The 53,802-nt window shown below is 68.4% G+C and carries 56 protein-coding genes and 1 pseudogene (1 of these 57 only partly in view); 24 read left to right on the plus strand and 33 right to left on the minus strand.

Annotated features, from left to right (window positions below; all coding sequences use genetic code 11):
• Positions 1–55: 55 nt before the first annotated feature.
• From IQ458_RS11265 to IQ458_RS11290, 6 genes are all read left to right on the plus strand, one after another.
• The gene (locus tag IQ458_RS11265) at positions 56–712 is read left to right on the plus strand and encodes a LemA family protein (RefSeq protein ID WP_183638837.1); all 657 of its coding nucleotides are present in this window, start codon (positions 56–58) and stop codon (positions 710–712) included.
• A gap of 18 nt (positions 713–730) precedes the next feature.
• Positions 731–1,627 (plus strand): TPM domain-containing protein, encoded by an 897-nt coding sequence (locus tag IQ458_RS11270; protein ID WP_183638835.1) that lies wholly within the window; start codon positions 731–733, stop codon positions 1,625–1,627.
• Positions 1,627–2,115, plus strand: coding sequence for a TPM domain-containing protein (locus tag IQ458_RS11275; RefSeq protein ID WP_183638833.1), 489 nt, complete (start codon positions 1,627–1,629; stop codon positions 2,113–2,115). The genes IQ458_RS11270 and IQ458_RS11275 overlap by 1 nt, the downstream gene beginning before the upstream one ends.
• 123 nt (positions 2,116–2,238) lie before the next feature.
• On the plus strand, positions 2,239–3,117 hold the full coding sequence (lgt, locus tag IQ458_RS11280) for a prolipoprotein diacylglyceryl transferase (RefSeq protein WP_203322869.1): 879 nt from the start codon (positions 2,239–2,241) through the stop codon (positions 3,115–3,117).
• Positions 3,114–3,908, plus strand: coding sequence for a thymidylate synthase (locus IQ458_RS11285; RefSeq protein ID WP_183638829.1), 795 nt, complete (start codon positions 3,114–3,116; stop codon positions 3,906–3,908). The genes lgt and IQ458_RS11285 overlap by 4 nt, the downstream gene beginning before the upstream one ends.
• The gene (locus IQ458_RS11290; protein ID WP_203322870.1) at positions 3,905–4,414 is read left to right on the plus strand and encodes a hypothetical protein; all 510 of its coding nucleotides are present in this window, start codon (positions 3,905–3,907) and stop codon (positions 4,412–4,414) included. The genes IQ458_RS11285 and IQ458_RS11290 overlap by 4 nt, the downstream gene beginning before the upstream one ends.
• On the opposite strand, the gene IQ458_RS11295 is transcribed toward IQ458_RS11290, so the two are convergent.
• Positions 4,411–5,412, minus strand: coding sequence for a hypothetical protein (locus IQ458_RS11295; protein WP_203322871.1), 1,002 nt, complete (start codon positions 5,410–5,412; stop codon positions 4,411–4,413). The genes IQ458_RS11290 and IQ458_RS11295 overlap by 4 nt on opposite strands.
• Positions 5,413–5,490: 78 nt before the next feature.
• Here IQ458_RS11295 and IQ458_RS11300 point away from each other — a divergent pair, with 78 nt between their 5' ends.
• Entirely contained in the window at positions 5,491–6,006 is a 516-nt protein-coding gene (locus tag IQ458_RS11300) for a dihydrofolate reductase (RefSeq protein WP_203322872.1), read from the plus strand.
• A gap of 18 nt (positions 6,007–6,024) precedes the next feature.
• On the opposite strand, the gene IQ458_RS11305 is transcribed toward IQ458_RS11300, so the two are convergent.
• The 10 genes from IQ458_RS11305 to IQ458_RS11350 form a co-directional block, all read right to left on the minus strand.
• Positions 6,025–6,672, minus strand: a complete 648-nt coding sequence (locus IQ458_RS11305) for a DUF1287 domain-containing protein (protein WP_203322873.1) — start codon at positions 6,670–6,672, stop codon at positions 6,025–6,027.
• Between the two features lie 121 nt (positions 6,673–6,793).
• Complete coding sequence (locus tag IQ458_RS11310) at positions 6,794–7,642, minus strand: symmetrical bis(5'-nucleosyl)-tetraphosphatase (protein ID WP_203322874.1); 849 nt, start codon at positions 7,640–7,642, stop codon at positions 6,794–6,796.
• Positions 7,642–8,037 carry a Co2+/Mg2+ efflux protein ApaG gene (apaG, locus tag IQ458_RS11315; protein ID WP_425504678.1) on the minus strand — a complete coding sequence of 132 codons (396 nt, stop codon included), beginning with the start codon at positions 8,035–8,037 and terminating at the stop codon, positions 7,642–7,644. Before apaG ends, IQ458_RS11310 begins: the two co-directional genes overlap by 1 nt.
• A gap of 41 nt (positions 8,038–8,078) precedes the next feature.
• Complete coding sequence (gene rsmA, locus IQ458_RS11320) at positions 8,079–8,876, minus strand: 16S rRNA (adenine(1518)-N(6)/adenine(1519)-N(6))-dimethyltransferase RsmA (protein WP_203322875.1); 798 nt, start codon at positions 8,874–8,876, stop codon at positions 8,079–8,081.
• A gap of 66 nt (positions 8,877–8,942) precedes the next feature.
• Positions 8,943–9,920 (minus strand): 4-hydroxythreonine-4-phosphate dehydrogenase PdxA, encoded by a 978-nt coding sequence (gene pdxA / locus IQ458_RS11325; RefSeq protein ID WP_203322876.1) that lies wholly within the window; start codon positions 9,918–9,920, stop codon positions 8,943–8,945.
• Positions 9,921–9,922: 2 nt separating this feature from the next.
• Positions 9,923–11,302 carry a peptidylprolyl isomerase gene (locus IQ458_RS11330; RefSeq protein WP_192197909.1) on the minus strand — a complete coding sequence of 460 codons (1,380 nt, stop codon included), beginning with the start codon at positions 11,300–11,302 and terminating at the stop codon, positions 9,923–9,925.
• A complete protein-coding gene (gene lptD / locus IQ458_RS11335; protein WP_203322877.1) occupies positions 11,299–13,740 on the minus strand; it encodes an LPS assembly protein LptD in 2,442 nt (813 codons plus the stop codon). The genes IQ458_RS11330 and lptD overlap by 4 nt, the downstream gene beginning before the upstream one ends.
• A 136-nt stretch (positions 13,741–13,876) precedes the next feature.
• On the minus strand, positions 13,877–14,785 hold the full coding sequence (locus tag IQ458_RS11340) for a histone deacetylase family protein (protein WP_183638807.1): 909 nt from the start codon (positions 14,783–14,785) through the stop codon (positions 13,877–13,879).
• 4 nt (positions 14,786–14,789) lie between these two features.
• Positions 14,790–15,350 (minus strand): cob(I)yrinic acid a,c-diamide adenosyltransferase, encoded by a 561-nt coding sequence (locus IQ458_RS11345; protein ID WP_141455809.1) that lies wholly within the window; start codon positions 15,348–15,350, stop codon positions 14,790–14,792.
• A gap of 16 nt (positions 15,351–15,366) precedes the next feature.
• On the minus strand, positions 15,367–15,975 hold the full coding sequence (locus tag IQ458_RS11350) for a hypothetical protein (RefSeq protein WP_203322878.1): 609 nt from the start codon (positions 15,973–15,975) through the stop codon (positions 15,367–15,369).
• Positions 15,976–16,085: 110 nt separating this feature from the next.
• Between IQ458_RS11350 and ubiH the strand changes: the two genes are divergently transcribed.
• Together ubiH and IQ458_RS11360 are read left to right on the plus strand one after the other, a co-directional pair.
• Entirely contained in the window at positions 16,086–17,294 is a 1,209-nt protein-coding gene (ubiH, locus tag IQ458_RS11355; protein ID WP_203322879.1) for a 2-octaprenyl-6-methoxyphenyl hydroxylase, read from the plus strand.
• The gene (locus tag IQ458_RS11360; RefSeq protein ID WP_328805158.1) at positions 17,291–18,469 is read left to right on the plus strand and encodes a UbiH/UbiF family hydroxylase; all 1,179 of its coding nucleotides are present in this window, start codon (positions 17,291–17,293) and stop codon (positions 18,467–18,469) included. The genes ubiH and IQ458_RS11360 overlap by 4 nt, the downstream gene beginning before the upstream one ends.
• Before the next feature lie 327 nt (positions 18,470–18,796).
• Here IQ458_RS11360 and IQ458_RS11365 read toward each other — a convergent pair whose 3' ends face one another.
• The 6 genes from IQ458_RS11365 to IQ458_RS11390 all read right to left on the minus strand — a co-directional run bounded on the left by IQ458_RS11365 (position 18,797) and on the right by IQ458_RS11390 (position 24,343).
• Entirely contained in the window at positions 18,797–19,519 is a 723-nt protein-coding gene (locus IQ458_RS11365; RefSeq protein WP_203322880.1) for a hypothetical protein, read from the minus strand.
• A 108-nt stretch (positions 19,520–19,627) separates the two neighbouring features.
• Entirely contained in the window at positions 19,628–20,527 is a 900-nt protein-coding gene (locus IQ458_RS11370; RefSeq protein WP_203322881.1) for an SMP-30/gluconolactonase/LRE family protein, read from the minus strand.
• Positions 20,528–20,538: 11 nt separating this feature from the next.
• Entirely contained in the window at positions 20,539–20,874 is a 336-nt protein-coding gene (locus IQ458_RS11375; RefSeq protein ID WP_203322882.1) for a hypothetical protein, read from the minus strand.
• A gap of 80 nt (positions 20,875–20,954) precedes the next feature.
• Positions 20,955–21,998 (minus strand): 23S rRNA (cytidine(2498)-2'-O)-methyltransferase RlmM, encoded by a 1,044-nt coding sequence (rlmM, locus tag IQ458_RS11380; RefSeq protein WP_203322883.1) that lies wholly within the window; start codon positions 21,996–21,998, stop codon positions 20,955–20,957.
• A 27-nt stretch (positions 21,999–22,025) separates the two neighbouring features.
• Positions 22,026–22,586 carry a nucleoside deaminase gene (locus tag IQ458_RS11385; RefSeq protein WP_203322908.1) on the minus strand — a complete coding sequence of 187 codons (561 nt, stop codon included), beginning with the start codon at positions 22,584–22,586 and terminating at the stop codon, positions 22,026–22,028.
• A 2-nt stretch (positions 22,587–22,588) separates the two neighbouring features.
• Positions 22,589–24,343 (minus strand): glutamine--tRNA ligase/YqeY domain fusion protein, encoded by a 1,755-nt coding sequence (locus tag IQ458_RS11390; RefSeq protein ID WP_203322884.1) that lies wholly within the window; start codon positions 24,341–24,343, stop codon positions 22,589–22,591.
• Positions 24,344–24,449: 106 nt separating this feature from the next.
• On the opposite strand from IQ458_RS11390, the gene IQ458_RS11395 reads away from it, so the two are divergent.
• Positions 24,450–25,118, plus strand: a complete 669-nt coding sequence (locus IQ458_RS11395) for a glutathione S-transferase family protein (protein WP_203322885.1) — start codon at positions 24,450–24,452, stop codon at positions 25,116–25,118.
• 44 nt (positions 25,119–25,162) lie between these two features.
• Positions 25,163–25,432, plus strand: coding sequence for a putative signal transducing protein (locus IQ458_RS11400; protein WP_183638789.1), 270 nt, complete (start codon positions 25,163–25,165; stop codon positions 25,430–25,432).
• A 173-nt stretch (positions 25,433–25,605) separates the two neighbouring features.
• Here the strand turns inward: IQ458_RS11400 and IQ458_RS11405 are convergent, their stop codons facing one another.
• Positions 25,606–27,237: a peptide-N4-asparagine amidase gene (locus tag IQ458_RS11405; protein ID WP_203322886.1), complete on the minus strand. Its 1,632-nt coding sequence runs from the start codon at positions 27,235–27,237 to the stop codon at positions 25,606–25,608.
• Positions 27,238–27,403: 166 nt separating this feature from the next.
• Between IQ458_RS11405 and msrA the strand changes: the two genes are divergently transcribed.
• Entirely contained in the window at positions 27,404–28,054 is a 651-nt protein-coding gene (gene msrA / locus IQ458_RS11410; RefSeq protein ID WP_203322887.1) for a peptide-methionine (S)-S-oxide reductase MsrA, read from the plus strand.
• A 411-nt stretch (positions 28,055–28,465) separates the two neighbouring features.
• Here the strand turns inward: msrA and IQ458_RS11415 are convergent, their stop codons facing one another.
• The 5 genes from IQ458_RS11415 to ahpC form a co-directional block, all read right to left on the minus strand.
• On the minus strand, positions 28,466–29,446 hold the full coding sequence (locus IQ458_RS11415) for a transaldolase (RefSeq protein WP_183638783.1): 981 nt from the start codon (positions 29,444–29,446) through the stop codon (positions 28,466–28,468).
• A 64-nt stretch (positions 29,447–29,510) separates the two neighbouring features.
• Positions 29,511–29,942, minus strand: a complete 432-nt coding sequence (gene rnk, locus IQ458_RS11420) for a nucleoside diphosphate kinase regulator (RefSeq protein ID WP_203322888.1) — start codon at positions 29,940–29,942, stop codon at positions 29,511–29,513.
• A gap of 124 nt (positions 29,943–30,066) precedes the next feature.
• On the minus strand, positions 30,067–31,029 hold the full coding sequence (gene oxyR / locus IQ458_RS11425) for a DNA-binding transcriptional regulator OxyR (protein WP_183638781.1): 963 nt from the start codon (positions 31,027–31,029) through the stop codon (positions 30,067–30,069).
• A 139-nt stretch (positions 31,030–31,168) separates the two neighbouring features.
• Entirely contained in the window at positions 31,169–32,755 is a 1,587-nt protein-coding gene (ahpF, locus tag IQ458_RS11430) for an alkyl hydroperoxide reductase subunit F (RefSeq protein ID WP_203322889.1), read from the minus strand.
• A 209-nt stretch (positions 32,756–32,964) separates the two neighbouring features.
• Positions 32,965–33,528: an alkyl hydroperoxide reductase subunit C gene (gene ahpC, locus IQ458_RS11435; protein WP_141455826.1), complete on the minus strand. Its 564-nt coding sequence runs from the start codon at positions 33,526–33,528 to the stop codon at positions 32,965–32,967.
• Between the two features lie 255 nt (positions 33,529–33,783).
• Here ahpC and IQ458_RS11440 point away from each other — a divergent pair, with 255 nt between their 5' ends.
• From IQ458_RS11440 to IQ458_RS11455, 4 genes and pseudogenes are all read left to right on the plus strand, one after another.
• Positions 33,784–36,489: a M1 family metallopeptidase gene (locus IQ458_RS11440; protein WP_203322890.1), complete on the plus strand. Its 2,706-nt coding sequence runs from the start codon at positions 33,784–33,786 to the stop codon at positions 36,487–36,489.
• A 37-nt stretch (positions 36,490–36,526) separates the two neighbouring features.
• Positions 36,527–37,378 (plus strand): peptide chain release factor N(5)-glutamine methyltransferase, encoded by an 852-nt coding sequence (gene prmC / locus IQ458_RS11445; protein ID WP_203322891.1) that lies wholly within the window; start codon positions 36,527–36,529, stop codon positions 37,376–37,378.
• A 70-nt stretch (positions 37,379–37,448) separates the two neighbouring features.
• Entirely contained in the window at positions 37,449–38,390 is a 942-nt protein-coding gene (gene pip / locus IQ458_RS11450) for a prolyl aminopeptidase (protein WP_183638773.1), read from the plus strand.
• Between the two features lie 74 nt (positions 38,391–38,464).
• A pseudogene (locus tag IQ458_RS11455) lies at positions 38,465–38,674 on the plus strand (alkylphosphonate utilization protein); the annotation flags it as partial.
• A 72-nt stretch (positions 38,675–38,746) separates the two neighbouring features.
• On the opposite strand, the gene IQ458_RS11460 reads toward IQ458_RS11455, so the two are convergent.
• The gene (locus IQ458_RS11460) at positions 38,747–39,226 is read right to left on the minus strand and encodes a multidrug/biocide efflux PACE transporter (protein ID WP_183638769.1); all 480 of its coding nucleotides are present in this window, start codon (positions 39,224–39,226) and stop codon (positions 38,747–38,749) included.
• A gap of 85 nt (positions 39,227–39,311) precedes the next feature.
• On the opposite strand from IQ458_RS11460, the gene IQ458_RS11465 reads away from it, so the two are divergent.
• Positions 39,312–40,190 carry a LysR family transcriptional regulator gene (locus IQ458_RS11465; RefSeq protein ID WP_203322893.1) on the plus strand — a complete coding sequence of 293 codons (879 nt, stop codon included), beginning with the start codon at positions 39,312–39,314 and terminating at the stop codon, positions 40,188–40,190.
• 10 nt (positions 40,191–40,200) lie between these two features.
• Here IQ458_RS11465 and IQ458_RS11470 read toward each other — a convergent pair whose 3' ends face one another.
• The 3 genes from IQ458_RS11470 to IQ458_RS11480 are packed head-to-tail and all read right to left on the minus strand — an operon-like array spanning position 40,201 to position 42,325.
• A complete protein-coding gene (locus IQ458_RS11470) occupies positions 40,201–40,767 on the minus strand; it encodes an NUDIX hydrolase (protein WP_192197894.1) in 567 nt (188 codons plus the stop codon).
• Between the two features lie 60 nt (positions 40,768–40,827).
• Positions 40,828–41,751 carry a 5'-3' exonuclease gene (locus IQ458_RS11475; RefSeq protein ID WP_183638762.1) on the minus strand — a complete coding sequence of 308 codons (924 nt, stop codon included), beginning with the start codon at positions 41,749–41,751 and terminating at the stop codon, positions 40,828–40,830.
• On the minus strand, positions 41,741–42,325 hold the full coding sequence (locus IQ458_RS11480; RefSeq protein WP_183638760.1) for a nitroreductase family protein: 585 nt from the start codon (positions 42,323–42,325) through the stop codon (positions 41,741–41,743). The genes IQ458_RS11475 and IQ458_RS11480 overlap by 11 nt, the downstream gene beginning before the upstream one ends.
• A gap of 152 nt (positions 42,326–42,477) precedes the next feature.
• Between IQ458_RS11480 and IQ458_RS11485 the strand changes: the two genes are divergently transcribed.
• Positions 42,478–44,763 (plus strand): DUF1631 domain-containing protein, encoded by a 2,286-nt coding sequence (locus IQ458_RS11485; protein WP_183638758.1) that lies wholly within the window; start codon positions 42,478–42,480, stop codon positions 44,761–44,763.
• A 69-nt stretch (positions 44,764–44,832) separates the two neighbouring features.
• The gene (locus tag IQ458_RS11490; RefSeq protein WP_192197892.1) at positions 44,833–45,921 is read left to right on the plus strand and encodes an NAD(P) transhydrogenase subunit alpha; all 1,089 of its coding nucleotides are present in this window, start codon (positions 44,833–44,835) and stop codon (positions 45,919–45,921) included.
• Between the two features lie 27 nt (positions 45,922–45,948).
• On the opposite strand, the gene IQ458_RS11495 is transcribed toward IQ458_RS11490, so the two are convergent.
• The 4 genes from IQ458_RS11495 to IQ458_RS11510 all read right to left on the minus strand — a co-directional run bounded on the left by IQ458_RS11495 (position 45,949) and on the right by IQ458_RS11510 (position 47,676).
• The gene (locus IQ458_RS11495) at positions 45,949–46,401 is read right to left on the minus strand and encodes a DUF3106 domain-containing protein (RefSeq protein ID WP_183638754.1); all 453 of its coding nucleotides are present in this window, start codon (positions 46,399–46,401) and stop codon (positions 45,949–45,951) included.
• 4 nt (positions 46,402–46,405) lie between these two features.
• Positions 46,406–46,765 (minus strand): hypothetical protein, encoded by a 360-nt coding sequence (locus IQ458_RS11500; protein WP_183638752.1) that lies wholly within the window; start codon positions 46,763–46,765, stop codon positions 46,406–46,408.
• Positions 46,762–47,268 (minus strand): RNA polymerase sigma factor, encoded by a 507-nt coding sequence (locus tag IQ458_RS11505; RefSeq protein WP_183638750.1) that lies wholly within the window; start codon positions 47,266–47,268, stop codon positions 46,762–46,764. Before IQ458_RS11505 ends, IQ458_RS11500 begins: the two co-directional genes overlap by 4 nt.
• A gap of 72 nt (positions 47,269–47,340) precedes the next feature.
• Entirely contained in the window at positions 47,341–47,676 is a 336-nt protein-coding gene (locus tag IQ458_RS11510) for a hypothetical protein (RefSeq protein ID WP_203322894.1), read from the minus strand.
• 174 nt (positions 47,677–47,850) lie between these two features.
• Between IQ458_RS11510 and IQ458_RS11515 the strand changes: the two genes are divergently transcribed.
• Both IQ458_RS11515 and IQ458_RS11520 read left to right on the plus strand, forming a co-directional pair.
• Positions 47,851–48,156 carry an NAD(P) transhydrogenase subunit alpha part 2 gene (locus IQ458_RS11515; protein ID WP_141455841.1) on the plus strand — a complete coding sequence of 102 codons (306 nt, stop codon included), beginning with the start codon at positions 47,851–47,853 and terminating at the stop codon, positions 48,154–48,156.
• Complete coding sequence (locus tag IQ458_RS11520) at positions 48,156–49,613, plus strand: NAD(P)(+) transhydrogenase (Re/Si-specific) subunit beta (protein ID WP_183638746.1); 1,458 nt, start codon at positions 48,156–48,158, stop codon at positions 49,611–49,613. Before IQ458_RS11515 ends, IQ458_RS11520 begins: the two co-directional genes overlap by 1 nt.
• A gap of 64 nt (positions 49,614–49,677) precedes the next feature.
• Here IQ458_RS11520 and IQ458_RS11525 read toward each other — a convergent pair whose 3' ends face one another.
• Positions 49,678–50,097, minus strand: coding sequence for a hypothetical protein (locus IQ458_RS11525; protein ID WP_183638744.1), 420 nt, complete (start codon positions 50,095–50,097; stop codon positions 49,678–49,680).
• 108 nt (positions 50,098–50,205) lie between these two features.
• Here IQ458_RS11525 and sufT point away from each other — a divergent pair, with 108 nt between their 5' ends.
• Positions 50,206–50,757: a putative Fe-S cluster assembly protein SufT gene (gene sufT / locus IQ458_RS11530; RefSeq protein ID WP_141455844.1), complete on the plus strand. Its 552-nt coding sequence runs from the start codon at positions 50,206–50,208 to the stop codon at positions 50,755–50,757.
• 50 nt (positions 50,758–50,807) lie between these two features.
• Entirely contained in the window at positions 50,808–51,914 is a 1,107-nt protein-coding gene (locus tag IQ458_RS11535; protein WP_141455845.1) for a branched-chain amino acid aminotransferase, read from the plus strand.
• Positions 51,915–51,990: 76 nt separating this feature from the next.
• On the opposite strand, the gene IQ458_RS11540 is transcribed toward IQ458_RS11535, so the two are convergent.
• Positions 51,991–52,854: a DMT family transporter gene (locus IQ458_RS11540; RefSeq protein WP_203322895.1), complete on the minus strand. Its 864-nt coding sequence runs from the start codon at positions 52,852–52,854 to the stop codon at positions 51,991–51,993.
• A gap of 125 nt (positions 52,855–52,979) precedes the next feature.
• On the opposite strand from IQ458_RS11540, the gene IQ458_RS11545 reads away from it, so the two are divergent.
• On the plus strand, positions 52,980–53,802 hold the 5' portion of the coding sequence (locus IQ458_RS11545) for an aminotransferase-like domain-containing protein (protein ID WP_235996785.1). 566 nt of this gene lie beyond the right edge of the window; 823 of the gene's 1,389 nt are visible here — the first part of the coding sequence; it begins with the start codon at positions 52,980–52,982; its stop codon lies off the right edge, out of view.

The raw sequence follows: 53,802 nt of genomic DNA on the forward strand, positions 1-53,802 counted from the left end.
CATCCTTCACCGGCGGATGCTGCAATGCCGCCGTCCCTGCCGAAGGAGTGGTGTCATGCGCCTGTTCGTCCGTTCGCTCGCACTGGTCGCCCTGGCGGCCCTGCTGTCCGGTTGTGGCTACAACTCGATCCAGCAGAAGGATGAAGCGGTCAAGGCCGGCTGGTCGGAAGTGCTCAACCAGTACAAGCGCCGCGCCGATCTGATTCCCAACCTGGTCAAGACCGTGCAGGGCTACGCCCAGCAGGAACGGCAGGTGCTGACCGACGTCACCAACGCGCGCGCGCGGGTCGGCCAGATCCAGGTCAACGCCGACGATGCCGCCTCGCTGCAGCAGTTCCAGCAGGCGCAGGGCGAACTGTCCAGCGCGCTGTCGCGCCTGCTGGTGGTCACCGAGAACTACCCGAACCTGAAGTCGGATCAGTCCTTCCGCGATCTGCAGGCGCAACTGGAAGGCACCGAGAACCGCATCACCGTCGCGCGCGGCCGGTACATCCAGACCGTGCAGGACTACAACACCTTCATCCGCTCGTTCCCGCAGGTGATCACCGCCAAGATCTTCGGCTACAAGGAAAAGCCGAACTTCACGGTGGAGAACGAGGCGCAGATCCAGCAGGCGCCGCAGGTCGACTTCGGCACGCCGGCGCCGGCTCCGCAGGCGCCGCAGCCGGCCCAGCCGCCGGGTCCGGAGCCCGCGCCCGCGCCGGCCAACTGACCGACCGCGAACGCGCCGATGCTGCGCCGCGCGCTGTCCGGGCTGCTGTTGTGGTGCTGCCTGCTGCTGCCGGCGGCGGCCCAGCAGCTGGCGGCCATTCCCGCCCTGGACTCGCCGGTGGTGGATACCACCGGCACCCTGGATGCCGCGCAGAAGCAGCAGCTGGAGCAGCAGGCACTGGCCCTGCAGCAGCGCAAGGGCAGCCAGCTGCAGGTACTGATCGTGCCGAGCACCGAGCCGGAGAGCATCGAGCAGTACACCCTGCGCGTGTTCGAGCAATGGAAGCTGGGACGAAAGGGCGTGGACGACGGCGTGCTGCTGCTGGTCGCCAAGAACGACCGGCGCGTGCGCATCGAACCCGGCTATGGCCTGGAAGGCGCGATTCCCGACGCCATCGCCAACCGGGTCATCCAGGAATACCTGGTGCCGAAATTCCGTGGCGGCGACTACGGCGGCGGCATCACCGACGCGACCGCGGTGCTGGTCAAGCTCATCGACGGCGAGGCACTGCCGGCGCCAGTCAGCGACCACCGGCCGGAGCGTTCGCGTGGCGGCGACTGGCTGTTCGCGCTCTTCGCCGCCTTCATCATCGCCAGCATCGTGCGTGGCGTGTTCGGGCGTGCACCCGCCGGCATCCGCGGGTTGTTCACCGCCGGTGCCGCCGGCGGCACCGCATTCCTGCTGTCCTCGCTGATTCCCGTGGCCGGCATCGCCGGCGTGTTCGGCCTGATCTACGGCCTGCTGTCGGTTTCCACCGGTGGCCGTTATGCCCGCCATCGCGATTGGGGTGGGTGGGGCGGTGGCGGCGGCTGGGGGGGCGGAGGAGGTTTCGGCGGCGGCGGTGGCTTCGGAGGAGGCGGCTGGGGCGGTGGCGGCGGCATGTCCGGAGGCGGTGGCGCCTCGGGGAGCTGGTGATGCGACTGCTGCGGCATCTATTCCCGCCTTCCGCGCGCCGCTTGTTCCCGGCCGACAGCCTGCAGCGCATCGCCGACGCCATCCACCAGGGCGAACAGCGCCATCGCGGCGAAGTGATGTTCGCGGTGGAGGCGGATCTGCCCCTGCTTGCGGTGGTGCGTGGCATGCAGGCCCGCGCGCGCGCGCTGGAAGCGTTCGCGCGACTGCGCACCTGGGACACGGAAGCCAACAACGGCGTGCTGATCTACCTGCTGCTGGCCGATCACCGCATCGAGATCGTCGCCGACCGCGGCCTGCGCGGCCGGGTCAGCGACGAGCAATGGCGCGGCGTCTGCCAGCTGATGGAAGAGCGTCTGCGCGCCGGTGAAGCCGAAGCCGCGGTGATCCGCGGCATCACCGCGGTGTCGGACCTGCTGGCGGCGTTCTTTCCGCAGGATGGCAGCCAGCGGGATGAGGACGAACTGCCCAACCAGCCGCACGTCTTCTGAGCCGGCACCGGAACGCGAGTCCGGCCGCAAGCCTTGCCGCCGGCTGTCCCCGGGGCGGGACGGACGGCGCAAGCCAACCCGGCTGGGGCAAAATAGGGCATTCCCTGCCGGTCCCCGAGGCGCATGATCTACCTTCACCAGATTGACCCGATTGCCCTGTCGCTGGGGCCGCTGAAGCTGCATTGGTACGGCCTGATGTACCTGCTGGGTTTCATCGCGGCGTGGTGGCTGGGCCAGCGGCGGGTGCGGGCAGGCCGGTTGCCGGGCGTGGACACCAACGGATTCTCGGATCTGCTGTTCTACGCGATGATCGGCGTGGTGCTGGGCGGGCGCCTGGGTTACATCCTGTTCTATGGCCTGGAAGGGTTTCTCGCCAATCCGCTGTCCATCTTCAAGGTCTGGGAAGGCGGCATGAGTTTCCACGGTGGCCTGCTCGGCGTGATGACCGCCGCGCTGTGGTGGTCGCGCCGCCAGCGCATGCACTTCTTCGACACCATGGATTTCGTTGCTCCGCTGGTGCCGCTGGGGCTGGGTTTCGGCCGGATCGGCAACTTCATCGGCGCCGAGTTGTGGGGCAAGTACACGAAGGCGGATTGGGGCGTGATCTTCCCGACCGATCCGGCATTGAAGGACTTCAGCGCCGCGCAGTTGCAAGCGCAGTACGCGGCCGGCGCGCTGGATCAGTTCGCGCGCCACCCTTCGCAGCTGTACCAGGCGTTCCTCGAAGGACTGGTGATGTTCGCCGCGCTGTGGTGGTTCTCCCGCCAGCCGCGGCCGCGCTACGCGGTCTCCGGCCTGTTCGCGCTGCTGTATGGCGTGTTCCGCTTCCTGGTCGAATTCGTGCGGGTGCCGGACGAGCAGCTCCAGTACCTGGCCTTCGGCTGGCTGACCATGGGCCAGCTGCTGAGCGTGCCGCTGATCCTGCTGGGTTTGTACCTGCTGTGGCTGTCGCGCCGCTCGCCCGTCCTGCAACCCGTCGTTCCGGCCAAGGAATCCGCATGAAGCCCTATCTCGATCTGCTGCGCCACGTGCTGGAGCAGGGCGCCGAGAAATCCGATCGCACCGGCACCGGCACGCGCAGCGTGTTCGGCTGGCAGATGCGCTTCGATCTCGCCGAGGGCTTCCCGCTGGTCACCACCAAGAAGCTGCACCTGCGTTCGATCATCCATGAGCTGCTGTGGTTCCTGAAAGGCGAGACCAACATCGCCTACCTGAAGGACAACAAGGTCAGCATCTGGGACGAATGGGCCAACGCCGACGGTGAGCTCGGCCCGGTTTACGGCAAGCAATGGCGCCGCTGGGCGACCGCCGATGGCGGCGAGATCGACCAGATCAAATGGGTGGTCGAGGAGATCAAGCGCAACCCGGATTCGCGCCGGCTGATCGTCAGCGCCTGGAACGTCGCCGATCTGCCGAAGATGGCGCTGATGCCGTGCCACACGATGTTCCAGTTCTACGTGGTCGACGGCAAGCTGAGCTGCCAGCTGTACCAGCGCAGCGGCGACATCTTCCTGGGCGTGCCCTTCAACATCGCCAGCTACGCGCTGCTGACCCACATGGTCGCGCAAGCCACCGGGCTGGGCGTGGGCGACTTCGTGCACACGCTGGGCGACGCGCACCTGTATTCCAATCACTACGAGCAGGCGCGCGAACAGCTGGCACGCGAGCCGCGCAAGTTGCCGACGCTGCGGCTGAATCCGGACGTGACCGATCTGTTTGCCTTCAGCTACGAGGACATCGAAATCCTCGGCTACGACCCGCATCCGGCCATCAAGGCGCCGGTCGCGGTATGAGCGGTGTTGACGAGGCGGCGGAGATCGGTTTCCGCCGCGACGATGCCTACCTGCGCGAGCAGTACCTCAAGTGGTGGTGGTTCCGCAGTGGCTGGCGCCGCTGGATCTGGGGGGCGTCGCTGCTGCTGGGACTCATCGCGCTGGCGATCATTTTATTCGCGGATTCTCCCGGCCTGCGCTTGCCCGCCGTGGTGATCGCCGCCGCCGGCCTGGCCCAGGGCGTGATGCCGTGGCTGGAATTCCGCCGCTGGAAGCGGACCGCGCTCGGCGGCCTGGACACCATGCCGGACCTGCGCCTGTCGGTGGAGGCGGGCGTGCTGCGGTTCGGTGCCGGACCGAACGTGCGCTACGAGGCTCGCGGTGACGTGGTGCGCGTGGCGGGCGGGCGCTTCATCTACGAGCAAGGGCAATCCGGCCGGCACGCTTACGTGCCGGACCGCTGCTGGAACGAGCCGCGCACGCAGGCGCTGCTGGCGACCTGGCAAGCCGACGCCGCGCCGCGCTAACGAGGCGTGGTGTCGCGGCAACCGGCAATGCAGCGGAAGTACGCGGCGGCGCCGGGATAATCCACGGTCATGATGAAGTGGCGGAACGCATTGCCGCCCAGCGCACCGTCCACCCGCGCGTCCATGAAGCTGGACATGAAGTCGTGGAAGTTGCGGTTCTCGCGGTGGGTGAACCACACCGGCCCCACCTTGTAACCGGCGATGATCACTTCCGGCACCTCGATCATCGCCGAGCCCATGCCGGCCTGCGCGTTATTGATCACCCGCCAGTCCGGATGCGCCTTGCGCCAGGCCTGGAACACGCTGTCGGCGATCATGCTGGTGGCGCGCTCGGAGGGACCGCCGTCGGCGAGTTCGGCCTGCGCGTTCGGCGTCAGCACCGTCATCGCGCCGGTATCCAGCAGCAGAGAATGCGTCTTTCCGTCGATGACGACCTGCAGGCGCGGGAAGTCGGTTACCCGGTTGCCGTGACCGTCGGTCTTGAAGCCCAGCGCCAGCCGGCGCAGTTCCGGCGAAGGCTTCCAGTCGCCGGCTTCGCGGCGGAAGCGGCGCGCGGGATAGTCCCAGGTCCAGATGCGGCCGGAGAACCACGCCTGTCCCAGGATGCCATCGTCCTGGCTGGCGCCCGGCAACTGCGGGCCGGCGAGCGCGCTCGGCAACACCATCATGCGGCCATCGTCGGCCAGCGGCGGCGGGATGCCGGCCTCCACCGCGAAGGCGGGCAGGCGGGTGACCTTGGCGCGATCGCCGAGTTCGCGGCGCGCTTCCGGATCCTCCAGTGGCGACAGCGGCAGCTTCAACCGCTCGACCGCTTCCTGCTTGAGGAAGAGGCCGCCGCCGGTGTCGGTGTACAGGCGCAGGCGTTCACCGGTGGCTCCCTGCGCTTCCAGGTAGACGCGGTCGGATTCGAAGCGCGCCGGCAGGGACTGGCCGGCGTCGGCGGCCGCGGCCAGCAGCAATCCGCCGGCCAACAGCATCGTTCTGGCTTGCGAGGGCATCCGGCCTTCCCCGAAGATGGTGTGTGGCGAAAGTACGCCGCGTTCCCCCCGCCTGCAATACGCCGGAAGTCAGCCCGCATGAATCCATCCGTTTCCCTGTCGCTGATCGCCGCGCTCGATCGCCGGCACGCCATCGGCCGCGACAATGATCTGCCCTGGCGGTTGCCCGACGACCTCAAGCGCTTCAAGGCGCTGACCCTGGGCAAGCCGGTGCTCATGGGCAGGCGCACCGCCGAGTCGCTCGGTCGCGCGCTGCCGGGCCGGCGCAACCTGGTGCTGACCCGCCGTGGACAGGTGCCGTTCGCCGGCATGGAGGCGGTGGCGTCGCTCGAGCAGGCGCTGGCCTGGGCGGCCAGCGAGGACAATCCGGAAATCTGCGTGATCGGTGGCGGCGAGATCTACGCGCAGACCCTTTCGCTTGCCGACGCGCTGTACCTGACCCATGTCGATACGTTGGTCGAGGACGCGCACGCGCACTTTCCCCGCTTCGACCCCACCGAGTGGGACGTGGTGCGGCGCGAACCGCATCCGGCCGACGCGCGCCATGCGCATGCGTTCGAATTCATCGATTACCTGCGGGTGCGGACGGCCTGAGCCGGAGTCGCCGCGCGCTTACGGAAGCAGCGGCCGGTAGTGGCCGATGATGGGGTGCCGGAACAGCAGATCCTCTTCGCGGGTTCCCGCGCCGATGTTGTGCAGGATCAGCGGTACGCCGTCGGCACCCCGGCGGTCGGAGACGATGCCGATGTGCAGCAGGCCGCTGCCTTGCAGCTTCCAGGCGACGATGTCGCCCGGCGCGTAGTCCGTCGCCCGTGCGCCGATGGCGCGTTGCCAGCCCTGTTGCTTGAACCAGTGCATCTGGTTGGGCACACGGCGGTGGTCGATGTTCCGATCCGGGCCGGACATGCCCCAGTCCTGCGGATAGGCGTGGAAGCGGGCCCGCATGTCCTCGTGGATGGCCTGCTGGAGATCCAGTCCCTGCGTGCGCAGGGCGCGGATCACCACATCCGTGCAGACACCACGATCCTGCGGGACATCGCCGCCTGGATAAGCCAGCCGGACATACGCGGGATCGTAATTGCGGGTGACGCCGACCTGCGACCGGGCGGCCGCGACCAGGGGAGGGGAGGCGGCGGAAACAGCGCTTGCGGGCGCGCCCATCGCGGCGGAGACCGCGGTGGGCGCGGGAACTCGCGGGGACGTTGCGGTGGCCGGAGCACGTCCACATGCCGCCAGCAGCTGGGCGGACAGCAGGGCCATGGCCAAGGTGCGCGGAGGGACCGTCGGAATACGCATGGCCCGATTGTAGAGGAGCAACCTCCCACCGGTACGCCGAGATCGGTGAACTGAAAACAGCCGCAAGCCCGATGTTCGGGAGGCGTCAGTCCCGGCCCGCGAAGGAAGCGGGATCCACGTCGCGTCCGGGTACCTGCACGATCCGCAGTTCGTCGGTATCCAACTGCAGCGCGGTGAGCTTGCCGCCCCACACCGCGCCGGTATCGATCGCGTGCACGCCGTGGCCGATCATCAGGCCCAGGGTCGACCAATGGCCACAGACGATCTTCAGATCGCGCGGGGCGCGGCCGGGCACCTCGTACCAGGGATACAGGCCCTGCGCCTGGGTGCCGGGTGCGCCTTTCTCCTCGATCGCCATGCGCCCGCGCGGCGTGCAATAGCGCATGCGGGTGAGCACGTTGATGATGGCGCGCGCGCGGTCGTAGCCGGACAGGCCGGAGGACCAGTTGGGCTTGTCGCCGTACATGTTGCGGAACAGCTTGCGATAGCCGTTGCCGTGCAACTGCTGCTCGACCTCGCGCGCATAGCGCTCGGCGAGGCTGGTGGTCCATTTGGGCGCGAGCCCCGCGTGAATCATCATCCAGCCCAGTTCGCGGTCGGCGTGGACCAGTTTCTGTCCGCGCAGCCAGTCCAGCAGCACGCGTGCATCGTCGGCCAGCACCACCCGCTGCAGGTCCGGATTGACCTTGCGCTGCTCGTCCGGCGAACGTTCGCCGATCGCCAGCAGGGACAGGTCGTGATTGCCCAGCACCACCACGCTCTGCTCGCGCAGCGAATGCACCAGCCGCAGGGTTTCCAGTGATTGCCCGCCACGGTTGACCAGATCGCCGCAGAACCAGAGCCGATCCCGTGCGGGATCGAAACGCAGCCGCTCCAGCAACCGCTGGGTCGCGTCGTAGCATCCCTGCAGATCGCCTATCGCCCAGACCGCCATCAGTGCAGCGTCCGCGGAACCGAGAGGGTGAACTGGGGAATGGGGGCGTCGAAGCGGGTGCCGTCGTCGGCAATCATGTCGTAGCTTCCTTTCATGGTCCCGATGTCGGTTTCCAGCACCGCCCCGGAGGTGTATTCGAAGTCCTCGCCCGGCTGCAGCCATGGCTGCTCGCCGACCACGCCGGCACCTTCCACTTCCCGGACCTTGCCGTTGGCGTCGGTGATGACCCAGTGACGGCCCAGCAGGCGCGCGGGCACGTCGCTCCGGTTGCGGATGCGGATGGTGTAGGCGAACACATAGCGCCCGTCCTCGGGCGCGGATTGATCGTCGAGGAAGCGGGTGGCTACGTCGATGTCGATGGCGTAGTCGTGTTTCATGCCGGACAGTGTATGCATTGCGGCGTGAAACGGGAAACGCCGCGCGGGCGCCGGAACGGTCAGGCCGTCGGCGCCACCGGTGCCTGGTTGGCCAGGCGGATGAAGGCGGCCACTTCCACCTGTTCGGCGCGCGCGTCGGGACTGATTCCTGCGGCTTCGATCGCGGCCCCGTCGCAGACCCCGCCCAGGGCGTTGCGCAGGGTCTTGCGGCGCTGGCCGAATGCGGCGCGCACGATTTCGGTGAAGCGCTGCGGATCCGCGACGCCAATCTCGGCGGGCGGGCGGGGCACCATCCGCACGACCGCCGAATCCACCTTCGGCGGCGGCCGGAATGCCCCGGGGGGAACCACGAACAACGGCGTCACCGTGCAGTACGCCTGCAGCATCACGCTCAGGCGGCCATAGACCTTGCTGCCGGGACCGGCGGCCATGCGATCCACCACTTCCTTCTGCAGCATGAAGACCATGTCGCGGATCGACGCGGCGTGTTCGAGCGCATGGAACAGGATCGGCGAGGACAGGTTGTAGGGCAGGTTGCCGACCAGGCGCAGGCGATCGTCACCGGCCAACTTGCCGAAGTCCACCGCCAGCACGTCCTTGTGGATGATGGTGAGGCGGCCGACGCCTTCGGATGCTTCCATCAGCGGGGTGATCAGATCGCGATCGAACTCGATCGCGGTCAGTTCGCCGTGCCGGCGCAGCAGCGGCAGGGTGATGGCGCCCTGGCCGGGGCCGATTTCGACCAGCCTGTCGCCCGGCTTGGGATCGACAGCCAGCACGATCCGCTCGATGTAGCTGCGGTCGGTGAGGAAGTGCTGGCCCAGCGATTTCTTGGGTGGCGCCTTGAAGGGGGGCATGGCGAGGTAGGGATTCGGGATTGGGGATTGGGGATTCGAGCGGGCAGGAAGCAGGGTATGCGTTTGCTAGCTTGCGGATTTCAGGGTGGCGATGCGGGCGCAGGTCTGTACCGCGGCGAACAGGCTGGACGGATCGGCAATGCCCTTGCCGGCCAGGTCCAGCGCGGTGCCGTGATCGACCGCGACGCGCGGATACGGCAGGCCCAGGGTGAGGTTCACCGCCTGCTCGAAGCCGCTGTATTTGAGCACCGGCAGGCCCTGGTCGTGGTACATCGCCAGTACCGCATCGAAGCCGGCGAGCTTCTGCGGCAGGAACGCGGTATCCGCCGGCAACGGGCCGATCAGGCGCATGCCTTCCCCGCGCAGCGCGGCCATCACCGGCTCGATGACTTCGATTTCCTCGTGGCCGAGATGGCCGGCTTCGCCCGCATGCGGATTGAGGCCAAGCACCGCGATCACCGGATCGCCGATGCCGAAATCGTCGCGCATCGCGGCGTGGGTGATACGCAGCACGGAGGTCAGCGCGTCGGTGGTGATGGCGTCGGGAACCCGCCGCAGGGGCAGGTGGGTGGTCGCCAGGGCGACCCGGACGATGTCGTTGGCCAGCATCATCACCACCTCGCGGCCAGCGCGCGCGGCCAGCAGTTCGGTAGTACCGGTGTAGGCGATGCCGCCGGCGTTGATCGCGGCCTTGTGTACCGGGCCGGTGACCACTCCATCGAATTCACCGCTCAGGCAGGCGTCGGAAGCCTGGGCCAGGGCGGCGATGACGGTGGCGGCGTTGCGGGGATCGGGTTGGCCGAACCGGGTCGGGGCGGGATTGGCCAGCGGCCGCAGGCACAGCTCACCCGATGCGCGGGCTTCCTGCTGTTCGTCGAGCAGCCGCAGTGGCAGATCCAGCGCGGCCGCGGCCGCCTGCATCACGCCCGGGTCGGCGAACGCCACCAGCCGGCAATCCCGGCGTGGCTGCTGGGCAAGCCTGACGCAGAGTTCGGGCCCGATGCCGGCCGGCTCACCCGGGACCAGCGCCAGGCGGGGCAGCATGCTCAGCCGCCGGGAGCGGGCGCGGGCGTTTCAGCCGGTGCCGCCGCCGGCGCATTGGCCGGCGTGCCGTCGGTCTGGGCCTGCGCGCCGGTACGGATGTTCACGTAGGCTTCGCCGCGCATTTCCTGCAGGAAGCGGTTGTATTCGTCCTCCAGCTTGCGGCGGCCGATGGTCTCGCGGACCTGGGCACGCTGGTTGGCATCGGTGACATCGCTCTGGCGCGCTTCCACGCGCTGCACGATGTGCCAGCCCGCATCGGTGCGGAACGGCTCGGTGACCTGTCCGTCGCCGACACCGGCCACCTGCTCGCCAAACGCGGGACCGAAGGCATCGCCGGGGAACCAGCCCAGATCGCCACCTTCACCACGGCTGTTGGGATCCTCGGAGGATTCCTTGGCGACGGTGGCGAAATCTGCGCCACCGGCGATGCGGGCACGCAGGGTGTCGATCTTGGCCTTGGCCGCGGCAGCGTCCTGGGCCTCCGTGATGCGCACGAGGATGTGGCGGGCGTGGTATTCGGTGACGGTGCGCTTTTCCGCCTGCGAGGCGTCGCGGGTCTCCACCAGCTTCAGCAACTGGAAGCCGCTGGCGCCGCGCAGCGGGCCGACGACCTGGCCGGCCGTCATCGTCTTGAGCATTTCCACGAACGCGGTCGGGATTTCGTCCATGCTGCGCCAGCCCAGATCGCCGCCATCCAGCGCGTTGGGACTGTCGGAGTAGCGCACGGCCGCGGCGTTGAAGTCCATCTCGCCCTTGTCCAGCAATGCCTTGATGCCATCGATCTTCTGCTGGCCCGTGGTGATCTGCTCGGCGGTGGCGCCATCCGGCAGCGCGACCAGGATGTGCGCCAGGTGGTATTGCTGGCCGGAGCTGGCCTGCATCGCCAGGGCGGCGTCCACTTCACCCTCGCTGACCTGGATCTTGCTCTGGGCGAAGCTCTGGCGCAGACGCTGGACGGTGATTTCGTCACGCAGCGAGTTGCGGAAGTCGTTGAAGGACATGCCGTCCTGGGCCAGGCGCGCGCGCAGGGCGTCGACGGTCATGCCGTTCTGCTGGGCGACCGCGGCGACCGCGCCATTGATTTCCTGATCGCCGACCTGGATGCCGCTGCCATTGGCGCGTGCCACCTGCAGCTTCATCAGGATCAGGCGTTCCATGACCTGGCGCTCCAGCACTTCCCGCGGCGGCAACTGGCCGGGCTGGTTGGCGTACTGGTTGACCACGTTGGCGACCGCGCGGTCCAGCTCGCTCTGCAGGATGACGTCCTCGTCGACGATCGCGGCGATCCGGTCCAGCGGCTGGAGCGTCTGGGCCGACAGCGGGAGCACGCAGGCGGCGGCCAGCAGGACGGCGGCGAGGGGGCGGTACAACTTGATGGTCATGGCAGCATATCCGGAGCGTAGCGGTTGTCGTCGTCCGGATCCGGCGCGGTATTGCTCGGCGGGACGAGATAGAGATCGTCTCGGTAATAGCCGAGGATACCACGGCGCAGGGTGCGCTCCGTGTCCTGGCCGGCCGAGCCGAGGCCCTTGAGGACGAATTCGACCTGGATGGAATTGTTCATTTCCCCCTCGCGGTTGCGCACGTAGCGGCGCACCACCGCGCGGACTGCCAGGCAGCAGCTATCCCACTGGACGCCGGCGATGCCTTCCAGCAGCTTGTTGTCCATGAACGAGTGGTAGTAGCGGCCGACGATGCTCCAGGACGGGCTGACCGGGTACAGGAACGAGAAGTCGCCCTGTTCCAGCAGGTCCCTGCGATGGCGGTAGGTCAGGTTGACCACACCGTCGTCGCCGATCAGGTAGCGCGCGCGCAGGCTGGCTAGGTCTTCCCGACGGAACTTCGGATCCCACTGGTAGGAGGCGCCGATGGTCCAGCGATCGGTGGGGGCGTAGTTGGCATCGGCAATCCATGCCGATTTGCCCTTCAGCAACGGGGCCTCGGAGGGGGATAGGGTAACTTGGCTGTCCTCGAAATACCGGATCTGGCCGAGGCTCATGGACGCCCGTTCGAACCCATCGGACTGACGAAGGAAACGGGTGGTCAATGCCATCGTCAATTGGTTGGCGTCCGACTGGCGATCCGGACCCGAATAGCGGTTGTCACGGAACATCTGGCCCCAGCTGAAGGTGAAGGGGCGGGTGTCGAACAGCGGGATGCCATCCTGCTCGCGATACGGCACGTTGAGGTAAAACAGCCGCGGTTCCAGCGTCTGCAGGAAGCGGCTTCCCTTGATCTCGGTTTCGCGGTCGAAGAACAGGCCCATGTCCACCGAGCCGATGGGCAGGCTGCGGTTGGGTGATTCATCGTAGTACGGCCGCATCATTGCGTCGGTGACGCTGCCGGCAGGCACGCCCAGCGCGCGCGCCGCGCGGGTGACCGCAATGCTGCGGGCCAGGCCGGGATCCAGGCGATAGTCAGTGTAGCGCCAGGCCAGGGTAGGACGGATGTACCAGGACGGTCCCTCGAAGTTCAAGCTGACGGTCGGCTTCAGATCCAGCCGGGTCCCGCCATCGCGCAGATCATGCTGGAAGCGTACGGCCTCGCTGTGCAAGCCGATATTCAGCCACTGGCCCAGCGGCCGCTCGTATTTGAAATAGGCGCGCGGCAAACGGTTGTACGGCAGCGAAGCCTTGGTCAGGTTGAAATCCGACAATTGCCAGGCATCGGCCATGATGCCACCGTTCCAGAACTGGCCTACGCCGTACAGGCCGGCGGTACTGGTGAGTGTGCTGGCGGTCAGGCCGCCGAGGTTGTTGGCGAAGTCCTCGACATAGCGGGAATCGCTGATCCAGACCAGGTTGGCGCGCGCCTGCCAGTGCTTGCTGAGGTTGTGGTAGCCGTTGAAGCGGAACAAGCCGCGGCTGTCGTCCGGATCCGGGTTGCGCTCGGGCACGAATTCCGGCTCGTGGGAGCGCGTCTCCAGCAGATCATCGCGATGCATGTAATTGCCCTCCAGCTTGCCGGCACCGCCCCTGTACAGGTAGCGAAACTCGGCCCCGAGGGCGAAACCGCGCTCGCTCATGTAGCGCGGGTTCAAGGTGGCATCGTAGTTCGGTGCCAGGTTCAGGTAGATCGGCTGGCGGTAGTCGAAACCATTGCGCCCGGAATGGCTCAGCGCCGGGTACAGCAGGCCGGTATGGCGCTGGTCGTCGATCGGGAACTTGAACCACGGCATGTACAGCACCGGCACATGGCCAAGCCGCACGGTCGCGCCGTGGGCCACGCCCCAACCGGTTTCGGTGTTCACGTCGATGCGCCGCGAACGCAGTTCCCAGCGTCGATCGGAGGGATCGCAGGTCGAGTAGGTGGAGTGCAGCAGGCTGCCTTCCGGACCCTTCATGTCGATGCGATCGGCGCCGCCGTTGCCGCGTCGCGACACCAGCTGGTACTGCAGGTTGTCAATCTGGTGGCGGTCGGCGTTCTGATCGCCGCGCGCGCTTTCGGCGACCAGGCGGATGCCGGCGTCCTGGTAGCGCACGTGGCCTTCGGCGGAATAGGTGTCGCTTTCCTGATCGTAGGTCAGGTTGTCCGCGCCCAGGAACTGGTCGCCGCGGACCAGGGCGACGTCGCCCTTGTACTCCAGGTTCTGTTCGGTGCCACCGAGCTGGTTGCCCTCGATGTGGGTGTCCTGGTTCGCGCGCGCGGCCCGGGCCTGCTCGGTGTTGGCGCCCGCGGCGGGCTGGGGCACGCCTGCGAAGGCCGGGACGGGATCCTGGATCGGACACAGCGCCCAGCTCTCGGGCTTCTCGTCCGCCAGCGCCGGCAGGCACAGGGCGATACTGAACGGCAGGGGCAGCAGGCGAAGGACTGGACGCACGCGGTACCGGGCTCCGGGATGGTTCGGTTCAGAAACGGCGGTTAGCTTGCCGGATCGCCGGCATGGCGGCAATGAATACCCCCGGCCGGTTTCGGGTCTGGTTCATGCAGCCCGAAGGCGTCGCCAGCGGGTACGCTCAGCGCAGTTCGTCGACATGGGCGGCGGCGCACTCTTTCAGTGCCTCCAGGTCGTAGCCACCCTCCAGCATCGAAACCATCCGCCCGTCGGCGTGGCGGCGGGCGATCCGGCGCAGTTCCCGGGTCAGCCAGCCAAAATCCTCGGTTTCCAGCATCAGGTCGGCCAGCGGGTCGCGCATGTGGGCGTCGAAGCCGGCGGAGATCAACAGCAATTGCGGGCGGAATTCCTCCAGCGCCGGCAGCAACTGGTCAGCCCAGGTGTTCTGGAAGCGGAAGCCGCCGCTGCCCGGCGGGAGCAGGGCGTTGAACACATTGCCCGCGCCGCGCTCGTAGGGCGCGCCGCTGTAGGGGAACAGGCCCGATTCGTGGGTACTGAAGTAGGCCACCCGGGGATCGTCGTAGAAGATCGCCTGGGTGCCATTGCCATGGTGCACGTCGAAATCGACGATCGCGACCCGCTCCAGGCCGTGTTTCTCCAGCGCGTGGGCGGCGGCCACGGCGATGTTGTTGAACAGGCAGAAACCCATCGCCGTGCCGGAAGTGGCGTGATGGCCAGGGGGGCGCACCGCGCAGAAGGCGGTGCCGGCTTCCCCGTGCATGACCGCGTCGACCGCGGCGATGCCGGCGCCGGCGGCACGCAGCGCGGCCGCGCGCGAGGCCGGGACCATCACCGTGTCCGGGTCCAGCATGCGGTGGCCTTCGAAATCGGTGTCGAGCACGTCCTTCAGCAGCGTCTCGTCGTGCACGCGGCGCAGATCGCCCAGTTTGGCCAGCGGCGCTTCGCGCCACTCGAGGTCGCCATGCGCGCGGCGCAGCACCTCCAGCACCACCTCCAACCGTGCCGGCCGCTCCGGATGTTCGGGACCGGGGTCGTGCGACAGGCAGGCGGGATGGGTATAGATGATCACGGCGTCAGGTGGGACGCCGCCGCTCGTGGTTCCAGAGCACTTCGCCGTGGCCGTCCGCGCGGGCCAGCACCCGCGCCAGCACGAACAGCAGATCCGACAGCCGGTTGAGGTAGCGGATGGCTTCCGGTCGCACCGCATCGTGGCGGGCCAGGGTGACGGTCTCGCGTTCGGCCCGGCGCACGATGGTGCGGGCCAGGTGGCAGCGCGCGGCGGCCTCGCCACCCGCCGGCAGGATGAAATCCTTCAACGGTGGCAGCGCTTCGTTGTAGTGATCCAGGCGCGCTTCCAGCGCGTCCACGTCCTCGCCGGTGATGGCGGCGTGGCCGGGAATGCACAGTTCGCCGCCCAGGTCGAACATCTGGTGCTGCACTACCGTCAACAGGGCGGCGACGTCCTCGGGGACATTGGGCGCGGCGAGAATCACGCCGATGGCCGAGTTGGCCTCGTCGACCGTGCCGTAGGCGTTGACCCGCGCCGAATCCTTGCCGACCCGGCTGCCGTCACCGAGTCCGGTGGTGCCATCGTCGCCGGTGCGCGTGTAGATCTTGGAAAGACGGTTGCCCATCGCGGTATCCCTCCGCTCAGCGCGATGCCTTCTGGTGACCCAGGCGCGCCAACTGCTCCACGCCGACGTGGGCGATCACGGCCAGGCCGACGTAGATGGCCGCCACGCGCAGGTAGGGGAGGAACCAGTCGCTGTAGTTCTTCCACCAGCCGGCGACGGTGGGATTGGGCACGACGTCGCTGGACAGCCAGTAGAAGCTGCCCTGGCTCAGCAGGTGGCAGACCACCACCGAGGCGAACAGGCTGGCCACGGTCACCGCCAGCACGCGGCCATGCTGGCCGCCATGGCTGGCATGGAAACGACGGACCAGCAGGCCGCCCGCCCACAGGGCGAAATAGGCCGGGACCAGGAACCAGTACGCCGCCGAGGTGCAGTAGTGCGCCCAGAAGTTCATGCCCTGGCCGCTGATCACCACGTAGTCCACGGCGACGGCCAGCCCCATCAGCAGCGGGAACGCCCAGCGGGTCCAGCCGCGCAGGTAGAAGCCGCCAAGGAAGAACACCGCCCAGGAAGCATCCGGCACCGGGCCGAAGTGGGTCAGCGTGGCCGGCAGGTGCAGGCGGGTGGCCGTCATCAGCAGGGCCAGCAGGACGAGGACGGCGGCGCGTTGGGAGTTCGTGTTCATGCAGACGGATTCCGGAGGCTCAGCGGACCATTCTAGCGGACCGCGGCGCGCACAGGGCCGGCGGGCGCGTGGTCACCGGTCCGTGCCGGCCAAGCCGGTATCATGTCGGCATGACGCAACGGAATGACGTGGTAATCGTGGGAGGTGGCCTGGTCGGCGCCAGCCTGGCCATCGCCCTGGACCGCCTGGGCATCGACGTGGGCCTGGTGGAGGCGACGCCGGGCACGACGATGCCGGCGGTGTTCGACCAGCGCAACCTGAGTTTCGCCGCCGCCACGGTCAACGCGCTCACCGCGCTGGGCGTGATGCGGAAACTGCAGGCCGCGCCCGGACCGATCCGCCGCATCCACATCAGCCGCCAGGGCGATTTCGGGCGGGTGCGCCTGGAGGCCGCGGATTACGGCCGCGACAGCTTCGGCCAGGTGGTGGTGGCGCGCGATTTCGGCGAGGCGCTGGAAGCGCGGCTGCGCGAGCTGGACCATGTCACCCGCTACCGCCCCGCGCGCTTCGTGGCCCTGGAGGAAGGCGGCGAAGGGGGCCGTCGGCTGCGGCTGGCGGGTGAAGCCGGCGAGCAGATACTGGACGCGCGCCTGCTGGTGGCTGCCGATGGCACCCGTAGCCAATTGCGCGATGCGCTGGGCATCGACGCGCAGGAACACGATTACGCGCAGACCCTGTTCGTCGCCCGCGTGCGCGCCGAACACGCACCGGACGGCACCGCCTACGAACGCTTCACCGCGACCGGCCCGACCGCGTTGTTGCCGCGCGGTGATCGCCACTTCGGCGCGATCCACAGCGTGCCTTCGGAACAGGCGGCCAACGTCGCGGGATTGGACGAAGCCGCCTGGCTGGGGCGCCTGCAGCAGGCGTTCGGCTGGCGGATCGGACGCTTCCTGGCCAGCGGCGAACGCAGCGCGTATCCGATTACCCGCGTGGTGGCCGAACGCCTCACCGCGCCGCGCGCGGTGCTGGTGGGCAATGCCGCGCAGACCCTCCATCCGATTGGCGCGCAGGGATTCAATCTGGGCCTGCGCGATGCGCTGACCCTGGCCGAGCTGATCGGGCAGGGCGGAGATCCGGGTGCCGACAGCTTGCTGCGGACCTACGCCGACCGACGCGCCGAGGATCGCCAGCGCACCCTGGCATTCTCCGACGGGCTGGCCCGGCTGACCGCCAATCCGGCCCCGCTGCTGCGGCCGCTGCGCAGCCTGGGCCTGGCGGCCGTGGACGTGTCGCCAACGCTGCAGGCCTATCTGGTCGGCGGCGCAATGGGCTTCCGTGGTGATGTACCGGCGCTGTGCCGCGAGGTGGCGGCGTGAGCAGGCGCGGACAGATGGACGCGGTCATCGTCGGCGGCGGCGTGGTCGGCGCGGCCTGTGCGCTGGCACTGGCCGAAGCGGGTCTGGAAGTGGCGCTGATCGAAGGGCGCGAACCGACGCGCTGGTCGCCGGACGCACCGGACCTGCGCGTCTATGCCTTCGCGCCGGACAACGCCGCGCTGCTGGAGACGCTGGGCGTGTGGCGCGCGATCCGCGGGGCGCGCGTGCAACCCTATCGGCGCATGTGCGTCTGGGACGCGGCCGGCGGTGGCGACATGGTGTTCGACGCCGACACGCTCGGCCATGCGCAACTGGGCTGGATCCTGGAGAACGCCCTGCTGGTCGATCGCCTGTGGGCGGCGCTGCCGGCGGCCGGCGTGCGGCTGCATTGCCCGGCGCGCGTGCAGGAGGTCGAACAGGACGATGCGGGCGTGCGCTTGAAGCTGGAGGACGGCACCCGCCTGGATGCGCGCCTGGCGATCGCCGCCGACGGCGCCGATTCCAGCCTGCGCGAGGCGGCCGGCGTGGCGGTGTCGCAGCACGACTATGCCCAGCGCGGCGTGGTCGCCTACATCCAGACCGAACGACCGCACGAAGACACGGCATGGCAGCGTTTCCTGACCACCGGTCCGCTGGCGTTGCTGCCGTTCACCGAAGGCCGCAGTTCGATCGTTTGGACACTTCCGGAAGCCGAAGCCTTGCGCGTGCTCGCGCTGGACGACCAGGCGTTCGCGCGCGAACTCACCCAGGCATCGGCGGCCCGCCTCGGCGAGGCACGGCCGGTCTCCGCGCGGGCGGCGTTCCCGCTGCGCCGGCAACTGGCGCAGCACTACGTGTCGGGACGGATCCTGCTGGTGGGCGATGCCGCGCACGTGGTGCATCCGTTGGCGGGGCAGGGCGTCAACCTCGGCCTGCGCGACGTGGCCGGGCTGCATGCGCTGGTCCGCGATGCCCAGTCACGCAGGGTCGACTGGAGCGCCCCGCACCGTCTTGCGCGCTGGGCACGCCAACGCCGCAGCGAAAGCACGACCGCCGCCTACGCCTTCGACGGCATCAACCGCCTGTTCTCCAACGACGAGATGCACCTGACCCTGCTGCGCGGACCGCTGCTGGGCCTGGCCGGCCGCCTGCCACCGCTGGCCAATCTGTTCTGGCGCCGCGCCTCCGGCCTGTAATCGTAGAGCGGAGCTCGCTCCGCTGCTCTTCTTGGAGGCGCCCGAACGCAAGTGCGGCGTGTCGTTTCCGCGCGATGACAGGATTGCCCCCATCCCAACCTTCCCCCGCAGGCGGGGGAAGGGGCGACACCCGCGAGGAAACGAGCGCAACACGCAAACGGCTCCCTCCCCCGCGTGCGGGGGAGGGCTGGGGTGGGGGGCGCTCCAACGCAAGCTCGGTGCTGCGGGCAGAGTCGTGCTCACTCCGCTGCTCTCGCGGTTGAGCGCCGCGGCCGCCGAGCAAGCTCGGCGCTACAAGTGGACTTGCTCGGCGCCCGGCTCTGCCAATCACCCCGGCAGGAACGGGAAAACAAGCTTGAGCAGCGCCTTCAGGCCGCCTTCGGCGGTGCTGGCGATGGCTTCCGCACCCAGGCTGTTGAGGGCATTGCGGGCATCCTGCCAACGCAGCTTGCCGACATCCTTCTTCAGCAACTCCGCGACTTCCTCCGACGTCGGCGCCAGCTTCTTCAACTCGCCGCGGATATGCGCCGGATCGGTCTGCAGGAAACCCCAGCGCTCGGCGATCGCCAGCAGGGTGTCGAAACGCACCGCCACCACTTCGCGGTTGCGTTCGTAGACCGGCAACGCGCCGACATCCAGGATCGCCTGCTCGAACTGCTGCTGGTCATCCGGATGCTCGATGCGCACGGCCAGGAAACCGTCCTTGCGACTGCGCTCGCTGACGTGCTTCGCGCCGGCGCGCAGGTTGGCCTCGGTCAGCACGGTGGCGACGATGCGTTGCAGCGCCGCCTCGCGCTCCTCCGGCACCAGCGCCCGCCAGCGCGCATAGCCATCGCGGCGCAGCGCCTTCACCTTGGCCGGGGTGACCCGCAGCTTGCCGGCAACGATGAAATTGGACTCCGCGCGATCGATGGCGCCGTCGCGTTCCAGCAGCACGAAGATCAGCAGTTCCAGGTCCCGCTTGGTCAGCGACTGGAACCCCTGCAGCAGGGTCAGGCGCAGGAATTCGTTGCCAAACGCGGCGGGATCCTTCAGTTCGATGGGCAGCATGGGAGGGGCTCCGGGTCAGGGAAGCATCTTGCCATGCGGGCATGTCACCGCCTGAGACCCCATGCGGCGGCGCTCACAGAACCCGAATCCGGCTCCCGCTTCGGCAGGTCAGCGCCCGTGTTCACGCCCCGGCCGCGCGCTCCGGAACACCTCGACCGCTCCGCGGTCCTGCAGGGTCACGTAGACGGTGCGGCCGTCCTCGCCGCCGAAGGCGACGTTGGTGGGCTTCTCGCCCTTCAGTCGCACTTCGCGCAGCAGGCGGCCCTCCGGCGAGACCACGGCCACCGTGCCAGCGCCGTAACGGGCGATATGGAGATTGCCGTCCACGTCGGTGCGCATGCCGTCCAGGCCATGATCCGGGAAGCTCATCAGCAGGCGCTTGTTGGAGACGTTGCCGCTGCCGTCCAGGTCGTACGCCCACAGGTTCCGCTGCACGCTTTCGTTGACGTACAGGTGTTTGCCATCCGGGCTTACCTCCACGCCGTTGGTGGTACCCATGCCGGTTTCCAGCAGGTGGACGCTGCCGTCGCGATCGATGCGCCACAACTGGCCGCCGCCGTTCTTCCAGTCCGGGTCGCTGGCGTACAGGCGTCCGTCCGGGGCCAGCGCGATGTCGTTGGGCTGGTGCATGCGCGGATCGTGCGCGAACACTTCCACGTCGCCTTCGGCATCGATGCGCAAAACGTTGTGGCCGCTGTAGTCGGCCACGTACATCGCGCCGTCCGGCGCGAAGCGGATGCCATTGCCGGTGCTGCCGGCCGGCAGTTCGACGAACAGTTCGGCCTTGCCGCTGCCATCGGCCTGCGCGCGCACGCGGCCGATGGTGCCGTCGCGTCCGAAACTGACCAGGTAGAGATGACCATCGGGACCGACGGCCGGGCCTTCGATGCCCCGCGAGAAGACGCCGTCGCCGACGTAATCGCGGGCGACGTATTCGGGTTCGGCGGCGTCGCTGGCGGAAGCGGTCGAGGCGAGGATGGCGGCGAAAAGGCAGTGGCGCAGATTCATCGATGGGTTCCTCAGCGGCCCAGGGCGTACAGCGCGGTGGCGAAGGCCAGCGCCGCCACCGTGGTGGCGATCGCGGCCAGGCGGTTGGCGTGATGCAATTGGCGTTCCATGCGATCGGCACCGACCTGCAACACCTCGATGGTCTTCTGCATGTCGGTGGCGAGCCGGCTGATCGAATCGGCATTGCGGGTCGCGGCGGCCTGAAGCTCGGCAATCTGCTCGTCGATGATCGCCAGTCGCTGCACCTGGGTGGTATCGATAGGGGGCGTGCGGGTGAACAAGGGCCTGGCAAGCCGGATGATTTCCGGCAGCGAGGACGCGGCGATGGTGATCCAGGTGGCGGCCATGTGACTCCTGCGCACGCCAAGAGGACGTGCCTGATGAACTGGCACCGATACTAACCCGCGGGTGGCGGACGTGCGGTCGATCAGGAATGCCGCGTAGCGAACACCGTGATCTCTTCGCGGTCGTGATAGAGCTGGCGCGCACGTACCGTCAGTGGCCGCGATGCCTGCTCGGCGAACAGATCCAGGCACAGCCGGGTTTCGTCCCAGCGCTTCTTCATCGGCAGCTTGAGGTTGAAGATGGCATGCCGGCACCAGCCTTCCCGGAACCATGTCGCCATCCGTTCGGCGACCCGGCGCGGCTGCTCGACCATGTCGCAGACCATCCAGTCCAGCGATTGCGCGGGCTTCCAGTGGAAGCCGTCCGCGCGCAGGTGCTCGACCAGGCCGGTGTCCAGCACATGCTGGCGCAACGGGCCGTTGTCGACGCTGGTGACACGCAGGTGCTGGCGGGTCAGCACCCAGGTCCAGCCACCCGGCGCCGCACCCAGGTCGGCGGCGGTCATGCCCGGTTTCAGCAGGCGAGCGCGCTCGTCCGCGTCCAGCAGGACCAGCAGCGCTTCCTCCAGCTTCAGCGCCGAGCGCGAGGGCGCGTCCGGCAGCAATTTCAGGCGCGGGATGCCTAGCGGCCAGGGCGAGGCATCACGCGGTTGGCTGCGGGCGAGAAAGGCGTGATCGCCCTGCACGAACACCACGTGCAGCCGTGGCAGGCGCGTGTCGTCCTGGGCGCTCAGCACGCCGGCCTTGCGCAACGCCGGCCGCAGCGCGTTGCCGAAGCTGCGCGCCAGTCCGGCCAGCGGCTTGGCACTATCGGAATCGGGATGTTCGACCCACAGATCGCCGAAGCGCTGGCCCTCCAGCGCGGCCAGCATCGGGCTGATGCGGTCGCGTGGATCCAGCCCGCGCAGTTCGGCGAGCACGCGCAGTTTCTGCCGCGCGAACACCAGATCCCGCGACGGCATGGCGCGGTCCAGCGCGTCGGCCTCGTCGCTGGCGAACAGCACGTAGCCGTCATTGCGCTGCGCGCGCGCGTAACCGGCGATGCCGGCCATCGCCGCGCGTTCGGTCAGTTCGGCGGCCAGCTCCGGCTCGAAGCCCTGGCGGCAGAAACCGAGCAGGCCGCTCATTGCCGCGCTCCGCGAGCGACGCCGGCGTCAGTACTTGTCGCCACCGGATTCGCCGTAATGCTTCAACACCGCACGCGCATCGTCGCGGCACAGGTCGCGCGTCACTTCGATGCCGCGCTTGTTCAACTCACCGACCCAGTCGGCCGGCAGCGGGCCTTCGTCGAACTCGGTCAGTTCCATCACGTCCTCGGCGCGCGCGCCGATCAGCAGGCGATCGATGCCGGCCCAGACGGTGGCGCCATAGCACTGGCAGCAGGGCTGCGAGGAGGTGGCCAGGGTGATCGGGCCGACCCGCTCGTTCAGGCGCGGCGTCTGCAGGCGCTGCTGCGCCAGCATGTAGGCCATGTTCTCGGCATGCGCCAGCGAGCAGGTATGCGGCATCACCCGGTTCACGCCGACCGCGATGACGCGGTGATCCGGGCCGAACACCACCGCGCCGAACGGGCCGCCGCTGTTGGCTTCCACGTTCCGGCGCGACAGCGCGATCGCCAGGCCGACCTTGTCCTCGTCGCCCGGGTACACCGCGGCGCTGTCGATAGCGTCGTGCACCCATGCCGGCAGGGTCAGGTGGACCTGGGCGTACAGCATGCTCATGCCTTGGCCCAGGTGTCGCGCAGGGTCACGCTGCGGTTGAACACCGGATTGCCGGCGGTGTGGTCATAGCGGTCGGCAACGAAGTAGCCGATGCGTTCGAACTGGAACGCCTGTTCCGGCGCGGCAGATGCGGCGGCCGGCTCCACGTAGCCCTGCACGGTCCGGCGCGAGTCCGGATTCAGGTGGTCGCGGTAGGTCTTGCCTTCGGATTCGTCATCCGGGTCGGCCACGGTGAACAGGCGGTCGTACAGGCGGATTTCCGCCGGCACCGCGTGGCGCGCGCTGACCCAGTGGATGGTGCCCTTGATCTTGCGGTCCGCGCCGACCATGCCGGGACGCGATTCCGGATCCAGCTCACCGCGGATTTCGATGACCTGGCCGTCGGCGTCCTTGATCACTTCGTCGCAGCGGAAGATACCGGCGCCGCGCAGGCGCACTTCACCGCCGGGGATCAGCCGCTTGAAGCCTTTCGGGGGCACTTCGGCGAAGTCCTCGCGCTCGATCCACAGTTGATTGGAGAACGGCACTTCGCGCGAACCGAAGCCCTCGTCCTTGGGATGGTTCGGGAACACCAGCGATTCGCCGTGGCTGTCCGGCAGGTTGGTGATGACCAGCTTCAGCGGATCGATGACCGCCATCCGGCGCGGCGCCGCCGCGTCCAGGTCGTCGCGCAGCGCGCCTTCCAGCACGCTGTAGTCGATCAGCGAGTTCTGCTTGCTGATGCCCACGCGATCCACCATTAGGCGCAGCGCGGCCGGGGTATAGCCACGGCGGCGGATGCCCTGCAGGGTCGGCATGCGCGGATCGTCCCAGCCATCCACCAGGCCGTCGTTGACCAGCGCGAGCAGCTTGCGCTTGCTCATCACCAGGTAGTTGAAGTTCAGCCGCGAGAATTCGATCTGGCGCGGCTTGCCGGCTTCGCGCGGCAGGCCCTTGTCCAGCAACGGCGCCAGCAGTTCCGGATGGTTGGCCAGATCGACCTTGTCCACGCACCAGTCGTACAGCGGGCGGTGATCCTCGAACTCCAGCGTGCACAGCGAGTGGGTGATGCCTTCCACTGCGTCGCCGAGCGAGTGCGCGTAGTCGTACATCGGATAGATCGGCCAGGCGTTGCCGGTGTTCTGGTGCTCGACGTGCTTGATCCGGTACAGCGCCGGGTCGCGCAGGTTGATGTTGCCGCTGGCCATGTCGATCCTGGCGCGCAGGGTGCGCGCACCGTCGGCGAATTCGCCCGCGCGCATGCGCCGGAACAGGTCCAGGTTCTCTTCCACGGAACGGTTGCGCCAGGGCGAATTGCGGCCGGGCTCGGTCAGGCTGCCGCGGTATTCGCGGACCTGTTCGGCGGTCAGGTCGCAGACGAAGGCGTCGCCCTGCCGAATCAGTTTCTCGGCGGCCAGGTAATACACCTCGAAGTAGTCCGAGGCGTGGCGCAGGTCGTGCCAGTCGAAGCCCAGCCAGCGCACGTCGTCCTGGATCGCGGCGACGTACTCGGGGTCTTCCTTGGCTGGATTGGTGTCGTCCAGGCGCAGGTTGCAGACGCCGCCGAACTCGGCGGCGATGCCGAAGTCCAGGCAGATCGCCTTGGCGTGGCCGATGTGCAGGTAGCCGTTGGGTTCCGGCGGGAACCGGGTCTTGATGGCGTGGTGGCGGCCGCTGGCCAGGTCCTCGCGCACGATCTGGCGGATGAAGTCCCGCTTCTCGGGGGCGGTGTTCTCCGGCGTGGCGGCGGCGGGGGCGGGGGTCTCGGACATGCGGGGCAGGGTGGTTCGGGGCAAACGGGGAGTTTAGCCGGTCCGGTCCCCGCCCGCGTCGCGCCGGGCCTATCCTGTACGCCCTTTTCCGCACCGGAACCCGTGCATGAGCCGCCCCATCCTGATCATCGGCAACAAGAACTACTCGTCCTGGTCGCTCCGGCCGTGGCTGCTGCTGCGCCAGTTCGGGGTCGAGTTCGACGAGATCCGGCTGCCGCTGGACACGCCGGAGTTCTTCGCCGAGGTCAAGCGTTACTCACCGACCGGCAAGGTGCCCGCCCTGTGGGATGGGGATTTGCACCTGTGGGATTCGCTGGGCATCTGCGAGTACGTCAACGAACGCTGGCTGGACGGCGCCGGCTGGCCGCGCGAGCGGACCGCGCGGGCGCTGGCGCGGGTGGCCGCCGCCGAGATGCATTCGGGGTTCGCCGGCCTGCGCACCCAGTTGCCGATGAACAGCCGCCGCCAGCCTGACGCCTACCGCTGGGACGAGGCGGCCCAGCGCGACATCGACAGGGTGCTGGCGCTGTGGTCGGAGCTGCGCGCCCGTTTCGGCCAGGGTGGCGACTTCCTGTGCGGCGGCTTCGGCATCGTCGACGCGATGTTCGCGCCGGTGGCGATTCGCTTCGACGGCTACGGCGTGCCGGTGGACGGCGTGGCGAAGGACTACATGCAGGCGCTGTTCGCGTTGCCGGCGATGCGGGAGTGGCGCGAGGCGGGGGCGCAGGAGACCGAATCCGTGCCCGGCACCGAGGCGTTCCGCAAGGCGCCGTAAAGCCCGGACGGTGTAGCCTGCGGGCGATTGCTGGAGATGTGCCGATGCGAGTGGTCTACCTGGCCGACAACCTCTTCGATGCCCACATGGTCAAGCACGCGCTGGAGGACGCCGGCTTGCCGGCGTTCGTGTTCGGCGAATCGCTGATGGGTGGCATGGGCGAACTGCCGCTGTTCGGCGTGTTGCGGGTCTGCGTGCCGGACCCGGCCTGGCCGGAGGCGCAGGACGTGGTGGCGAGGCTGCCGTTGGCGAAGCCGCCGGAAGGGGACGAGCCCGCGACGGATTCGCCGGAAGGAAGCCCGCTGCCGGCCTGAAGGGCCGCGAGGCCGTGGCGGGGGCGTGCCGTGTGGTCGCTCCTGCTTTCTTTGACCCGTGCTGGTACTGCGAGGTCAACGCCCGACAAACCGAGGATCAGCCCCGTTGACCAGCCGAATGGCTGGTCAACGGGGAGGCAAAGGCGGGCATCCGGAGGCATGCTGCTGGAGCGTCAGCGCACGCAGGTGGTGTCGTCTTCGGTGAAGTAACCGTTGACCGTCGCGATATGGCGCGCCTGGCAGGCGCCCGCGCTGTCGGTCATGCGGAAATCCTGGCGGGAATGGCCGGTCGCGCGGCGTTGTTCGCGCGACACTTTCTGGGTATAGGCGGCCTCGCCCTCGAAGCGGTTTTCCACCTTGGTCCAACTGGCGGCCGCATCACCCTGCCGGCGCTGGTTCGTTTCGTCCGCCTGAATAACCAGATCGGTGGTCAAACGCGGATTGCCGGCTTCTGCCACGGTGCGGATACCGCCGTCCAGGCTGAAGGCCAGCGCTTTTTCCTCGATGACGGCGGATTGGCCCGCAGCCTGCGTCGAGATGCGCTGCGAATCGGTCCATTCCGCCTTGAGGCGGTCGTCATTCTCGTCCTTGTCCCAGTCGTGCCGGCTCTGCATGCCGACACGATAGGCCACCTCGATGTCGCGCCGGCCCTCGGAGGTCTCGATCCAGCCGGCCAGTTTCAGCTCGCCGGCGCCGGAAGCGCGCAGCACCGTGCGGCCGTTCTCTTCGCTGAAGGCATCGTTCCGCGCGGGCTTGCCCAGCACGTGCGAGGTCAGTTCGCCGCGCGTCCGCACGCCCTTCGGATCCCGCCAGATCTGCAGGTGGGGCAGCAGCGTCCAGCCGGTCGCGTCGTGGGCCAGCCCGACCACGCGCACCCGCAGTTCGTGCGGCTTGCCGTCGTTGAGCAGGCCGATGAAGGGCGTGAGTTCGAAGCGCTGCGGATGCAGGTCGAAGGTATGCGGCGCCGGGATCGCGTACCACAGGAATGGATTGGACCAGCCGCCGGTGTAGATGTGCGGGTACGGCGCCGCCAGGCCAGCGACCTTGCCGTCGATCAGCACCTGCAGTTCGCGATAGGGACCATGCTCGCTCGCGCAGGAATACTCCTTGCGCGCCACGCTCAGGTACCAGAACTCCTCGCAACCGCCGCCGGAACCATTGGCATAGACCTCGGCCACCAGCCGGCGGGTGTCGGCGGGCAGGGTGAAGCCGCCGACCAGATCCGCGCCGGCGCGGTGGGCCTCATCCAGCGGGACGATCCGTTCGGCGGTGGCGGCCGGCGCGTGCGCCGCGTCGGCGGGGTAGAAAGTCAGCGTGGCGCGGATGTCGAACACGCCGGTGTAGGTTTCGTTGACCAGGTTGCCCAGCTCCATCACCACCGGCTGCTCGCGGGTGAACAACGGCGCATAGGCGCTCACGTCCTTCTCGACCTGCCAGCGGATGCCTTCGCGGGACGGTTCGGGCGTGCTGGTGCGCAGGAGGGTCACGCCGCCGACGCTGATCTGGCCCATGCGGTCGTACTGGCGGCCCTTCACGCTGCCCTCCATGTCCAGCACCACCTTGTGCCACGGGCCGGGACAGTCGGCCGGCGGGGTGAATGCCTGACGGTAGGGCTCGAAGTCGGCGAAGCCGTGGCGGACGATTTCCACCGTGCAGTGGCGGATGTCCGGGCGGACCACCTTCGGCTCGGCGGTGCGCGGGTCGTCCCAGTCGGCGCCGAATTCGGCGGGCGGACGGGTGTCGGCGGCGAACGCCGGGGTAGCCGCCGTGGCGGCGCACAGGAGCAGGGCGTAGCGGGAAATCATCGGTTTGTATCGATCCAATTCGTGGCGCGGAAAATGCCGGGTAGGGCGCGGGCAGTGGGGGATGGCGCAGCCTACACCGGCGCTCCCCGGCGCGACAGTCCGTTGCGCTTGAAAGCGGACCGGGCGCGCCCAGATCCGGAGACATCCATCATCTGCGGGGTGTCCCATGCTCGGAATCGGTGCCCACAAACAGCGCATGCCGCGCCCGGAGGAAATCCTGCCCGGCCGCGCCCACCCGCTGCCGATCAACAACACCCACTTCGTCCACGGCCGGCCGCTGCGCGCGGAGGCTACCGGCCTGCTGCAGGCGGAATTCGGCATGGGCTGTTTCTGGGGTGCGGAGCGCAAGTTCTGGAGCCTGCCGGGGGTGTACAGCACGTCGGTCGGCTACGCCGGCGGCGGAACGCCCAACCCGACCTACGAGGAAGTGTGTTCCGGGCTGACCGGGCACAACGAAGTCGTGCGGGTGATCTACGACCCCAAGCGGATTGGATTCGAGGAATTGCTGCGGGTGTTCTGGGAAAACCACGACCCGACCCAGGGCATGCGCCAGGGCAATGATCTTGGTACCCAGTACCGCTCGGCGATCCTGTGCCATTCGCAGGCGCAGTACGACGCCGCGCTCGCCAGTCGCGAGGCCTACCAGCAGCGCCTGCGCGCGGCCGGCCATGGCGACATCACCACCGAGATCCTGTATCCGCCGCCGGAGTTCTACTATGCCGAGGACTACCACCAGCAGTACCTGGCCAAGAACCCGAATGGCTACTGCGGACTGGGCGGTACCGGCGTGAGCTGCGCGATCGGCCTGGACGCCTAGTACGCGTCACCTGTAGGAGCGACATCAGTCGCGACCGTGCCACGAGGTCGTCCGTCAACCCGCACCAGGCGACCAGGATCGTCCGCGAACGTACCCGTGTTTCCGTGGCGTTGACAGGTCGCGACTCACGTCGCCCTGCACGCGAGGCGTTCGCGATCGGTTGCGAGCCTCGAATTCGCCGGTCGCCCTTTTTTGTCATGCGGGAGCGACGTGAGTCGCGATGGGCCGCGCGACTTTCTTCCTGAGAGAGAGACGTGGCTCGTCTCCCTCCCAGTCGTCCGGATTCAGTGCTGCTGCGGGCTTTCGCGACTCACGTCGCTCCCACAAGGGGAGGTGCGCGGATGCCGGACGAGCTGGAACCACCGGCCGGCGAGGCCGGCCAGCAGTCCCGGATTCAGCAAGTGCGCAGACTCAGGCGGTGGCTTCGGCCAGGCGCTGGGCGATGGTGTCGCGCAGGGCGACCAGATCCTTGGCGAAGATCTCGATGCCGGTGGCGAGCTTTTCCTTGGCCATCGGATCGGCTTCGATCGCGGCGGCGAAACTCTGCGCGTTGATCGGCGCGGCGGTCACCGGCCCGGCCGCGACGGGTTCGAGCTTGCGTGGCAGCGCGCCGTGATCCTGATCCAGCTTCTCCAGCAGATCCGGCGAGATGGTCAGGCGATCGCAACCGGCCAGCGCCTCGATCTGCGCAGTGGAGCGGAACGAAGCGCCCATCACCACGGTCGGCGAACCGCGCCGCTTGAACTCGGCGTAGACGCCGCGTACGAACACCACGCCCGGATCCTCGTCAATGCTGGCGGGCGCCTGGCCCTGGGCGACATACCAGTCGAGGATGCGGCCGACGAAGGGCGAGATCAGGAACGCGCCGGCTTCGGCACAGGCAATCGCCTGGGCCTGGTTGAAAATCAGGGTCAGGTTGCAGTCGATGCCTTCGGCCTGCAGTTGGCGCGCGGCCTCGACGCCTTCCCAGGTGGATGCCACCTTGATCAGGATGCGGTCGCGGCCGATGCCGCGCTCGGCGTACATGGCGACGAACTTGCGTGCCTTGGTCACGGTGGCGGCGGTGTCGTAGGCCAGATCCGCGTCCACCTCGGTGGAGACGCGACCGGGAATCAGCGCGCTCAGCATCGCGCCGACGCCGACCGTCAGGCGGTCGGCCACTTCGTTGACGATCGCCGCGCGATCGCCGTCCTGGCCACGCGCCCAGCCGAGTTCGCGCTCGATGAGGTCGGCGTAGACCGGCAGGTCGAGCGCCTTCTTCACCAGCGTCGGGTTGGTCGTGCAATCCACCGGCTTCAGGCGCTTGATCGCCTCGTAGTCGCCGGTGTCGGCGACCACGACCGAAAGTTCACGCAACTGGGCCAGCTTGGACGGGGAAGCGGGGGAATTCATCGCAACACTCATGATGGCGAGAGGGGAGGCACAGTATGCCTCGCGCCGCCCGCCAGTTCAGCGATCAACGATGGAATTCGCCGTTTGACTCGGGCTGGTAGCGGATGCCGGTGACCTGCAGGCGCAGGTGGCGGCCGCCGGGCGCCTGCCAGTCGATGGTCTGTCCGAGCGACAGGCCCAGCAGGGCGCTGCCGACCGGGGCCAGCACCGAGACGTAGCCCTTGTCGACGTTGGCTTCGTTCGGATAGACCAGGGTCAGGTTGTGGTGCTCGCCGGTCAGCTCATCGATGCAGTCGATGGTGGAGTGCATGGTCACGACGCCTTCCGGAATCTGTTCCGGCGGCAGCACTTCGGCGCGATTGAGTTCATTCATCAGGGCCACCGCGGCCGGCAGGCGGCGCAGGGCGGGGGAATCGAGCAGGGCTTCCAGCCGGTTGAAGTCGCGGCTGGAAATGATCAGCGAAGGCGGCAGGCCGCTGGTATGCGCGGTACTCATCGTGTCCTCTTTTTTCGGGCGTTGAACAAGGAAAATGGGCGCCGCGTTTCCGCGTCGCCCATTCGTGGTTGGTTTGTGCGGCTTACCGTAGCCGTTTGCCGGCCACGGTTCAAGCCGGCGGCGTTCAGCCCGCGCGGAGTGCGCGCGGACCGCCGCCGCGCGTTGCGGCGGGATTCATGTCCTGTGCCGGATCGAACAGCGATTCGGGCAATTCCCGGAACACCCGGGCCAGTTCCTGCAGGAACGCGGCCATGGCCGAACTGCGGCGCCATACCATCGCGATCCGCCGGCTGGGGTGCGAGTCGGTGAAGCCCAGCAGGTGGATGCTGTCCGAACGTGCCACCGGTGGCTTCACCGCCAGGGTGGGCAGCAGGGTGATGCCGACATTGGCGGCGACCATCTGGCGCAGGGTTTCCAGGCTGGTGGCGCGGAACTCGGATTTCTCGTTGGCCCCCGAAATCCGGCACACATCCAGTGCCTGTTCGCGCAGGCAGTGGCCATCCTCCAGCAGCAGCAACTGCTGATCGGACAATTCGCGCAGCGACAGCGAATCGCGTGCCGCCAGCGGATGCGCTTCCGGTACGGCCAGCAGGAACGGTTCCTCGAACAGGAATTCGGTATGCAGCTGATCATCCTGCAGCGGCAGCGCCAGGATGCCCGCGTCCAGCTTGCCCTCGCGCAGGCGCGAAAGCAGGACGTCGCTCTTTTCCTCGATCAGCAGCAGTTCCAGTTGCGGGAAGCGCGTGCGGATGCGCGGCACCACGTGCGGCAGCAGATAGGGACCGAGGGTGGGGAAGATCCCCAGCCGCACCGTGCCCGCTTCCGGATCCTGGCTGCGGCGGGCGGCTTCCTTCATCTGCTCGACCTCGGCCACGATGCGGCGCGCGCGATCCGCGGCATCGCGTCCGGCCGGCGTCAGCATGACCTTGCGCGGGGCGCGTTCGACCAGCGGTACGCCCAATTCGTCCTCCAGCTTCTTGATCTGGGTGGACAGGGTGGGCTGGCTGACGAAACAGGCCGCGGCGGCATGGCCGAAGTGCTTGTGATCGGCCAGGGCCACCAGGTATTTCAGATCACGAAGATTCATCCGGGTGAGTCCGTTGGGAAGCCGGTGGCGGGGCCCATCCGAACCGGCGCTCGCGGCGCGGCGGGCTCGACCACCCCAGAGAGTACGCCGATTCCGGGAACGCGACGCGTCCCCGGCGCGGCCGGGCCGGCGGCCCGGTTCAGGCGGTGGCGGTTTCTTCCGGCGCCTCGACCGGGGCCGAGGTCCGGATCAGGTGGTCGAACGCGCTCAGCGCGGCCTTCGAACCTTCGCCCATGGCGATGACGATCTGCTTGTACGGGACGGTGGTCGCGTCGCCCGCGGCGAACACGCCCGGCACCGAGGTGCGGCCATGCGCGTCGACCTCGATCTCGCCACGCGGAGACAGCGCGAGCGTGCCCTTCAGCCACTCGGTGTTGGGCAGCAGGCCAATCTGGACGAACACGCCTTCCAGTTCGATGCGGTGGCTGTCGCCGCCCACGCGGTCCTTGTAGACCAGGCCGGTGACCTTGCTGCCGTCACCCTGCACCTCGGTGGTCTGCGCGCTGGTGATGATGCGCACGTTCGGCAGGCTGCGCAGCTTGCGCTGCAGGACCTCGTCGGCGCGCAGCTTGTCGTCGAACTCGATCAGGGTCACGTGGTTGACGATGCCGGCGAGATCGATCGCCGCCTCGACGCCCGAGTTGCCGCCACCGATCACCGCCACCCGCTTGCCCTTGAACAGCGGACCGTCGCAATGCGGGCAGTACGCCACGCCCTTGTTGCGGTACTGGTCCTCGCCCGGGACATTCATCTGCCGCCAGCGGGCACCGGTGGAGAGAATCACGGTCTTCGCCTTCAGCGATGCACCATTGGCCAGTTGGATCTCGATCAGATCCTTGCCGGGCACCAGCTTCTCGGCGCGCTGCAGGTTCATCACGTCGACGCTGTAGTCCTTGACGTGCTGTTCCAGCGCGGCCGCCAGCTTGGGGCCCTCGGTGTAGGGCACCGAAATGAAGTTCTCGATCGCCATGGTGTCCAGCACCTGGCCGCCGAAGCGTTCGGCCGCCACGCCGGTGCGGATGCCCTTGCGCGCGGCGTAGATGGCCGCCGCCGCGCCGGCCGGGCCGCCACCGATCACCAGGACCTCATACGGTGCCTTGGCCTTGAGCTTCTCGGCCTCGCGCGAGGCGGCGCCGGTGTCGAGCTTGGCGACGATCTCTTCCACGCCCATCCGGCCGGCGCCGAACACCTGCCCGTTGAGGAAGATGGTCGGGACCGACATCACTTCGCGCGCCTCGACCTCCTGCTGGAACAGCGCGCCGTCGATGGCGACGTGGCGGATGTTCGGATTCAGCACGCTCATCAGGTTCAGCGCCTGCACCACGTCCGGGCAGTTTTGGCAGGACAGCGAGAAATAGGTTTCGAACACGTATTCGCCGTCCAGGCCGCGGATCTGTTCGATCACGTCCTGCCCGAGCTTGGACGGATGCCCGCCGACCTGCAGCAGCGCCAGCACCAGCGAGGTGAATTCGTGGCCCAGCGGCAGGCCGGCGAAGCGCAGGTGGATGTCCTGGCCCGGCGTGCCCAGCGCGAACGAGGGCTTGCGCTCGTTGTCATCGCGGGATTCGGTCACGCTGATCCGATCCGAGAGCGAAACCAGATCGGCCAGCAGCGCCTGCAGTTCCTTCGACGAATCGCTGTCGTCCAGCGACGCGGTGATCACGATCGGCCGGGTGACTTTTTCCAGGTAGGCCTTGAGCTGGGTCTTGAGGTTCGCGTCCAACATGCGGGGGCTCCTTGATGAAGGCGGAAGGAAGAACACGGGTGCGGTCGGGGAGACCGCAAGGGCGTTTGCAGTAGCGGCCTGGGCCGGAGGGAGGGAGCCAGGGGAGAGAGGACTGGCGCGGCGCAGGCCGCTGATGCAAACGTCCGTCTGCGGGGGAAAGCGCCCGGGCGTGCCGCCCGGGCGCCGTTACAACGGGTATTGCGTGGAAATCAGATCTTGCCGACCAGGTCCAGCGACGGGGCGATGGTCTTGGCGCCTTCCTTCCACTTGGCCGGGCAGACCTGGCCGGGGTTGTTGGCGACGAACTGCGCGGCCTTCAGCTTGCGCAGGGTCTCGGTGACGTCGCGGGCGATCGCGTTGTCGTGGATTTCCAGGGTCTTGATCACGCCTTCCGGGTTGATGATGAAGGTGCCGCGCAGGGCCAGGCCTTCTTCCTCGATGTGCACGCCGAACGCGCGGGTCAGCTGGTGGGTCGGATCGCCGACCAGCGGGAACTGGGCCTTGCCCACCGCCGGGGAGGTCTCGTGCCACACCTTGTGCGAGAAATGGGTATCCGTGGTGACGATATACACCTCGGCGCCAGCCTTCTGGAATTCGGCGTAGTTGTCGGCGGCGTCTTCCACTTCGGTCGGGCAATTGAAGGTGAAGGCGGCCGGCATGAAGATGAGCACGGACCACTTGCCCTTCAGGGTGGCGTCGGTGACTTCGACGAACTCGCCGGCGTGGAACGCGGTGGCCTTGAACGGCTGGACTTGGGTGTTGATCAGGGACATCAGGTTTCCTCTTGGTTCGGAGGGGACAGGGGTGAAGCAACGAAAGCAAGGTTAATAGGCGTAGCCTAATCAATCCAATGGATTGATAAGATTGTATCAATAGATTTTATCTATCGATTGCCGTGGTCAGCCTCCCGATCGATATGGGGACTCGATGATTCCCGGCCAAGGTCACGGGCGATCGGTACTTTCGGCAGGGGGGCGCCGGTATCGGCCGGTCGTAAGTTCGAAGGCTTTCCACTGTGGGGTTCCGAGATGACCGTATTGCGTCGCAGCGCGTTGGCGTGTGCCTTGTTGCTGGCGGCCTCGCTGCCCGGGCAGGCGGCCGAGTCCGCCGCGGTTCCGAAGGGACCGCTGCCCCGCACCGTGGTGCCGTCGCTGGTCAATCTCGAACTGAAGCTGGATCCGCGCCAGGAACGCTTCAGCGGCACCACCCGCATCGATGCCGAGGTCAAGGAAGCCACTTCCGTCCTGTGGATGCATGGACGCGATCTCGACATCCGCCAGGCCACCGCCCTCCTGGCCGACGGGCGCCGGGTCAAGCTGGCCGCCGAATCGGCCGACGTGTCCGGCGTGCTCAAGCTGACCGCTGCCGAATCGATTCCGGCCGGCAAGGCGGTGCTGGAAATCGTCTTCGAAGCGCCGTACGGGCAATTGCAGGGCGCCTATCGGGTCAAGCCGGACGGCCGCGACTACGTGGTCACCCAGATGGAGCCGCTCGGCGCGCGCAACACGTTCCCGGGTTTCGACGAACCCAGTTTCAAACAGCCCTGGGACATCACCCTGATCGTGCCCGAGCAGGACGTGGCGGTCGCCAACAGCCGCGAACTGAAAACCGAGTCGCTGGGAAATGGCTGGAAGAAGGTCACCTTCGCCCGCACCGAGGCGTTGCCCAGCTACCTGATCGCGTTCGCGGTCGGACCCTGGGACGTGCCGAAGGGGCCGGACATTCCGGCCACCGCCATCCGCAGCACCCCGATCGCGCTGCGCGGCGTCGCCGCGCACGGGCAGGGCGAGCGCATGCGTTACACGCTGGACAACACGCCGGTGATCGTCACCAAGCTGGAGGAATATTTCGGCACGCCGTATCCGTTCGACAAGCTCGACAACGTCGCCGCACCCGATTTCTGGGCTGGTGCGATGGAGAACGCGGGCTTGATCGTCTATCGCGACACCCTGATGTTCCCGGACGAGAAGTCCACTCCGCGCGAACGCCAGGCGTACTGGGGGGTCAGCGCGCACGAACTGGCGCACCAGTGGTTCGGTGACCTGGTGACGATGAAGTGGTGGGACGATCTCTGGCTCAACGAGGCCTTCGCCACCTGGATGGGCACCAAGATCACCGGCCAGTTGCAGCCGGGCTTCCATGCCGATCGCGGCCTGCTGGAGGGCGCGCTGGAGGCGATGGGCGAGGACAGCCTGGTCAGCACCCGCCGGGTGCACGAGCCGATCAACGATTTCACCGAGATCCAGTCCGCCTTCGACGGCATCACCTACCAGAAGGGCGGCGCGGTACTGTCGATGTTCGAGACCTATATCGGCGAGACGGCGTTCCGCGATGGCATCCGCAGCTACCTGAAGGCGCATGCGCGCGGCAACGCCACCAGCGGCGACCTGATTGCCGCGGTGGCGGCACAGAGCAAGGACCCGGCCGGTGTCGATCGCGCGTTCAAGAGCTTCATCGACCAGCCCGGCGTGCCTTACGTGAAGGTGGAAGTCGATTGCGACGGCAAGACGCCTTCGCTCAAGCTGCAGCAGCAGCGTTACCTGCCGCTGGGATCCGCCGCCAGCGCCAGCCAGACCTGGGGCATGCCGTTCTGCGTGCGCTACCGGGACGGCGATCAGGTGCGTTCCGAATGCAGCCTGGTCGAACAGGCCACCACGACCATGCCGCTGACCCAGGCCAAGAGCTGCCCGGCCTGGGTGATGCCGAACGCGCACGGCCACGGCTACTACCGGTTCGCGCTCGACGACAAGGCGGCCAAACAATTGGCGGGCGCATTCGCGCAACTGGACGAACGCGAGCAGCGCGTCTACGCGGATTCGCTGGAAGCGGCGTTCAAGGCCGGCAGCATCGACGCCGCCGGCTACCTGGCCGGCGTGCCGCAACTGGCCGCGGCCGAGGTGCGCCAGACCGCGACCGCGCCGATGGGACAACTGGCCTGGATGAAGGAGTACCTGGCCGCGGACGATGCGCAGAAGGCCGCCGTGGCCGCCTATGCGCGCAAGATCTACGGGCCGCGCCTGCAGGCGCTCGGCCTGGAGCGCAAGCCGGGTGAAAGCGACGACACCCGCATCCTGCGCCGCACGCTGATCGGCTTCCTGTACCGCACCGGCGAAAGCCCGGAACTGGGCGAGGAACTGGTGCGCCGCGGCCGCGCGATCATCGGCCAGGAAGCGGACGGCAGCGCCGGCACGGGCAAGCTGGATCCGGAAGCGGTTCCGCGCGACCTGCGGGCGGTCTCGCTGGCCGCGGTCGCACGGGCCGGGGATGCGGCGACCTTCGATTTGCTGGAGAAGCACCTGCGGGCGACCCAGGATGCGGCGATCCGCACGGAACTGCTGGAGGCGCTGGGCAACATGAGCGACGCGCCGCAGGCCGAGCGCGCCCGCGGCTTCATCCTGGAAAAGGGGCTGCTGCGCCGGAACGAGCTGGCGCCGCTGCTGATGCCGCAGATGGAAGTGGAAGCAGCGCGTCCGGCCCTGCGCCAATGGGTCGATACCCACTTCAAGACCCTGGAGGCGTCGCTGGCGCCGGCGGGCGCGCGGCTGGTTTCGGTCTATGGCGCGGGCATGTGCAGCAAGCAGGAAGCCGCGGATCTGCTGTCCCGATTCGGTGAACGCATGAAGACGGTCGAAGGCGGCCCGCGCGCGCTGAAGCAGGAAGCGGAGAACATCGGCCTGTGCGCCGACCTGCGCGACGCGCAGCGGGCGAAGGGCTTCGGCGGCGCTTTGCAGTAAGCTGCGCGCCCGCGCTGGGCGGGCCGCAGGTCGCGCGATGGGCAGTTCCGGACAACCCGATGTAAGCCAATGCCTGTCACGGGCGGTCGGCCGTCTTCCCGCCGGGGACGGCCGCCATGTCGCCGAGCACCTGCTCTCGCACGTGCTCGGACGGGATCGCGCCTGGCTGTTCGCGCACGCGCGGGATCCGCTGGGTGCGGAGGAGATGGCGCGCTTCGAGGCGTTGCTGGAACGTCGCATCGCCGGCGAACCGGTCGCTTACCTGACCGGAAGGCGCGGTTTCTGGACATTGGACCTGGCGGTCGGCCCGGACACCCTGATTCCGCGCCCGGAAACCGAACTGCTGGTGGAACTGGCGCTGGCCCGCCTGCCGTTGGAAGGCGCGCCGGACGTGGCCGATCTCGGCACCGGCAGTGGCGCGATCGCGCTGGCCGTTGCCAGCGAGCGCCCGCAGGCACGGATCGTCGCCACCGACGCCAGCGCGGGCGCGCTGGCGATGGCCGGACGCAACGCGCGCGAACACGGCATCGGCAATGTCCGCTTCCTCCAGGGGGACTGGTGGCTGCCGCTGGCAGGCGAGCGCTTCGATCTGGTGGCGAGCAATCCGCCCTACATCGCCGAGGCCGATCCCCATCTGGAGCAGGGCGACCTGCGCCACGAACCGATGACCGCGCTGGCATCGGGCATCGATGGCCTGGACGCGATTCGCATCATTGTCGCTGGCGCCCCGCGTCATCTGCGCGCGGGTGGCTGGTTGCTGCTGGAACACGGCTGGGACCAGGGCGCCGCGATCCGCGAGCTGTTGTTGCAAGCGGGTCTGGCCGCCGTTGCCACCGAGCGGGATCTGGAAGCGCGCGATCGCGTCACGCTAGGGCGCTGGCCGGGCTGAGCCGCCGGGCGCGGCAGCGGGAAAAGGCCGCGCCGGCTAGAATGGGCGCCTGTTTTCCGCGGGAATCGCCATGCGCACGCTCTATCCGGACATCGAACCCTACGACACCGGCACGCTGAAGGTCGACGATCGCCACACGCTGTATTACGAGCAGTGCGGCAATCCGGATGGCAAGCCGGTGGTCCTGCTGCATGGCGGTCCCGGCGGCGGCTGCAGCCCGAAGATGCGTCGTTTCCACGACCCGGGGAAGTACCGGATCATCCTGTTCGATCAACGCGGTTCCGGGCGCTCGACGCCGCACGCGGATCTGGTCGACAACACCACTTGGGATCTGGTCGCCGACATCGAGAAACTGCGTGAGCGCCTGGGCGTCGCGCGCTGGCAGGTATTCGGTGGCAGCTGGGGTTCGACCCTGGCGCTGGCCTACGCCGAAGCGAACCCTCAGCACGTCACCGAACTGGTCCTGCGCGGCATCTTCATGCTGCGTCGCTGGGAACTGGAGTGGTTCTACCAGGAAGGCGCCTCGCGCCTGTTCCCGGATGCCTGGGAGCACTACCTGGCGGCGATTCCGCCGGTCGAGCGCCACGACCTGATTTCGGCCTACCACCGTCGCCTGACCTCCGACGATCACGCGGTGCGGCTGGCGGCCGCGCGCGCGTGGAGCGTATGGGAAGGCGCGACCAGCTTCCTGCGGGTCGACGCGGATTTCGTCAGCGGCCACGAGGATGCCGAATTCGCGCTGGCCTTCGCCCGCATCGAGAACCATTACTTCGTCAACGGTGGTTTCTTCGAGGTCGAGGATCAACTGCTGCGCGACGCATCGCGCATCGCCGACATTCCCGGCGTCATCGTGCATGGCCGCTACGACGTGGTGTGCCCGGTGGCCAATGCGTGGGAACTGCACAAGGCGTGGCCGAAGGGCCGGCTGGAGATCACGCCGACCTCGGGCCATTCCGCCTTCGAGGAAGAGAACATCGACGCGCTGGTGCGGGCCACCGACGCGTTCGCCTGAATTCTGCCCCACGGGGCGTTTTGCCGGCGGGCCGCGGCCCGCCTCATGGAGATGAAATGTCGGAAGAAGAAATCGTGATCAAGGACAGCAATGGCACGGTGCTCGCCAATGGCGACTCGGTCACGCTGATCAAGGACCTGAAGGTGAAGGGCACCTCGGTGACGCTCAAGCGCGGCACCCTGGTCAAGAACATCCGCCTGACCGACGACGAGGAACTCATCGAGTGCAACGTCGACAAGGTCAAGGGACTGGTGCTGCGCACCGAGTTCCTCAAGAAGGCCTGATCCGGTCCGCCGTGGCGGATGGATCGAAGAAAGCCCGCGCCGGATGGCGCGGGCTTTTCGTTTCAGGCGGGCTCAGGTCCGGCCGCGTGCGGCGGCTTCCAGGTTCGGGGCCGCGTCCCGCGCCAGCCAGCGCTCACGCAGCACGTCGTAGGCCCAGTTGAAGCCCAGCGTGTAGGGCAGGAAGAACAGCAGCAGGCCGATATCGAGCACGAACGCCTGCACCAGCCCGATCGACAGCCACCAGGCGGCCAGCGGCACGGTCGCGACAATCAGACCCAGTTCGAACAGCAGCGCGTGGATGACGCGGACCTTGGGGGTCCGCTCGAAGCCCCAACGCTGCTGGGCGCGGTCGAAAGCCGCGGTGTAGGCCATGTTCCACAGCATCGCCAGGGTCGAAACCGCCAGGGTCAGCGCGCCGGTGTGCAGCAGCGACTTGCCCAGCAGCCAGGCCAGGGCCGGCGCGGACAGGGCAATGGCCAGGCCTTCGAAGGCCAGCGCGTGGAGGACGCGTTCCTTGAGGCTCTTTTCGGGGGCGGCGTGATTCGGGTTCATGGCAAGCTCCTGCAAAACAACAGGCGAGCATTCTCATCGGCTGATAGGATGGGTTGAAGTTGGAATCCATCGGGAAAGCCGATATATGAATCCCTCACCGGAATCCCTGCAGGCGTTTGCCCAGGCCGTCGCCCTGGGCTCGTTCAGCGCGGCCGCGCGCCGGCTGGGCAAGAGCCAGTCCACGGTCAGCGAAGCCATCGCCCGGCTGGAAATCGACCTGGGCGTCACCCTGTTCGACCGTTCCGGCCGGCAACCCCGGCTGACCGAGGCCGGGCAGGTGCTGGCGGGCCGGGTCGAGCAGGTGCTGGCCGCGTCCGATCGCCTGCAACGGGTGGCGGCGGAACTGGCGGGCGGGCGCGAGGCGCGGGTGACCCTGGGGCTGTCCGATGCCTACCAGTCGGCCGGTTACGAAGCACTGCTGGCGGAAATGGCCGAGCGTTACCCGGACCTGGAGTTCGAATGCCTGCTGGCCGAGCGCGAGGACCTGATCGTATTGGTGGATGAAGGCCGCGCCACCCTTGCCGTGCTGGCCGCCCGCGAGCACTACGCGCCGGAACTGGGCTGGGCGACGGTGGCCGAACGCGCCGAATTCGACCTGTTCGTCGCCCACGATCATCCGCTGGCGAAGTTGCCGCGGGTGCGGGTCGAGGATCTGGCGGGCTGGCGCCTGCTCGCATTGAGCACGGTGGGCCAGCCGGAGGCGCGGGACGATGCGCTGCCCGCGGGCGACGGCCGCTGGACCGCGCCGAACTACCTGCTGCTGCTGGAAATGGCGGTGCACGGCTTCGGCTGGGCCGAACTGCCGCGCTGGCTGGTCAACGGCTACGCCGGTGGCCGCCTGCGGGAACTGAAGGTGGCGGGCTGGCCGCGCAGCCAGGCGGTGGACATCATCTGGTCGCGGCGGCGGCCGCTGGGGCCCGCGGCCAGCTGGATGCTGGAACGCCTGCTGGCCGAACCGGCCTGAACGACCGCGGCTAGCCGCGCGGGGTGCCGTCCAGGTTGTGTTCGATCATCCACAGGCCGGCCCAGAGCTTGGCGTCCAGTTCGTAGCCCTCGCGCAACTTCGCGGTCAGCCATGCCGCCGCCTGCGCGCGCGGGATTTCGTGGACGGTGATGTCCTCGTCGCCATCGCCGCCGCCCGGGCCGACCTTGCGCAGGCCGGTGGCACGCACGAAGGCGACCTTCTCGCTGCTGCTGCCGGAAGACGTGGGACCGATCAACAGGACTTCCGCGTGCGCGGCGGTCCAGCCGGTCTCCTCTTCCAGTTCGCGGATGGCCGAGACCTCGATGGATTCGCCGGCATCGATGTCGCCGACCAGCCCGGCCGGCATCTCGATGGTGCTGGCCTGCAGCGGTACCCGGAACTGCTCGACGAACAACACCCGGTCGTCGGGCGTCACCGCGATGATGATCGCGGCCAGCCCGCCGCTGTGGGTGCGCTCGGAATACTCCCAGGTACCGCGCTCGACCATCCGCAGGTAGCGGCCTTCGTAGACGGTGCGGGGTGCGGCGGTCTTGCGGTGTCGGGAAGCGTCATCCATGCCGCGATGCTAACGGCTGGCGATGACGTTTTGTAGGCGCCGGAGGGCGCCGCGCCGCGATCAGGCGACCGAAAGGCCCGCCGCTTCCAGCAGGCGCCGCCGGGTCATCGGCCCGAATCGCAGCGCTTCGGCCAGGGCGTGCAACACATCGCCGTCGGCGGCGGCGCGGCCGAACCCGGCTTCCTGCGTGCCCAGCGGCGCGTCCAGCGCGATGGTGGTCAGCTCGCGCCACAGCAGCGCGTGTTCGCGCTGTTCGCGCAGGCGCGCGGCGATGCCGGCGGCGCCACGCAGGCGCAGGAACGGCACCTCGTCGATGCGCGCGAGCAATGTGTCCAGGCTGCCGAAATGGGCCAGCAGCACCGCGGCGCTCTTGGCGCCGATGCCGCTGACGCCGGGAATGTTGTCGACCGCGTCGCCGGTCAGCGCCAGGTAATCGGCGATCTGCCGCGCTTCCACGCCGTGGCGCGCCTTGACCCCGGCCATGCCCCAGCGCTGGCCGCGGGCGAAATCCCACTGCTCGTCGTGTTCCCACAGCAACTGCGACAGATCCTTGTCGGCCGAGACGATCACCCCGCGGAAACCGGTGGGGCGCGCGCCGTGCAGCGCGCTGCCGATCAGATCGTCGGCCTCGTATTCGGCATGCGCCAGCACGCTCAAACCGAGCGCGGCGCACAACGCCTTGCAATGGCCGAACTGCCGGCGCAGTTCCTCGGGCGCCGGATCGCGATTGGCCTTGTAGGCCGGATAGATGCGGTTGCGGAAACAACTGTCGAGCGCTTCGTCGAAGGCGATGGCGATGTGCCGCGGACGTTCCTTCTCCAACAGTTCCAGCAGGAAGCGGGCGAAGCCGTGGACCGCGTTGGTGGGCCAGCCGTCGGCGTCGTGGAACTCGTCCGGCATCGAATGCCAGGCGCGGAACACGTACAGGCTGGCATCGACCAGGTAGAGCGGACGCGCCGGCGCGAGGTCGGCGTCAGCGGCCATCGGGCTGCCAATGGCTGAGCAGGTCGGCCGGATCCGGCCGTTCCCGCTCGGGCGCCTCCATCCGCGGCGTGCCGATATGGATGAAGCCGACGATGCGTTCGTTCGCGCCCAGGCCCAGCAGTGTGGCGACGGCTTCGTCGTAGGCCATCCAGCCGGTCAGCCACTGCGCGCCGAATCCCAGCGCCTGCGCGGCCTGCAGCAGGGCGAAGCAGACGCTGCCCGCGGTCAGCAACTGCTCCTGCTCGGGCACCTTGTGGCCGGGCGTGATCCGGGCGATCACGGTGACGATGTCGGGCGCATGGGAGAAGCGCGCGCGATCCTTCTCCACCGCCGCGGCCGGTGCCTCCGGATCGCGCGCCAGGGTGCGCTCGGCCAGCGCATCGCCCAGGGCGAGCCGGGCCGGACCCGAGATGTGCAGGAACCGGTACGGCACCAGCTTGCCGTGATCCGGCACGCGCACCGCGGACTGCAGCATGCGGCGCAGGGTGGCCGGGTCGGGTCCGGGTTCACCGAGCTGGCGGGACGGTACCGAGCGGCGATCGTCGAGGAACTGGAGGGGGGAGGCGGCAGACATGCCGGCAAGTTTAACTTGTCATTCCCGTTGCACCGCGCCAAAGTGCCGATCTGGTCACGCCAGGTTCGCACTGGATTTCCTACGATGTGTGAGTCGCCTGACCTTAACGGGTCGTTTGCAACTTTCGCCTGCCAAGGCGGGGAACCTTGCGCATGACGAACAGCCCTCACGCCACTGCCAGCAGTGGACACGACCCGCGCCTGCTCGGCCAGGCGCGTGATGCCGTGCTGCCGCCGTTGGCGGATGCGTTCATCCAGGCGCTGGGCCGTTTCGACGACGCGCTGTTCGATCGCGCCGAGCGCGCCGGTCCCTCGCAGATGGCCTTCCTCGACGCGATGCGCGAACTGCGCCGCCGGCGCGAGGAAATCATCGGGCGTTTCCGCAATGCCCTGCTCGAAGCCTGGCGTTCGCTGGAAGCCGGCCAACCGCTGTCCGCGGAGGAGATCCTGATACGCGGCGACAGTTCCGGACTGAGCCTGGTCACCGAGCAGGAACTGGAATCGCGCCTGGCCGCGCGCAATCTGGCGGCGGTGCTGGCGCGTGACTGCAAGCCGGTGCTGAGCCGGCTGGAGCGTCGGCTGTCGGTGCTCGCCAGCGTCAAGCTGGACGGCGAACACAATCCCATCGGCGCCGAGCACATCGGCGCGGCCATCCACACCGCTTTCGGCACCAGCGATCTGGCGCTGGAGGTCCGGCTGGTGGTGGTCAAGCTGTGCGAACGCGAACTGGTGCCGCTGGTGGCCCGCATCTACGAGGCGCTCGACCAGCGCCTGGTCCGGGTTGGGGTGGCGCCGGACCTGCCGGCGGGCCCGAAACCGGCCCCGACGCCGGTCCCGCGTCCGGAAACCTTCGACAGCGAGCCGCTGATCCAGGACGAGGAGATGCATGCGCCCGCCTGGGCCGCGCGTTTCGTCAACCGGATGGCCGGTTTCCGCGAAATGCACGGCGGCTCGGGCGGCCGTGCCGAAACCGAAGAGGGCAGCTACGGGCAGGCGCCCGGCACCCAGACCGTGCTGCTGGAAGCGTTGCACCACCTGCTGCAGGAGTCCCGCAGCCAGCGTGGTCCGGAGTCGGCGCGCGGCGCGCTCGGCACCCGCGATCTGTCGCAGCGGGAAATGCTGTCGGTCCTGTCGCTGCTGCAGTCCACCCCGAGCGCGACCCTGCGGGCCGCGATTGGCGACACCGGCGAATCGCTGGCGCAGCGGCTGAAGAACGAAGTACTCAGCAGCGCCACCCAACTGGGCGTGGATCCGTCCACCGCCCGGCTGGCGCCGGTCGACGAGGACGCCATCGATTTGGTCGGCATGCTGTTCGACGTCATGCTGGACGAGCGTGATCTGGAAGGGCGTCCGCGCGAACTGATCGGCCGGCTGGTGGTGCCGTTCGTGAAGGTGGCGCTGCTGGACCGGCGCATGTTCGTGCAGAAGACCCATCCCGCCCGCCGCCTGCTCAATGCGCTGGCCGAGGCCTGCGAAGGCAACAACGGCGAGAGCGCGGCCGAGCGCACCCTGCTGACCAAGGTCGAGGAAGTGGTGGATCGGCTGGTGGCCGAGTTCAACGAGAACCTGGCCATCTTCCTGACCCTGGAAGAAGAATTCCGCGCGTTCCTGGACCAGCACCGCCGCCGCATCGAGATCGCCGAGCGCCGGGCCGCCGAGATCCAGCGTGGCCAGGAGCGCCTGGAAACCGCGCGCACGCGCATGAACGCCGAGCTGTCGGCCCGCGTCGATGGCCGCGAGTTGCCGGGCGCGATCGAGGAGTTCCTGCGCCAGCCGTGGGCCCACCACGTCACCATGACGCTGCTGCGCGAAGGCGAGGACAGCAACGCATTGCGCGACGCGCTGACGCTGGCCGACGGCATCCTCGAGGAACTGACCGAGGCCCAGCGCCAGATCATCGGCAAGCCCTGGCTGCAGGCCTGGCGTCCCGGACTGGTGCAGGTGTTCGCCAGTGTCGGCATGAATGCCGATGCCGCCCACGGCGCCGTGGACGCGCTGCACGACACCCTGCAGGCGATCGCCGCATCGCGCCCGGACCTGCAGAAATCGCTGCCGGAGCTGCCGCAGGTCATCCTGCCCAAGCCGGCGGAGGACGAGAACACGCCGATCCAGATCGTCGGCGGGATCGACACGCTCGAATTCGATCATACCGACGCCGATCACTTCCGCCTGCTGGCCATCGGCACGTGGCTGGATTTCATCGACAAGGACAACAAGGTGCAGCCGGGCAAGCTTTCGTGGGTGAGTCCGATTTCCTCGCGCCTGCTGTTCGTCAATCGCCGTGGCGTGCGCTTCTGCGTGGCCTCGCCGGAAGAACTGGCGGCAATGGTGCGCCTGGGCCGGCTGCGCCGGCACATCGAGGAAGATGCGTTCGACAGCGCCATGCAGGGCGTGATCGATCGGCTGGAGCCGGCCGCCCGCCCCGGCGGCACGCCCTGATCCCGCGCCGCCCGGCCGCGCGCCGCATTTGCTAGCATCGGCTCCGACACAAACGGCACCGGAGTACGCATGGCGGTCGAGGTTCTGGTCCTGAAGGAAACCGCAGCGGGTGAACGGCGCGTGGCCGCCACCCCGGAAACGGTCAAGAAAATGGTCGCCGCGGGCGCCCAGGTGCGGTTCGACCCCGGTGCCGGACGCTCGGCCGGTTTCCTCGACGAGGCCTACGCCGGCGCGGGTGCGCGTCCGGCCGATGGCGATACCCTGGCCAATGCCGACGTGGTGCTGTGCGTGCAGCCGCCCGCACCGGACACGCTGGCCCGGTTGAAGACCGGCGCGGCGCTGATCGGCATGCTGCATCCGCAGGCCGATGCCGCGCGTGCCGAAGCCATCCAGGCGCGCGGCCTGCTGGCCTTCCCGCTGGAGCGCCTGCCGCGCACCACCCGTGCGCAGGCCATGGATGTGCTCAGTTCGCAGGCGGGCATGGCCGGCTACAAGGCCGTGCTCATCGCCGCCCAGCTCGCCCCGCGCTTCTTTCCGATGCTGACCACCGCGGCCGGCACCATCCGCCCGTCGAAGGTGCTGATCGTCGGCGCCGGCGTGGCGGGCCTGCAGGGCGTCGCCACCGCCAAGCGCCTGGGCGCGCAGGTGGAGGGCTTCGATGTGCGCCCGGAGACCCGCGAGCAGATCGAATCGCTGGGCGGCCGCTTCCTGGACCTGGGCGTGAGCGCGGCCGGCGAGGGTGGTTACGCGCGCCAGCTGACCGACGACGAGCGCCGCGAACAGCAGCGCCGGCTGGCGGAACATCTCAAGGGCGTGGATGTCATCGTCTGCACCGCCGCGGTGCCGGGGAGGCCGGCGCCGAAGATCATCACCACCGCGATGGTCGAGGGGATGAAGCCGGGCAGCGTGATCGTGGATCTGGCCGCGGAGACCGGCGGCAACTGCGAGGCCACCCGGCCCGGCGAAACGATCGAGCACCAGGGCGTCACCGTCGCCGGACCGCTCAATCTCGCCAGCATGGGCGCGGTGCACGCCAGCGAGATGTACGCGCGCAACGTGCTGAACTTCGTCTCGCTGTTCCTCAAGGACGGGGCGATCAGCTTCGATTGGCAGGACGAACTGCTGGCGAAGACCCGCTGGCCCGAACCGGCGGCCTGAGGCCGCCGGCGAGGCGTCGCCGCCGGTTCAGGGGCGCGCGGTCTCGTCCTTGGGACGATGTTGTTCCAGCCAGGCGCGGCGCTGCTCCGGGGTCATCTTCTTCCAGTCCTCGCGCAGCTTCTCGCGCTGCTCCGGCGGCATCTCGCGCATGCGCAGGAACAGGGCCCGCGCGCGATCGCGCTGCTCGGGATTCATGTGTTCGAAACGACGCATGCCGCGGCGTGCCTGCGTGCGCTGTTCGGGGGTCATCTGCTGCCAGCGGCGTCCGTGCTCCATCATCCGCGAGCGGCCCTGGGGATCGGCGTTCCAGCGATCCCGCAGCGGCGCGATCAGGGTTTCACGCTGCTGCGGCGTCAGCTTCTCCCATTCCGGCAGTGGCGCGGGCGCCGGGACCGCCTGCTGCGCCAGCGCCTGGCCGGTCCACAGCAACGACAGGCCCAGCAGCGACAACAGGGAACAACGCAGGGTTCGGGTCTTCATCGGTTCACTCCATCGCCAGCGGCGGCGCCTCGGAGGAGGCCAGCCACAGGTACAGATCGGGATTTTCGTCGAGCAGGGTGTTGGCGGGAAGCGCCGCGTCCGGCGTGGCCGCGGTGATCGCCGGTTCCGGGGATTCCGGCGCCGGCGCGGGGGACGACGGCAGCCATTGCAGGCCGATCATCACCGCCAGCACCGCGCTGAACGCGGTGGCGGTCAGCCACGGCCAGGCGCGCCGCTGCGACGCCGGCGCCGAGTGGCGGGCCGCGCGCAGGCGTGCCAGGGTTCGCGGGGACACCTGCGCGAGCGCCGCGGCATGCGCCTGGCGCGCGCGGGCGTCGAAATCATGTTCGTGGGCGGGGTTCATCGGAATTCCTCCAGTTGCTTCTGCAGCGCATCCCGCGCGCGCGACAGATGGGTCTTCACCGAGCCTTCCGAACAGCCCATCGCGCGGGCGGTGTCGGCGACATCGAGTTCTTCCAGCACGCGCAGGGTGAAGGCTTCGCGCTGGCGGGCGGGCAGGCCGCGCAGGGCCTGCACCAGCCGTGCATAGGCCTCGCGCTGTTCGTGCGACTGCGACGGTCCGTGCGCGGCGTCGGCCCAGTCCAGCGAAGCCTCGCCTTCGCCCTCTGCCTCCGGCCGCAGCCAGCGCAGGCGGAAGCGCTGCCGGCGCTGCACGTCGACGATCTTCCGCCGCAGGATGCTCCAGAACAGCGGTGTCCACTCGGCGGCGGGCCGCTCGCGGTAGCCGAGCATCTTCATCATCGCGTCCTGCACCGCGTCCAGCGCGTCGTCGCGGCTGCGCAATCCGGCCTCGGCGAAACGGAACGCGCGGGTGCCCAGTCCGGCCAGGAACTGATCAAGCGACATTGCCGGCGACGCCGCCACTGGCGGCGTCGCGACATCGGTTTCTTGTCCGGGGCCGGTACTCACCAGCACAGCTTAGCTCCGGCGGTCCCAGCGGCGCTCGATCCGGTCGCCGCGGCGGTCCAGGCGCGCCTCGATGCGATCGCCCCGACGGTCCAACTGGCGGTCGATGCGCTCGCCGCGCGCGTCCAGGCGGGCGGCGGCGCGCGAGTGGCCGTGCGCGGCGGCCCGATCTGCGCGGCGATCGAAGTGCCGCTCGATGCGATCGCCGCGGACATCGAGGCGATGTTCGATGCGCTCGCCACGCACATCGAGGCGGTGGTTGGCCCGATCGCCGGGATCGGCGGCGAAGGCCGGGGTGGCGTTGGCGGACAGCAGTACGGCCAGGCACAGCGGGATGCGGTGGTTCATGGCGGTTGCCTCGTGGCGGGTGGCGGGAACGGCGATGCTTGCGACAGGGGAAACGCCCCGCCGGCGCGCGCGTTGACAGGCGCGCGGCGGGGTTCCGCCGGGTTCAGGTGCGGTTATGATGCGGAAACGCCGCGGCGCGACCCGTCGGCGCAACGACAATCTGGGAGTGCGTGGATGAACGACGGTTTCGTGGCCTTGTACATCTTCATGCTGGCGGCCATCGCCGGGCATGTGATCATTTCCCGGGTGCCGGTCATCCTGCATACGCCGCTGATGTCCGGCTCCAACTTCATCCACGGCATCGTGCTGATCGGCGCGATGGTGGTGCTGGGGCACGCGGACACCACCCTGGAGAAGGTCATCGGCTTCATCGCCGTGCTGCTGGGCGCGGGCAACGCCGCCGGCGGCTACGTGGTGACCGAGCGCATGCTGGAGATGTTCAAGTCCAGCAAGCCGCAGCCGGGCAAGGAGGGCAAGTGATGAGCTGGACCCTGCCCGAACTGCTGTCCTTCCTGGTCAAGGCCAGCTATCTGGTCGCCGCGACCCTGTTCCTGCTCGGCCTGCAACGCATGGCTTCGCCGCTGACCGCGCGCAGCGGCATCCGCTGGGCCGGGTTGGGCATGTTGATCGCCACGGTGGCGACGTTCTTCCTGCCGGACCTGCACAACATCCCGCTGATCATCGCGGCGGTGGCGATCGGCAGCGCGGTGGCCTGGGTATCCGGCAAGCAGGTGCCGATTACCGACATGCCGCAGATGGTCGCGCTCTACAACGGCATGGGCGGCGGTTCGGCGGCGGCGATCGGCGCGGTTGAACTGCTGCGCTTCTCCTTCCTGGTCCATCGCGACACCACGCACTGGAGCGAGTCGGCGATCGCCGCGCTGGCCGCGCGTCAGCCGGATGCGACGACCCTCGCGCTGGCGGTGATCGGTTCGGCGATCGGCGCGGTGTCGCTGTCCGGTTCGGTCATCGCCTGGGCCAAGCTCGACGGACGGCTGGACAAGCGGGTGGTGTTCCCCGGCCAGCAGGCGTTCAACCTGCTGGTGTTCATCGCGATGCTGGCGCTCGGTGGCTGGGCGGCCTATACCTTGTCGGTCCCGTACATCATCGCGTTCTTCGTGGTGGCGCTGGCGCTGGGCGTGCTGATGACCCTGCCGATCGGCGGCGCCGACATGCCGGTGGTGATCTCGCTGTACAACGCCTTCACCGGCCTGGCCGTCGCGTTCGAGGGTTACGTGCTGGGCAACGAGGCGCTGATCATCGCCGGCATGATGGTCGGCGCGGCGGGCATCCTGCTGACCCGGCTGATGGCAAAGGCGATGAACCGGCCGATCCGCAATGTGCTGTTCTCCAATTTCGGCGGTGGCGGGCAGGCGCAGGAGATCTCCGGTTCGCAGAAGCCGATCGAGGCCGGCGACGTTGCCGCGATGATGGCCTTCGCCGAGCGCGTGGTGATCGTGCCCGGCTACGGCATGGCGGTGGCGCAGGCGCAGCACAAGATCTGGGAACTGGCGCAGAAGCTGATCGATCGCGGGGTGAAGGTGAAGTTCGCCATCCATCCGGTCGCCGGCCGCATGCCCGGGCACATGAACGTGCTGCTGGCCGAAGCCGGCGTGCCCTACGATCTGATCGCGGACATGGACGACATCAACCCGGAGTTCGCCAACACCGACGTGTCGCTGGTGATTGGCGCCAATGACGTGGTCAACCCGGTGGCGAAGACCGACCCCGCCAGCCCCATCTACGGCATGCCGATCCTCGACGTGGTCAACAGCAGGAACACCATCGTCATCAAGCGCGGCAAGGGCACCGGTTTCGCCGGCATCGAGAATGCGCTGTTCTACGCCGACAACACCCGCATGCTGTACGGCGACGGCGCGGAGATGGCCAGCGCGCTGGTCAGCGAGCTGAAGGCACTGGACGGCGGCGGCCACTGAGCCGCCGCTCCCTCACGCGGACTTCAGCGCGGGGCGCGCCGCGTGATCCCGGCCGGGCCTTGCGCTACTTCGCCAGCCAGGCCGCCAACAGCGGAGACACCAGCAGGCACGCCCAATCCAGCGTGCCGTTGGCGAGCTGGGCCAGGGTCCAGGCATGGGAGAGCCCCAGCCGCAGCGCCGATTCCCAGGGCAGCAGGCCGAGCACGAAGCCGAGCTGGCTGGCGATGATGAACCAGTTCGCCAGCACCGCCATGGCCACCGTCGCCAGCGCGGCCACCAGTGCGCGGCGGCCACCCGGGCGCACGCCGGCAAAGCGCAGGAGCACGGCCGCGTCCAGCGCCGCCAGCAGCGCCATCCAGCCGGACTGTCGTCCCAGGTAGAGCGCCAGCAGCACCCAGATCAGGCTGAAGCACAGGCCACCGAGCAGCAGGATGATCGGGGCCAGCCAGCGGGAGGATGGCGTGGAAGGGACGGCGGGCGGCATGAAGGCTCCGGCAGGGGGCCGCCAAGGATAAGGCCTGCCGGCCCCGCCCGGGCTGCCGCGATACAATGTCGGCCTTGCGCGCCCCCCACGCGCCCCCATGTGAACGGCATGTATTCCCGCAGCAGCGAACCCGTCCAATTCGAGCGTGACTGTCCCGCGGTGCTGGTACCGCAGGGCGAGAGCGTGACCCTGCCGGCAGGCACCTACGGCTACATCACCCAGGCGCTGGGTGGCAGCTACACGGTCTTTGTGGAAGGCAACCTGTTCCGCATCGCCGGCAAGGATGCCGATGCGATCGGCAAGGAGCCGACCGAGCCGCTCAGCCTGCCGGACAACGCCAGCGACGACGAAGTCGAGCAGATGGTGTGGCAACAGCTGCGCACCTGCTTCGATCCGGAAATCCCGTTCAACATCGTCGATCTGGGCCTGGTCTACGAGGCCCGGCTCAACCATCGCGACGATGGCCAGCGCGAGGTCGAGGTGAAGATGACCCTGACCGCGCCCGGCTGCGGCATGGGCGAGATCCTGGTCGACGACGTACGCAGCAAGCTGGAGATGATTCCCACCATCGCCGAGGCGGACGTGGAACTGGTGTTCGACCCGCCGTGGGGCCGCCACATGATGTCGGAAGCCGCCAAGCTGGAAACCGGCATGCTCTGAGCGCCTGCGCGCTTTTCCCTTTTTTCGCAGTGGAATACAGGAAGCAAGTGATGAACGTCGCCAACGCCGCCCCCCTGGTCTACCGGGTCGAACGCTCCGCCCAGGCCCGCAGCACCGCCGAGCGCGAGAAGATCCTCGCCGCGCCGGGTTTCGGCCTGCATTTCACCGACCACATGGTCGCCATCGAGTGGGACAAGGCGCAGGGCTGGCATGACGCGCAGGTGCGTCCCTACGGTCCGCTGGCGCTGGATCCGGCCGCGTCCGTGCTGCACTACGGCCAGGAAATCTTCGAGGGCATCAAGGCCTATCGCCACGCCGACGGCTCGATCTGGACCTTCCGCCCCGACGCCAACGGCGCGCGCCTGCAACGTTCCGCCCGCCGCCTGGCGATGCCGGAACTGCCGGTGGCCGAGTTCACCGAATCGTTGCGCCAGCTGATCGCCGTGGACGCCGACTGGGTGCCGGGCGCGCCGGAGACCAGCCTGTACTTCCGTCCCTTCATGATCGGCACCGAAGCCTTCCTCGGCGTGCGCGCCGCGCAGAAGGCCGGCTACTACGTCATCGCCAGCCCGGCCGGCGCGTACTTCGCCAAGGGCGTGGCGCCGGTGTCGATCTGGCTGTCCACCGATTACGCGCGCGCCGCCAAGGGCGGCACCGGCGCGGCCAAGTGCGGCGGCAACTACGCCGCCTCGCTGCTGCCGCAGCAGGAAGCGCAGGCGCAGGGCTGTTCGCAGGTGCTGTTCCTGGATCCGGTCGAGGGCAAATACCTGGAAGAACTGGGCGGCATGAACGTGTTCCTGGTCTACAAGGACGGCACGATCGTGACCCCGGAGCTGTCCGGCAGCATCCTGGAAGGCGTGACCCGCTCCAGCATCCTGCAGCTGGCGCGCGATCGCGGCCACAAGGTCGAGGAGCGCAAGGTGTCCATCGACGAATGGAAGCAGGGCGTGGCCTCGGGCGAGATCGCCGAAGTGTTCGCCTGCGGCACCGCCGCGGTGATCACCCCGATCGGCGAGCTGAAGGGCCGCGATTTCTCGGTCGGCGACGCGAGCGCGCCGGCCGGTGAAGTGACCATGGCCATCCGCAAGGAACTGACCGACATCCAGTACGGCAAGATTCCGGATCGCCACGGCTGGCTGGTCAAGCTGCGCGACTGAGGCGCGACGCCAGCGACATGACGAAAAGGCCGGGCATCGCCCGGCCTTTTTTCGTTTGCTGGAATCGCCATGGCGGTCAGGTCGCGAACTTCTTCGCGCCCGCCACGCAGGCGACCACGCCCAGGGTCACCGCGAGCATCGTCCAGCTCACCGTTTCGCCGAGCAGCAACGCGGCCAGGGCGAGCCCGAAGAACGGCTGCAGCAGTTGCAGCTGCCCGACCGCGGCGATGCCGCCCTGCACCAGCCCGCGATACCAGAACACGAAGCCGATCAGCATGCTGAAGAGCGAAACGTAGGCCAGCCCGATCCAGGCTGGCGTACCCACCGGGGCAAAGGAGTCCGGTCGCGACGCGAACGTGATGGGCAGAACCACCGGCAGCGACAACACCAGCGCCCAGCAGATCACCTGCCAGCCGCCGAGCCGGCGGGACAGCCGCGCGCCCTCGGCATAGCCCAGGCCGCAGACGAGAATCGCGGCCACCATCAGCAGATCGCCGGCCCAGGAGGCTTCCGCATCGTGCATGAGCGCATAGCCGGCCACGCACAGACTGCCCAGCACCGAGAACAGCCAGAACACCAGTCGCGGACGCTCGCCGCCGCGGATCACCCCGAAGATCGCGGTGCTCAGCGGCAACAGGCCGACGAACACGATCGTGTGCGCCGAAGACACGTGTTGCAGGGCGAGCGCGCTCAGCAGCGGATAGCCGACCACCACGCCCAGCACCACCACCGCCAGCGAGGGCAGGTCGGTCCGATCCGGGCGCGGCTGGCGGAACGCCCGCAGCAGAAGCAGCGCGAGCAGGCCAGCGATCGCGGCGCGGGCGGCGGTCAGGAACACCGGATCCAGATCCAGCACCGCCACCCGGGTGGCCGGCAGCGAGCCGGCGAAGATCACCACGCCGATGAAACCGTTGATCCAGCCGCTGCTCGCCTTGTCCATTGCCTGACTCTCGGGGAATGCGGCCAGTGGACCATGCCGGCGCCGTCATCCCCAGATACAATCCAGTACAGTTGCAAGTAACTGTTATGCCTTGTTGGGCCGTACGGTTGAGAGGAGGGAGCGCGATGGGCCGGCAGGCGGGCAGTACCCGCATCGATCAGGTGATGGCGGCCATTCGGGCGCGGATCGCCGCGCGCGCCTATGGGCCTGGCACGCGGTTGCCTTCGGTGCGCGCGCAGGCGAAGGCGATGCAGGTCTCGGTGTCCACCGTGGTGGAAGCCTACGAGCGCTTGGCCGCCGAGGGCGTCATCGGTTCGCGGCCGGGTTCGGGCTTTTATGTCGCCGGACCCGTCGCGCCGCTGGCGCTGGCGCGGATGGGGCCGCGGCTCGACCGGGAAGTGGATCCGATGTGGATTTCGCGTCAGTCGCTGGAAACCGACGCGGCGATGCTCAAGCCTGGCTGCGGCTGGCTGCCGGCGGCGTGGATGTACGAATCGGGCATGCGCCGCGCGCTGCGCGCGGTGGCGCGGGCCGACACGGTGTCGCTGGCCGACTACGCCACGCCGCTCGGTGCGCCGGCACTGCGGCAACTGCTGGCGCGGCGACTGGCGGGCAACGGGGTGGAGGCGTCACCGGATCAGATCATGCTGACCGATTCGGGCACCCATGCCATCGATCTGATTGCGCGCTTCCTGCTCGAACCCGGCGACACCGTGCTGGTCGACGATCCCTGCTACTTCAATTTCCACGCGTTGCTGAAGGCGCACCGGGTCAAGGTCGTCGGCGTGCCATACACGCCCGCCGGGCCGGATCTGGAAGCATTCGCCACCGCCCTGCAGGCGCAGGCGCCCCGGCTCTACATCACCAATTCGGGACTGCACAACCCGACCGGCGCGGTGCTGTCGCCGGTGGTCGCGCACCGATTGCTGAAACTGGCGGAGATGTCGA

Source organism: Pseudoxanthomonas beigongshangi (genome assembly GCF_016820515.1).
GTDB classification, from domain to species: Bacteria; Pseudomonadota; Gammaproteobacteria; order Xanthomonadales; family Xanthomonadaceae; genus Pseudoxanthomonas_A; species Pseudoxanthomonas_A beigongshangi.

Coding starts and splice junctions, on each gene's coding strand:
- IQ458_RS11265 (WP_183638837.1), top strand. CDS start 56: ATGCGCCTGTTCGTCCGTTCGCTCGCACTGGTCGCCCTGGCGGCCCTG.
- IQ458_RS11270 (WP_183638835.1), top strand. CDS start 731: ATGCTGCGCCGCGCGCTGTCCGGGCTGCTGTTGTGGTGCTGCCTGCTG.
- IQ458_RS11275 (WP_183638833.1), top strand. CDS start 1,627: ATGCGACTGCTGCGGCATCTATTCCCGCCTTCCGCGCGCCGCTTGTTC.
- lgt (WP_203322869.1), top strand. CDS start 2,239: ATGATCTACCTTCACCAGATTGACCCGATTGCCCTGTCGCTGGGGCCG.
- IQ458_RS11285 (WP_183638829.1), top strand. CDS start 3,114: ATGAAGCCCTATCTCGATCTGCTGCGCCACGTGCTGGAGCAGGGCGCC.
- IQ458_RS11290 (WP_203322870.1), top strand. CDS start 3,905: ATGAGCGGTGTTGACGAGGCGGCGGAGATCGGTTTCCGCCGCGACGAT.
- IQ458_RS11295 (WP_203322871.1), bottom strand. CDS start 5,412: ATGCCCTCGCAAGCCAGAACGATGCTGTTGGCCGGCGGATTGCTGCTG.
- IQ458_RS11300 (WP_203322872.1), top strand. CDS start 5,491: ATGAATCCATCCGTTTCCCTGTCGCTGATCGCCGCGCTCGATCGCCGG.
- IQ458_RS11305 (WP_203322873.1), bottom strand. CDS start 6,672: ATGGCCCTGCTGTCCGCCCAGCTGCTGGCGGCATGTGGACGTGCTCCG.
- IQ458_RS11310 (WP_203322874.1), bottom strand. CDS start 7,642: ATGGCGGTCTGGGCGATAGGCGATCTGCAGGGATGCTACGACGCGACC.
- apaG (WP_425504678.1), bottom strand. CDS start 8,037: ATGCATACACTGTCCGGCATGAAACACGACTACGCCATCGACATCGAC.
- rsmA (WP_203322875.1), bottom strand. CDS start 8,876: ATGCCCCCCTTCAAGGCGCCACCCAAGAAATCGCTGGGCCAGCACTTC.
- pdxA (WP_203322876.1), bottom strand. CDS start 9,920: ATGCTGCCCCGCCTGGCGCTGGTCCCGGGTGAGCCGGCCGGCATCGGG.
- IQ458_RS11330 (WP_192197909.1), bottom strand. CDS start 11,302: ATGACCATCAAGTTGTACCGCCCCCTCGCCGCCGTCCTGCTGGCCGCC.
- IQ458_RS11345 (WP_141455809.1), bottom strand. CDS start 15,350: ATGGGCAACCGTCTTTCCAAGATCTACACGCGCACCGGCGACGATGGC.
- IQ458_RS11350 (WP_203322878.1), bottom strand. CDS start 15,975: ATGAACACGAACTCCCAACGCGCCGCCGTCCTCGTCCTGCTGGCCCTG.
- ubiH (WP_203322879.1), top strand. CDS start 16,086: ATGACGCAACGGAATGACGTGGTAATCGTGGGAGGTGGCCTGGTCGGC.
- IQ458_RS11365 (WP_203322880.1), bottom strand. CDS start 19,519: ATGCTGCCCATCGAACTGAAGGATCCCGCCGCGTTTGGCAACGAATTC.
- IQ458_RS11370 (WP_203322881.1), bottom strand. CDS start 20,527: ATGAATCTGCGCCACTGCCTTTTCGCCGCCATCCTCGCCTCGACCGCT.
- IQ458_RS11375 (WP_203322882.1), bottom strand. CDS start 20,874: ATGGCCGCCACCTGGATCACCATCGCCGCGTCCTCGCTGCCGGAAATC.
- rlmM (WP_203322883.1), bottom strand. CDS start 21,998: ATGAGCGGCCTGCTCGGTTTCTGCCGCCAGGGCTTCGAGCCGGAGCTG.
- IQ458_RS11385 (WP_203322908.1), bottom strand. CDS start 22,586: ATGCTGTACGCCCAGGTCCACCTGACCCTGCCGGCATGGGTGCACGAC.
- IQ458_RS11390 (WP_203322884.1), bottom strand. CDS start 24,343: ATGTCCGAGACCCCCGCCCCCGCCGCCGCCACGCCGGAGAACACCGCC.
- IQ458_RS11395 (WP_203322885.1), top strand. CDS start 24,450: ATGAGCCGCCCCATCCTGATCATCGGCAACAAGAACTACTCGTCCTGG.
- IQ458_RS11400 (WP_183638789.1), top strand. CDS start 25,163: ATGCGAGTGGTCTACCTGGCCGACAACCTCTTCGATGCCCACATGGTC.
- IQ458_RS11405 (WP_203322886.1), bottom strand. CDS start 27,237: ATGATTTCCCGCTACGCCCTGCTCCTGTGCGCCGCCACGGCGGCTACC.
- msrA (WP_203322887.1), top strand. CDS start 27,404: ATGCTCGGAATCGGTGCCCACAAACAGCGCATGCCGCGCCCGGAGGAA.
- IQ458_RS11415 (WP_183638783.1), bottom strand. CDS start 29,446: ATGAATTCCCCCGCTTCCCCGTCCAAGCTGGCCCAGTTGCGTGAACTT.
- rnk (WP_203322888.1), bottom strand. CDS start 29,942: ATGAGTACCGCGCATACCAGCGGCCTGCCGCCTTCGCTGATCATTTCC.
- oxyR (WP_183638781.1), bottom strand. CDS start 31,029: ATGAATCTTCGTGATCTGAAATACCTGGTGGCCCTGGCCGATCACAAG.
- ahpF (WP_203322889.1), bottom strand. CDS start 32,755: ATGTTGGACGCGAACCTCAAGACCCAGCTCAAGGCCTACCTGGAAAAA.
- ahpC (WP_141455826.1), bottom strand. CDS start 33,528: ATGTCCCTGATCAACACCCAAGTCCAGCCGTTCAAGGCCACCGCGTTC.
- IQ458_RS11440 (WP_203322890.1), top strand. CDS start 33,784: ATGACCGTATTGCGTCGCAGCGCGTTGGCGTGTGCCTTGTTGCTGGCG.
- prmC (WP_203322891.1), top strand. CDS start 36,527: ATGGGCAGTTCCGGACAACCCGATGTAAGCCAATGCCTGTCACGGGCG.
- pip (WP_183638773.1), top strand. CDS start 37,449: ATGCGCACGCTCTATCCGGACATCGAACCCTACGACACCGGCACGCTG.
- IQ458_RS11460 (WP_183638769.1), bottom strand. CDS start 39,226: ATGAACCCGAATCACGCCGCCCCCGAAAAGAGCCTCAAGGAACGCGTC.
- IQ458_RS11465 (WP_203322893.1), top strand. CDS start 39,312: ATGAATCCCTCACCGGAATCCCTGCAGGCGTTTGCCCAGGCCGTCGCC.
- IQ458_RS11470 (WP_192197894.1), bottom strand. CDS start 40,767: ATGGATGACGCTTCCCGACACCGCAAGACCGCCGCACCCCGCACCGTC.
- IQ458_RS11475 (WP_183638762.1), bottom strand. CDS start 41,751: ATGGCCGCTGACGCCGACCTCGCGCCGGCGCGTCCGCTCTACCTGGTC.
- IQ458_RS11480 (WP_183638760.1), bottom strand. CDS start 42,325: ATGTCTGCCGCCTCCCCCCTCCAGTTCCTCGACGATCGCCGCTCGGTA.
- IQ458_RS11485 (WP_183638758.1), top strand. CDS start 42,478: ATGACGAACAGCCCTCACGCCACTGCCAGCAGTGGACACGACCCGCGC.
- IQ458_RS11490 (WP_192197892.1), top strand. CDS start 44,833: ATGGCGGTCGAGGTTCTGGTCCTGAAGGAAACCGCAGCGGGTGAACGG.
- IQ458_RS11495 (WP_183638754.1), bottom strand. CDS start 46,401: ATGAAGACCCGAACCCTGCGTTGTTCCCTGTTGTCGCTGCTGGGCCTG.
- IQ458_RS11500 (WP_183638752.1), bottom strand. CDS start 46,765: ATGAACCCCGCCCACGAACATGATTTCGACGCCCGCGCGCGCCAGGCG.
- IQ458_RS11505 (WP_183638750.1), bottom strand. CDS start 47,268: ATGTCGCTTGATCAGTTCCTGGCCGGACTGGGCACCCGCGCGTTCCGT.
- IQ458_RS11510 (WP_203322894.1), bottom strand. CDS start 47,676: ATGAACCACCGCATCCCGCTGTGCCTGGCCGTACTGCTGTCCGCCAAC.
- IQ458_RS11515 (WP_141455841.1), top strand. CDS start 47,851: ATGAACGACGGTTTCGTGGCCTTGTACATCTTCATGCTGGCGGCCATC.
- IQ458_RS11520 (WP_183638746.1), top strand. CDS start 48,156: ATGAGCTGGACCCTGCCCGAACTGCTGTCCTTCCTGGTCAAGGCCAGC.
- IQ458_RS11525 (WP_183638744.1), bottom strand. CDS start 50,097: ATGCCGCCCGCCGTCCCTTCCACGCCATCCTCCCGCTGGCTGGCCCCG.
- sufT (WP_141455844.1), top strand. CDS start 50,206: ATGTATTCCCGCAGCAGCGAACCCGTCCAATTCGAGCGTGACTGTCCC.
- IQ458_RS11535 (WP_141455845.1), top strand. CDS start 50,808: ATGAACGTCGCCAACGCCGCCCCCCTGGTCTACCGGGTCGAACGCTCC.
- IQ458_RS11540 (WP_203322895.1), bottom strand. CDS start 52,854: ATGGACAAGGCGAGCAGCGGCTGGATCAACGGTTTCATCGGCGTGGTG.